The following is a 56,663-nucleotide window of genomic DNA, read 5'->3' as shown; positions in this document are numbered from 1 at the left end:
TATGGGTCTTGTCCCCGATGATATCGACGAAGAATATATTACCTCCGCCCGCGCCGTTGCGGTGACCGGTACCCATCTGTCGCATCCCGATACGCGTGCCGCCGTGCTGAAAGCGCTGGATATCGCCCGTCGTCATGGCCTGCGCACCGCGCTGGATATTGATTACCGTCCGGTTCTTTGGGGCCTGACGTCATTAGGCGACGGTGAGACGCGCTTTGTTGAATCGCAGCATGTCACCCAGCAGTTACAGGAAGTGTTGCACTATTTTGATCTGGTGGTGGGGACGGAAGAAGAATTCCATATTGCCGGTGGCAGCACCGATACGATTACCGCATTAAAAAATGTGCGGCAGGCCACTAAAGCCACGCTGGTTTGCAAGCGTGGGCCGATGGGCTGCGTGGTGCTGGAAGGCCCGATACCCGACAGCTGGGAGCAGACGGCGCTACAGAGTGGCGTTCGCGTAGAGGTACTGAATGTGCTGGGCGCAGGGGATGCCTTTATGTCCGGTCTCTTACGCGGCTGGCTAAATGATGAGAGCTGGGAGCAGGCCTGCCGCTACGCCAATGCCTGTGGTGCCCTGGTGGTATCACGTCACGGTTGCGCGCCCGCCATGCCGACCCGTGCAGAGCTTGATGACTTCCTCAGCCGCGAAAAAGAGGTGAAGCGTCCCGATCTGGATAGCCGTCTTAACCACCTCCACCGCGTCACTTCGCGTAAGCAAAAATGGGAAGAGCTGTGCGTCTTTGCCTTTGACCATCGTAAGCAGCTGCTTGATATGGCCGATGAGGCAGGTGTGGATGCCTCACGTTTGCCGGAGCTGAAAACGCTGCTGCTGAGGGCCGCAGAGGAAGCGGCCGGTGAAGCCGGCCTCGATAACCGCAGCGGTATTCTGGCCGACACAACTTACGGTCAGCCAGCCCTGAATGCCATTACGGGTAAAGGATGGTGGATCGGACGTCCGATTGAGATGCCGGGTTCCCGCCCCCTGCGGCTTGAGCACGGTAATATTGGTTCGCAGCTGATTGACTGGCCCCAGGAGCACGTTGTGAAATGCCTGGTGTTTTACCATCCTCACGATGAAGCCGGTCTGCGCCACGAGCAGGATGAGCTGATCCTTGACGTCTGGAAGGGATGTAACAAATCTGGCCATGAACTGCTGCTGGAGGTCATCCTTCCCGAGGATAACGCAGATAAAAAGGAATCGTATTATTTCGACATGCTGAGCCATTTTTATTCGCTGGGTATTCAGCCGGACTGGTGGAAGCTGCCGCCGCTCTCTCTGGAGAGCTGGGAAGCCATTAGTGGCCTGATTGAGCAGCAGGATCCCCACTGCCGCGGTATTTTGATTCTGGGGCTGGATGCGTCGGAAGAGAAACTTAAAGCCGGTTTTGCTGCGGCGGCCAAAGCACCGTGGGTGAAAGGATTCGCCGTGGGAAGAACGATTTTCGGCCAGCCTTCCCGGCAGTGGTTGCAGGGTGAATTAGATGATGATGCACTGATAGCGCAGGTTAAATCCAACTATCTGACGCTGATTGATTACTGGCGTCAGGTGCGCCCAACGCGCCAGAGCTAAATGGCAGTGCCACATCCAAAGGGGGCGAAACTCGCCCCCTTTTACTCCCATTCGCTGCTTAATACCTCACGTTTCTCCCCGCCACTTTGTCTACTTTTGCTGTTACTGTTATCTCTGTTTTGCGTGCCGGTTAATGTTTTATGCGTAACTGGTCCGATGTTTTGTGATTGATTTCATATCCCGATGAAATAAAGCACCGTATTTGCGTTAGCAAGTGAAATTTTTTGTTCATCTGATAGAATAGCGTACAGAAGAACATCACAATTTTTGACCAGCGAGCCGAAGTAATGACTAATAACTCGACGCAGCTTTCCCTGTTACAGGACGACATTCGTCGTCGATACGATACGCTGAGTAAACGCCTCAAACAGGTGGCCCGCTATATTTTAGATAATAGCAACAGCATCGCTTTCGACACCGTTGCCTCTATCGCTCAGCAGGCAGACGTTCCGCCCTCTACGCTGATCCGCTTTTCCAATGCATTTGGCTTTAGCGGCTTCAATGAAATGAAACAGGTTTTCCGTCAGCATCTGATGGAGGAAACGGTTAACTATACCGAACGCGCACGACTCTTCCGCCAGACAGCCATTGATGAAACGGCAACCCCACCGGAAACGCCCGCAGAAATCCTCAATGTATTCACCATGGTAAACTCACAGGCGCTACAGCAGCTGGCGATGCAAACCAACCCACAGCATCTTGATAAAGCCGTAGAGTTGCTGGATCAGGCAGAGAATATCTATGTTATTGGCCTGCGCCGCTCCTTCAGCGTGGCCTCATACCTGACTTATGCGCTGCGGCACCTTGAGCGCCGTGCTTTTCTGATTGATGGCCTGGGCGGAATGTTTACCGAGCAGCTGAGCATGGTTAACCCTAAGGATGTGGTAATCGCCATCAGCTATTCTCCCTATGCACGTGAGGCTGTCGAACTGGTTGAACTGGGTGCCAGGCGCGGCGCGCATCTTATCGCGATTACTGACAGCCAGGTCAGCCCGCTGGCGGCCTTCAGCGATGTATGCTTTGTGATACGTGAAGCGCAGGTAGACGGTTTTCGCTCTCAGGTGGCTTCACTTTGTCTTGCTCAAACGCTGGCCGTCTCGCTGGCGCTAAATAATGCTGAGGCCTGACGGCCCGTACGCAGGCCGGGCGGCGACGCGTTGCGCCGCCCTCACATCAATTCACTACCCCAGCGGCTAAACGCCCTGATATCAAAACAATATCATCTCCGCTGAATCTGCCCTGCTTACATCAAATCAATGCCAAAGCGGCGGAGCAGGCTGGCCCAGCAAAGGAAAATAATGATCGTTATACCGCAGCTGGCAGCCAGCGTAGGCCAGAATCCCCAGCGCTGATAAAAAAAGGGGAACATGATAAACATAGGGAGTGTGGGAACGACATACCAAAAGGTATACCACGCATGTGCCGCAATCTTCTCCTGATTTTGCCCCTCAAGTTTCATCCAGATCAGCACCAGCACGGTGACCAGCGGCAGAGCCGCTATCAGGCCCCCAAGACGATCGCTGCGTTTCGCCACCTCTGAAATAAGTACAACCATGCCAGCCGTAACGGCATATTTTAAAACCAGCCAGAGCATTTCGCCCTCCTTATACCCTACCAGTTTCGTGCTGCAGGACTCTTCCAACGGTACACCAGCATTGGTTTGTGATAACGCCCCAGTGCTGCCCTTCGCAGCGTATTCAGATAGTTATATACCATAAAACCCGCTCTGTTTCTGATGATCCTGGCAGCCGACTGGCCCTCCTGACAACCAAATTAACATGCCCTTTTTTTCAGTAACTATTCTCCTGTCTCATAAGTCATATCATCGCCCGCGTAAAAATCATTGCAGAAATAAAGCGGATATAGTTACACCTGCTAAACTTTCACCGTGAATAATTAACATAGCAGGCATTAGCATCCTATAACAAACATTTAACGTTATATTAAAAAATAGCATCATTATGGGATGATATTTCCATAAATGTTTATAAAAGGGTCTGATTACAGGAAACCTGAGGTCATCCCCCATAAACGGGAGCGTTTAAATGGAATTATTTAGAATTTTATCTATATACTTTTATCCGAAAAAATTTAAATATCGCTTATTAATTTTAGAATTAAGTAAAGGTCATAAACCAGGGGCAGCGCTGCCTTCACGCCGACAATGCTTTGCACCGGATCATTACTCCAGCCTTACTGGAAAACATTAGATATCGCGCCAGTTATAGCCCTAAAGTAGATATTTTCTCAACATCTGGGGATCAGACTCCGGTATACCCGTAAAGCCAGATATCGCCTTTATGGATAACCCCATCCCGGCGTTCTAAAAATTAAGGACCAATGATGAAAATCCGCAACCGCCACTTCCACTTCCACTTCCACTGGCCAGCACTACTACTCTTTTTTTCAGAAAGTTACCCGGTACAGGCACTGCCTTCCATCGTGGCGCCGGGTCAAAGTATTGTGGGTGAGCAGATTTATGGCACGCAAGAAGTGCTCGGCAATGTGATTGATAGCAACATTCGGGATGGGATTCAGATTATACAACAAGGGGGATCGGCGCAGAATACTGTCATAACGAAGGGAATGCAGATAATTGAGAAAGGGGGCTATTCGTCTGATGTATATCTGTACGATGATTATCGTATTAACGAGGGTATGATCTATAATATCGGCGTTGGAGGGCAGGTCAATAACGCCACGCTTTACAAAGGTAAAATGGAAGTCTTCATGGGAGGAGTGGTCTCTGGGAAGGTCTACCTGCAAAACGGATCGCTTATACAGATTGATATAACTTCTGACACTCGCGCCATGCATCTTTCACTTGATAAAAGCGAGGCTTTTTTCCATGGAGGATATCTTGACACTCTTGCAGAATACACTATAGCCTCGATAAATCTACGCGAAGGGATAATGACGCTTTACAACTTAGATTTAAAAGGTAAACCCTGGTTTACCCGGTTAAATACCACTACGCTTTCAGGTCAGGGCACGTTTGAAATCATAACGGATTTGGCATCACTGAAGGGAGATTTTTTAAACATTAGTGGAAGTGCAAATGGTGAATTTGGCATTAAAGTTTATGACTTCGGAAAAACCCCCCTGACGGATGCCAGCCTTCAGATTATTCAAACGGGTGGAGGAAGTGCGACGTTCACCTTACTAAACAAAAATCAGGTCGTGGACGTTGGAACCTATCAATATTATCTGGTAAGAATGGGTAAAAATGGCTGGGCACTCTCTCCCTATCAGCAGGATGATATACCGGATGTCGATGACCCTGAGGATAACAGGCTGCCCGAGGAAAATACGGATATCGTTAATCCCGATGAGAATACGCCGCCAGATGAAGATCCGGACAATAAACCTGTCCCTCCTGTCCCAGACGAGCCTGATCATGGCAACAAGACGGTGACTCCCAGTGCCGCCGCTATTCTTGCGATGAGTACCGTCGATAACATTATTTCCAGCGAGCAGATGAATACAGCCCGTGGACGCCTGGAAGAAATAAGGCAGGTTCCGCACGATACTGAAGTGTGGGGCAGGTTCAACAATAGCCGTTACAACGTCAAAGTTATTGAAAATGCCAATTACAGGCTAAAACAGAACGGTATAATGTTAGGCATAGATGCAACGTCTGAAACGGGCTCAGGATCGTTCACCCGTGGGCTATTCCTGGCTTTCGATCGTGCGACCACAGACTTTAGCCGGGGCGGCGGAACAGGGCATGTGGATGCTTATACTGCGGGGGGCTATCTCAGCTATGCTGATAGCAACGGATACTATGGTGAAGGTATCGTGAAATTCAGCCGTTTCATCAACGATATTAACGCCTTTATGAACGGTGGTACCGCAGCCAATGGCCTCTTCCGGGCGACAGATATGGGCTTAAATATCCAGACAGGGAAATACTTTACTCTCTCCCGGGTTTATCTCGCGCCCTATGGCGCAGTGACGGCATTCGCCAATCATTCCGATAATACCTATCAACTTTCAAACGGGCTGAAGGCCAATAATGGTATTCAACGCAATCTAACCAGTGAAATTGGAATAAATCTTGGCCTTCCTGTGATGGTCTATGGCAATAGCATAAAACCTTACGCTAAAGCTGCTGCGCTTCATGAAACCATCAATTCAAATCACGTCACCATCGCTAATAACCGCTTTACTCACCGTAAAGGCGGCGCACGAGGCTTGTATCAGGCTGGAATTGATATCCGAACGAAGGGAAATCTGTCACTGCATAGCGACATTAGCTACTCAAAGGGGAAAAATCTTGAGTCCCCCTGGGCTGCCACTCTGGGCGCCGCGTGGACCTTTTAAAGGGGCAAACGCGCAGATGCCCCTTAGGTTAAGCTGAATGGGTGCCAGACTCAGCGCGGATAGGCATCACTATTAACCCAGGCATGATCCTTTTCCCAGGTGAACTTCCACAGGCGTACAGGACCAGCCATAACGTTGAGGTAGTAATTATTGTAACCTGCTAGCGTTGCTACGGGGTGATAACCGCGTGGCACGGTTACCACATCCCGGTTATAGGCCGCCATACATTCATCCAGCGTGCGATCATCCGTATAAACGCGTTGCATGGCAAAACCCTGCTCGGGATCGAAGCGATGATAGTAGGTTTCTTCCAGGTAAGTTTCGTTTGAATTTTCCTGGTCATGCTTATGACTGGGGTAAGAGCTGCTGTCACCTTCGTCGGTATACACTTCTACCACCAGCAAGCTGTCGGCTGGCTCGTTATCCGGCAGAATATTATGTACCAGACGCTTATTTCTGCCCTTACCGCGCTGCTCAACGCCTACGTCCGCGGGGGAGATCAGGCGAGCAGGTAGTGAACCATGGCCAGGAGCGTTACATACGGCCAGCTCCAGGTCTGTATCAGCACGAACCTCAACCCTGTCATTATGCGGAACATACACTGAATAGGGCGGCGTACGTTCAAATGGAGACATACGTTTGCCGATGGCGGGGAATTCAGCTTTCTGCGTTTTAACTGATGCAATACCGGCGACCAGTACCAGACAAAGTTCCCTGTCGCCGCTCTCCAGATTCAGAGTCTGACCCTTTTTCAACTGGTAAGCATCAAAGCCGACGTAGCGCCAGCCCGCACTTTCCGGCGTGACGTGCTGGATACGGCCCTGCGCATCCGGCTGCTTTACTTTGGATAGCAATGACATTCTGCTGCTCCTTATATTGTGACCAAAAAGACGCGGCGGCCGCATCAACAAAACCGGGGCAATAAATCCTGCTTTGCCGGGTTGTTAACGCCTACCGCAACGCCTGTGACTTTCGCTAAACGGAGATTATCCCAGCGTTGGCATACTGAATTCAGACACGGTTTTCTGCCCGCTCGGCCAGCGTACCGTGGCCGTTTTCATCCGGGTGTAGAAACGTACGCCATCCGGCCCGTGGACGTTTAACGCACCGAACACGGAGCGCTTCCAGCCACCGAAGCTGTGGAATGCCATTGGTACCGGTACAGGGACGTTCACTCCAACCATGCCCGCCTGAACCTCACGCACAAAGTCGCGTCCGGTGTGGCCATTGCTGGTAAAGATGGCGCTGCCGTTGCCAAATTCGTGGCTGTTGACCAGCTTCAGCGCGCTGGCGTAGTCCGGAGCGCGCATGATGCTCAGCACCGGACCAAAAATCTCTTCACGCCAGATAACCATCTCAGCGGTGACATTATCAAACAGCGTGCCGCCTACATAGTAACCCTCGGTATAGCCCGATACCTGACAGTTACGGCCGTCCACGACCAGCTTCGCCCCCTCTTCAACGCCCTTGTCGATATAGCCCAGCACTTTCTTCTGGTGCGCAGCGGACACCACCGGCCCCATCTCGTTCTCTTCGCTGCCCTTCTGAATACCAGGCCCCACGCGCAGCGCCTTAATTTTCGGCGTCAGGGCGGCAATCAGCTTGTCCGCCGTATCGTCCCCGACCGCGACCACTACCGGCAGCGCCATACAGCGCTCACCCGCCGATCCAAATGCTCCGCCCATGATGGCATTGACGGTGGCATCCAAATCCGCATCGGGCATGACGATGGCGTGGTTTTTCGCGGCACCAAAGGCCTGCACACGCTTACCGTGAGCGCTGGCCGTTTTATAGATATGCTCGGCCACGCCAGATGAGCCGACAAAGCTTACCGCCTGCACGCGCGGATCTTTATACAGCTGCTCTGCATCTTCATTTGAGCAGTGAACAACGTTGAATACGCCATCCGGCAGGCCCGCTTCGGTCAGCAGCTCCGCCATGCGTACTGAGGCAGACGGGTCCAGCGCAGGGGGCTTGAGAACAAAGGTATTGCCACAGGCCAGCGCGATGGGGAACATCCAGAGCGGCACCATTGCAGGGAAGTTAAAGGGGGTTATTCCCGCGACCACACCCAGCGGCTGCATCAGGGAATAGCTGTCGACCCCGGTTGCCACGTCAGCTGAATTTTCACCCTTAATAAGGTGGGGAATACCGCAGGCAAATTCGACAACTTCAATTCCACGCGTCAGCTCACCCAGCGCATCAGACCACACCTTTCCATGTTCACTGACGATCAGAGCAGCCAGCTCTTCCCGATGCTGTTCCATCAGGTTCTTGAAGTTAAACAGCACGCGAGCGCGACGCAGGGGTGAGGTGCGGGACCATTCTTCAAAGGCACTGTGTGCCACTTCGATCGCTTTAGCCACCTCTTCTGCGGTGCTCTGAGTAAGTTCACGAACCGTTTTACCGGTAGCAGGATCGTAAACCGGAATGGTTTCATTGCTGGCGCTCAGAGACGTTTTCCCGCCAATAAAATTTCCTACGATAGTCATGTTCTGGCCTCTTAGATGTGAGTATTCCCTGCAGGCAGCCGCTGGTAAGCGTCCGTTGCCTGGCTGCATAACTGCCCAATGCGTGAAATGACAGTATTATATTGGAATGAATTTTTCAAATATTAAACTTTAGAAAATTCATTTTTAGTGCAGTGGATCGCATTTTCACTTTTTAGAATGCAATCAATTACTAAAGAAGAGACCGCCCCGCGCGAGTCGCGTTAACCTAAGGAATAGTCTTAAGTTTTGAGGGTCTTAACCGTCAGGGGGCAGCGGTATAACTCATCAAATCATTGGGCCATTCAGGGGGGTTTTCCCCCTCAGTCATGCGGCTAAAGACGAAATTTTGAGAGAGCGATCTAAAAATTTAAATTTCAATATTCACCATTAGTGAAATAAATGTTCTCTTATGCCCATCGAAGATAACTCACCGTCAGAAATCAGGCTTGCAGGGATCCACCCTACTCTCATTACATTCAGCAGGAGTTGCAAAATGGCCATCGAATCATCCCGTTTTTGTGTAAATCGTAAAATCGCCCCTAATCTGGGCATAGACGCATTTTTTAAGGTGGTCCACGATCTTGGCCTGACCAAAGTTGAACTGCGTAATGATATGCGCGGCGGTAAGGTGACGGATCATCTGAGCCATGCCGAAGTCAGCGCGCTGGCGCAGCATTATGGCCTGGAGATTGTCACCATTAACGCCGTTTATCCCTTTAACCAGCCTGACGATGCGCTGTTAGCGAAAACTGAAGGCCTGCTGAAAGACGCCAGGGGCGTGGGGGCAAAAGCGCTGGTGCTCTGTCCACTGAACGACGGTACGCCGGTTAGTCCGGAGGAAACCGTCAGCGCCTTGCAGAAGCTGGCGCCGCTTTTTGAGAAATATGGCATTGAAGGCCTGGTTGAGCCGCTGGGCTTTCCCGTCAGCTCTCTGCGTTCTGCCGTTCAGACGCAGGCGCTCATTCGCGACGCGCGCGTTCCTTTTAAACTGCTGCTGGATACCTTCCATCACCATCTGTATGAAAAGGCGGAAGAAGAGTTTGAAAGCGGCATTGATATCGCCGGTATCGGACTTGTTCATCTCTCCGGCGTGGAGGATGACCGCCCGACCAGTGAACTGACGGATGAAGAGCGCATTATGATCAGCGAGGGGGACCTGCTAAACAGTGTGTCTCAGGTACGTCGCCTGGAAGCAATGGGCTATAAAGGCATCTACGCGTTTGAGCCATTCTCAACGGTAATGGAAAGCTGGAGCGAGGCAGAAATCGTGCGTGAGATCCAACAGAGCATGGCGCTGCTACAGGGCTAACATCCTCATCCGGGAGCGACTGGCCTTCAGCGTGACTGGCAGCTGAGTACCGCTTCTGGCCAGAACAGGGGAAAGGCGCAAGCCTGTTCCCCTTCGATACACTCCTCACCTTTGCGCGGCGACTGACGTTTTAGCCTCCAGGTTAGCAGCATGCCCAGACAAACCAGCAGGCCACTGAGCAAGTAGATAACCGGAACGCCCAGATAGCTCATCACGAATCCGGCAAGCGGGCCGGATAGCGTTAGGGAACAGCAGTCGCGTCCCCACAAACGCGGCGCTAAACAGCGTCAGCGCCCAGGCGGCACCGTCCCACCCCTTATCCCGGTAGAAAAGGGTAATGAAAGTGGCTATTACCCCGAATCCCGCCGACCCCAGCGCAAGGATTAAGCCGTAGCCCCAAAGCCGCCCCAGCACTGCCCGAAAAGGCAGCTGCTTGCCCTTGCTGCTTTTCACGCTCTGACGCGGCAGCGCAAGGACGATCGCCACAAAGGCGATGACAGCGATCACCAAGGCCAGCAGCAGCAGGCCGCCCCAGCGATCGGCGAAAAGCGTTAGGGACCGCCTCCGCTCCGGGTTGTTCAGGCATGGAAAGCGATACCCTTTCAGGAAAAGCACAGGTTGCACTATACCTGGTTTTAACGGCGAAGATCACTCCTCTGTCTCGTGCCCCCCTAAACCAGGCTTTAAGGGGGGTCAGCAACCCACCTGCAAGGGGGCCAGCGTAAGTCAGAAAAAGAGCCTGACTGACGCGAAAAGGCCACTGCCGACGCACAATAACGGTCAATAAACGTGCTTATCACTGCGAACTTTCTTAAATTCAGCAAGTTAGCCGGTAAAGAGGCTAAGCTTTGTATCAATATTATTGCCCGGAGATGCCATGAGCGAGCTGCAGCAGGAGAAGATAGGGCAGAATATGCTGCTGAAAATGGCCATGCTGGTCGTCATTCTGGCCGGGATCAAAGCGGCCTCGGAAATTCTGGTACCCTTTCTGCTGGCACTGTTTCTGGCGATAGTGCTGAATCCGCTGGTGACGATACTGATGCGGCGTGGGGTCCGACGCGGCCTGGCGATTACGCTGGTGACCCTGGCCATGCTGATTATTATTGCTCTGCTGGTCGCGATGATTGCCGGTTCAATCAATGATTTTAGCGATATTTACCCGCAAATTCGCAGCCAGATGGCGCAAAAACTCGCTATCCTGCAACATCTTGCCGCGCCCTTTCATATTAATCTTTCTACCGACCGCATTATTGAACGTCTCGATCCCAGCTCCATGATGAATCTGGCTGGTACCCTGCTAAGTCAGTTTTCCGGCGCAATGACCGGGACCGTGCTGCTGTTTATGACGGTCGTTTTTATGCTGTTTGAAGTTCATCATCTGCCCTATAAGCTACGTTTCGCCCTGGTTAATCCGAAAATTCGTATCGCCGGGCTGCATAAAGCACTGAAAGGCGTGACGCACTATCTGGCGCTGAAAACATTACTCAGCCTGATAACAGGCATCGCGGTCTGGCTGGTGCTGCTGCTGCTGGGCATCAAGTTCGCGCTGCTGTGGGCCGTAGTGGCTTTTGTGCTCAACTTTATTCCCAATATCGGTCCGGTGATAGCCGGTATCCCCCCTCTGCTTCAGGCTTTATTGCTTAACACGCCCTTAGACGCCGCACTGGTCGCCGCGCTGTTTACCGTCATTCACATGGTACTGGGCAATATGCTGGAGCCGAGGATTATGGGAAAAGGCCTGGGCCTTTCCAGCCTGGTGGTGTTTCTGTCGCTGATATTCTGGGGCTGGCTGCTGGGGCCGATCGGTATGCTGCTGTCGGTTCCGCTGACCTGCGTCTGTAAAATCCTGATGGAAACGACGCCGGGCGGTAGCAAGCTGGCGATTTTACTGGGCAACGGCAGGCCACGCACCGTACGTCTGAAGTAACCGTTCCGGCGCTTCTTGCCTGCCCACTGCGATCGTCATCACGGCATCCTTAGCCGTTGCGCTTTATGCTGTGTTTAGCGGCTTTCTGCCATTACTCTTCTATTTTACAGGAGCTGAACATGGAACATACGTGGCGCTGGTATGGCCCCAACGACCCCGTTTCGCTGGATGATGCACGGCAGGCTGGCGCAACCGGCATTGTGACGGCGTTGCACCATATTCCTAACGGCGAGGTCTGGCCCGTAGAGGAGATCTCGGCCCGTCAGGCGCTGCTGGCAGCGAAAAATCTGGTGTGGTCAGTGGTGGAAAGCATCCCTGTTCATGAGTCGATCAAAACGCATCGCGGCGATTATCAGCGCTTTATCGCTAACTATCAGCAATCTCTCCGAAATCTGGGCAGCTGTGGGGTAGATATCGTCTGCTATAACTTTATGCCGGTGCTGGACTGGACGCGAACCGACCTCGCCTGGCCACTGCCGTGCGGGGCCAACGCGCTGCGCTTCGATGATACGGCCTTTGCCGCGTTTGAGCTGCATATACTCAAACGGCCCGGTGCCGTGCAGGATTACGATCCGCAGGAGCGGGAGCAGGCCGCGCGCTACTTCGCCGCAATGACCCCTGACGATGTGGAAACGCTAACCCGCAATATCATTGCCGGTCTGCCGGGCGCGGAAGAGGGCTATACTCTGGCGCAGTTTCAGGCGCAGCTGGCGCAGTATCAGGGGATCGATAAAGCCAAACTGCGTGAGCACCTGGCAGAATTTCTGCGGGCAATTGTGCCGGTCGCGGAAGCTTCGGGCATCATGCTGGCAGTGCATCCGGACGATCCACCGCGATCGCTGCTGGGCCTGCCGCGTATCCTTTCCACACAGGACGATCTGCAGTGGCTGAAAGAGGCGGTAAACAGCATTCATAACGGTTTTACCTTCTGCACCGGATCGCTTGGGGTTCGGGCTGATAACGATCTGGTCAATATGGCCACGACCTTTGCCGATCGGATCCATTTCGCGCATTTACGTTCAACGCAGCGGGAAGCAAACCCGAAAAGCTTTCATGAAGCCGCCCACCTCGGTGGCGACGTGGACATGGTGGGCGTCGTTAAGGTCATTCTCGCCGAGGAGCAGCGCCGTCGTCGGGAGGGAAACAGACGCCCTATTCCCATGCGGCCTGACCATGGCCATCAGATGCTGGACGACCTGCATAAAAAAACCAACCCAGGCTATTCTGCCATTGGTCGACTTAAAGGACTGGCAGAGGTTCGCGGCGTTGAGGCTACGCTGCAACAACTATTTTACAGTGATAGCTAACGCATACCCTTAACGGGCTTGTCCCGATCCACCATTGCGGCTGATCGGGGCGTGTCGTGCGGTAAACGCTGAACGAGCGTCTATTCATTCTGACCCGGCCTCAAAGACGCTGGTATCGGTAATGGCCTGCACGTCTACCTTCTGCGGCAGGATCGCCAGCGAAGAGAACAGATCGGAGACGCCCTGTACTTTCTTAATATCCTCTGCAGAGATCGGCCTGATGCCGTGGGAAATCCGCGCCGTGATCGGTGCCGACGCCTGCGGTGAAAGACGGGTGAGCGCAGCATAGACCTGATTATAGTCGTCAGGATGCGCAATTCCCCAGGCCCGCGCCTTCGCCAGTCGGCGGGCAAAGTCAGCAATAGCCAGCCGCTTAAAGGGATCTTTTAGCGCGCTGTTGGTGGCGGTCACAAATGACAGCGCGGTCGTCAGCCCTTTACTGTCACGAAGCAGCCGCGCGCCGTGCTGTTCGGCGATGCCCAGGTAGGGATCGAAGGTGGCCCAGGCCGCAATCTGACCGGAGTTAAACGCTGCGCTGGCGTCTACGGGCAGGACAAAGCGCACCGACACTGCCTCTCGTTTTATGCCCGCCTCCTGTAGCGCCTCATACAGCAGATGCTGCGAAATGCTGCCGCGCGCCGAGGAGACCACAACGGTTTTCCCTGCCAGATCACTCACGCTGTGGATAGGGGAATCTGCCGGGACAATCAGTCCGTTAGATCCCGCGTCTCCTACGTTGGTTGCGATGATTTTAAGATCCACCCCGCCAGCGGCAGCCATCAGTACCGGCAGGTCACCGGCGTAAGAGGTATCAACCGCTCCCGCCCGCTGCGCCTCGAAGAGCGGCGCAGCGCCCTGAAAATTGGCCCAACGATAGTGATAAGGCGCATCCTTCATCACGCCGGATGCCTCCACCAGCGAGCGCAAATTACGGGCCTGATCGCCCAGCACCAGCGTGACGCTGGAGAGATCCTCTGCCGCGCAGGCAGCAACGGAAACGCAGAGCAGTAAAGCCGTCAGTAGCGATTTATACATAGCGTGCGTTCCTCCTGTCAGAGTGCGTTTCGCTGTAGCTGACGGACGTAGGCATCCCAGTGAAGCAGATACTTTTTGTTTCTGATGCCATTATCAAACGCCAGTGCGGCCTTCTCCGCTACCGCATCCGGGATAATACTCAGCGCCGCGCCGCCGGACTGCGCGGCAATTTGCGCGACGCACGCCCGCTCCAGGTAGTAAAGATTGTAAAATGCCTCTTCCAGATCCCGGCCACAGGTCAGCAGACCGTGGTTTCGCAGGATTAGCGCATTGCGCTCGCCAAGATCGGCCACGATGCGCTGCTGTTCATCAAGATCTAACGCAATCCCTTCATAATCGTGATAGCCAAGACGACGGTGGAAACGCGCGCTGTGCTGGGAGATCATCAGCAGCCCCTGCTGCTGAGCCGCTACGCCAATACCCGCCGCAGTATGAGTATGCAGGACGGCGTGGGTTTCCGGGCGGGCGCGATGAATCGCACCATGAATCACATAGCCCGCAGGGTTAATCCCCAGCCCCGTAGGATCGTCGATAATTTCGCCATCAATATCAATTTTGACCAGCGTCTCCGGCGTAATTTCATCGAAGGTCTGACCATAGGCGTTGATGAGAAAATGTGGGCGGTCACCCGGTACGCGCAGGGAGAAGTGCGTATAAATATGATCCGTCCAGCGCAATTTTGCCGCCAGGTGATAACACTGCGCCAGTTTTACGCGCGCCTGCCATTCAGCCTCTGAAATTCTGGCTCGCAGACCCGGTGCCGCATTCAGTTCGCTAACCTCTGCCATTTGTTTTTCTCCTGATCTTTTTAAGCGCGGACGGGCCGCAGACAGGGCATCCTGGCACAGGAGAAAATACCGGGGAAATAATGAATATGACAATAATCTGCATAATATTGACTAAGGAATATGCGCAAAGCTTATTTTTCCACTGACCAGCAATATTTATCTTTCGGGGGAGCGGACATGCTATTTTACCGCCAACCGTAAGTATAAATATGGGTGGAAACAGGGATACACTATGGACTCTCTTTTAATAAAGGGACGTGAACGTAAGGGACTTTACCTGACAATGGCGGGCCTGTTGCCTTTACTGCTCTGTCTGGTTTTTACCGGTATCGAAGCCAGGCAGATTATCCAGCGACAGCAGGCCGTCACCGCCGAAATGCTGTTAAACCAGTCCGAAGCCATTAGCGATCATGCCTGGAAGATGATTGCCCAGCTGCAGCAGTTCTCCGGAAGACCCTGTGAAGAGATAAACGATCGGCTTCAGCGCTTTTCGGCTATCTATCCCTATTTCCGCTCCGTAGGTATTATCCGGCACGATACCATCACCTGCTCCTCCGCATTCGGCACCAAGCAGGGCGATATTACAATCCTGCTTCAGCGTCCGCCGCCTGAAAAGCGGTGGACTTCCTGGGTCCTCTCTCTGGCGGGCACCTTTGGCGTCAGGGATCGCCCGGCAGTGATCTTTGTCCGCGAGGGGGTGGCGGGCTCCAGTAGCTTTGCCCTGGTCGACGGCCAGTACCTTTATGATTTTATGAACGCGGTCGGTAAAAGCCACGGCTACCGTATCGCCATTCAGTTCGGCGGCGGATTTCGCATTACGCGCGGCAACGTACCGGACGCGGGCAGTGGGTTTATTCGCGCCAGCACCTATACCGCCCCCTCCAAACGTTACCCTATTGTTGTTAGCGTTACCTCGCCGCCTGCGGATATCGCCTATACCTGGCGGCAGGGGCTTTATACCTTCCTGCCGATGGCGCTCATCCTTTCGCTCCTGCTCATGGCGGTGACCAGCAACTGGCTCAAACGGCGGCTCTCCTATGGCGACCTGATCCGCCGCGCTATCGCGCGCGACGAGTTCTCCGTTAATTATCAGCCGCTGTTTAATCTTGAAACCAACCGCTACAGCGGTGCAGAAGTGCTGATGCGCTGGCAACTGCCAGATGGCCGCTGGGCAAAGCCGGACCGCTTTATCAGTGCCGCAGAGTCAGAGGGTATGATTGTGCCGCTAACGCGGCATCTGTTGATGCTGATTAGCAGAGATGTCAGGCACTGGCACGTACCGCCTGGATTTCACCTTGGGATCAACGTAGCAGCAGAGCATCTGCAGCATCCTGACTTTGTGCAGGATATCCGCGGCTTTTCCGCGCAGCTTGCTGCCAAAAAGCTGAATATCACCCTGGAATTGACCGAGCGGAGCCTGATCTCCGACGGCGATGACGTGGTGAAGAAGCTGCACCAGCTTCGTGCGGAAGGTATTCATATCGCGATTGATGACTTCGGTACCGGGCACTGTGCGCTGAGCTATCTCCAGACTTTTCCTCTGGATTACCTTAAGGTGGATCGCGGCTTTGTCAACGCCATCGAGTGTGCCGGAGATGAAGCGCCGATTCTGGATGCGATTATTAACCTTAGCCAGAAGCTGAGGCTTAAAATTGTCGCTGAAGGCGTCGAAACGCCGATCCAGCTCGACTACCTTAAAAAACGCGGCGTTATCCATATTCAGGGCTATCTCTTTGCCCACCCGATGACCAGCAGTGCGCTGATGGCGTGGTTGCGGAGCAAAAACCCAGGTCCATCTTTTCCACTATAAATCTGACCGCATTGGGACGATCTGACGGGACGATTATGCGGTTTAGCCACGTGGGCTCCCGTCAGAAATTATGTTACACGGCCAGAAAACGATATACTAATAACAGAAAAGGACGGGTTGACGGACGATTTCACCCGTCTCTTTTCACTTTCTGCCTGGCTACAGACCACAGATAATTTGTACCCTGAGCCGCTGTAATTCGTTCATTTCAGACGGTTTATGGGAGAATTCTAACTGGGAAACAGACTATTACAGGGGTATTATGAAGCTACGTAGGAAGCGTGTTAAGCCGATGGGCTTAAAAGACGTAACGATCATTGATGATGCCAGGTTACGCAAGGCTATTACCGCCGCCTCGCTGGGTAACGCGATGGAATGGTTCGACTTTGGGGTATACGGATTTGTCGCCTTTGCGCTGGGTCAGGTATTCTTCCCCGGGGCCGATCCGGGCGTGCAGATGATTGCCGCGCTGGCGACCTTCTCGGTACCTTTTCTGATCCGTCCGCTGGGTGGGCTGTTTTTTGGCAGGCTGGGTGACAAATATGGCCGCCAGAAAATCCTTTCCATTACCATCATTATTATGTCGGTCAGTACCTTCTGTATTGGCCTGATCCCCTCCCATGCCTCCATCGGCATCTGGGCGCCTATTCTGCTGCTGCTGTGTAAAATGGCTCAGGGCTTTTCCGTCGGAGGCGAATATACCGGCGCATCCATTTTCGTTGCCGAATACTCCCCGGACCGCAAGCGCGGCTTTATGGGCAGCTGGCTGGACTTCGGTTCAATCGTAGGATTTGTGCTGGGTGCCGGCCTGGTCGTGCTGATCTCAACGGTTATTGGCGAGGCGAGGTTTCTGGAGTGGGGCTGGCGCGTGCCGTTCTTCGTTGCCCTGCCGCTGGGTCTTGTCGGGCTCTATCTGCGCAGCGCGCTGGAAGAAACACCGGCCTTCCAGCAGCACGTTGAGAAACTTGAGCAGGGCGATCGTGAAGGGCTGGCTGACGGTCCTAAAGTTTCGTTTAAAGAGATTGCGACTAAACACTGGAAAAGCCTGCTGGCCTGTATCGGTCTGGTGCTCTCCACCAACGTTACCTATTACATGCTGCTGACGTACATGCCAAGCTATCTCACCCATAATCTTCACTACTCTGAAGATCACGGGGTACTGATCATCATTGCGATTATGATTGGTATGCTGTTTATTCAACCGATTATGGGCCTGATGAGCGATAAATTTGGTCGCCGTCCCTTCGTGATCGTCGGTAGTATCGCACTGCTGTGTCTGTCCATTCCCTGCTTTATGCTGATCAACAGTAACGTGATGCCGTTGATTTTTGCGGGTCTGCTCATTCTGGCGGTGGTACTTAACTGCTTTACCGGAGTGATGGCTTCATCGCTGCCCGCGATGTTCCCTACGCACATCCGCTACAGCGCGTTAGCCAGCGCCTTTAACATCTCTATCCTGGTGGCGGGCCTGACGCCAACGCTGGCTGCCTGGCTGGTTGAAGCGACCAACAATCTCTATATGCCTGCCTATTACCTGATGATTATTGCCATCGTAGGCCTGGTAACCGGTATCATGATGAAAGAGACGGCGAATATGCCACTGCGCGGTGCCACGCCAGCGGCATCAGATATGGCCGAGGCAAAAGAGCTGCTGCAGGAGCATCACGATAACATCGAGACTAAAATTGGTGATATCAGCGAACAGATTGCCGAGCTTGAAGAGAAGCGTAAACACCTGATCAACCAGCATCCGAATATCAACGAGTAATCCACGCCGAAGCGCAGTAAGCGCTTAACACAGACTGCACCCCAAAGGTTGGCCTGCCAACTGAGTAAGGTGCAGTTTTTTTTAGTCTGTTACTGCGCGGTCGTCCAGTAGGTTCCGGTCTGCGGCACCGTCAGGAAGTCACGGTTCATTTCATCCAGAGTTCGCTGCGGATCCAGATCGCTAAACAGCTGGGGGTGAAAGAATTTCGCGAAGATTTCTACGTCCAGCAGATGCCAGGGACTCATATAGAAATTGTGCCAAACCGCGAGCGTCCTGCCACTGCGCACCGCCGATAGCTGAGAGACGACGGGATCGCGGCTCAGCACCTGCCGAAAACTCGCCCTTGCCTGACCGGCGTTAACGTCAGGGCCAAGCTGCAGCTGATTCTTCTGTCCCGGCCCCGCCATACCGGTGGCCAGCCAGAGCGCTGGATTGAGCGAGACAATCGCCTCCGGGCTGAGCTGTCCGAAGACGCTGGCAAACCGCCCTGCCGCAATGTTTTCGCCCCCGGCATAGGTGATGAGATCGGCCAGATTGCCGTGGCTGACCGTGGTACAGCAGGTTTCCCGCCGTCCGATATGCAGCTGTAACATAACGCCGGGTCGTTCTGGCTGCGCCTGCTCCAGCCTCTGCTTAATCCGCTGCATATGCTGCTGGTAAAAAGCAATAAAGCGCCCGGCCTTTGCGCTGTCGTTAAGGGCCTGGCCGAGGATTTTCAGGCTGGGAACGGTATTGGCGAGCTGATTAACGCGCGTATCAATATAAATAACCGGGATACCCGCGCGGGTCAGCTGGGCCTGGACGTCGTCGTGGTTGCTCTCTTTTTTGGCGTATACCGGCAGAATAACCAGATCTGGCTTCAGGGCGATCGCCTTTTCCACGCTGATCTGGCCATAGTTGGCCTGACCAGTCACCGGGATGGCGTTGATCTCCGGAAAAGCAGCGGTGTACCGCGCCCAGTTCTGGCTGTCCAGCTTTTTCAGGTCTCCGGGCCAGCCCACCACCCGCTTCGCCGGATTTCCCTCCTCGACCAGCGCCAGGGTATAAATCATCCGACTTTCCCCCACAATAATCCGCTGGGGATTATCGGGGATGACCACGCTGCGCTGCAAAATATCGGTGACAGTTCTGGCCTGTGCCAGGCTGCTGACCAGCATCATCAGCACAAGTAAACGTTTTTTCATTGCGCTCTCCAGACGGCGATCAGAAATCTACCGATGCCTGCACATACACCACTCTCGGCTCGCCCTCAATAACCCGCAGGTTACCCGCGCTGGACTCGTAGTAGTGTTTGTTCAGCAGGTTGTTAATGTTCAGCTTGAGCTGGGTATGTTTGCCCACCAGCCTGCTGTCCCAGGCGATAAACGCATCGGCCACGGTATAGTCAGGCAGGGTAAAGCTGTTCTCGGGATCGCCCGCCCGGCTGCCGACGTAGCGGCCGCCGCCGCCCACGCGCAGTTCCCCCGGTAGCCAGGAGAAGCGCATGGCGTGGCTGAGATAAAGGCTGCCCATATTGCGCGGCGCGTTGACCAGGCGGTTACCGACGTTTTCAGGATTGACGCCGTCCTCAATAATTTCGGTTTTGTCGTAGCCGTAGGTGGCAATCAGGTTCCAGTCCTCCGTCAGCTCACCGTTAACCTCAAGCTCGGCCCCGGTTGATCGCGCTTCAGGAATGTCACGCGTCACGCCGTTGATAAACACCGACATATCCTTTTCATCAATACGATACAGCGCCAGCGTGGCAGAGAGCGCGGGCATGGCCTGCCACTTCGTGCCCACTTCCCAGGTCGCGCCTTTCTCGGTCGAGGCAACATTGCCGTTATCGTCCGTCTGGGTCGAGGGGGTAAAGGAGCGGCTGTAGCTGCCGTAAAGCGAGACGTCAGGCAGCACTTTATAGACCAGCCCCATCTGCGGTAAAAAGGCGTCGCCGCGATCGTTAAGGGTGCTTACCGGATTATCATTGCCGTGGCTGGCCGTCTGGGTGTAGCGCTGGAGGCGACCGCCCAGCACTGCAATCCATTGATCAGAGAGGTGAATGCTGTCCTTTGCAAAGAGTGAACGGCTGTAGAGATTGGTGCGGATATTGCTGACGGGATCCGCATAAGTACTGCTGTTCAGTACGGGTTCCTCGCCATAGATCGGATCGTACATATTGAAGGTTTTAGAGACTTTTCCGCGATAAGAGCGGGCTTTGTAGGTTTCGTTCTGCTCGTAGTCCACACCCAGCATCAGATCGTGCTGCCTGTTCCACAGCGTGGGGCTGCCGCCGATATCCCAGGAGAGGTAAGTGGTCTGGTGGTTAAAGCCGCGGTTAGCGTCGGCGCGGCGCGAAACAATGCCGGTGGTGGTATTAATCGCCGTCGCCCTGACCTCATTACTGTCGTAGCGGCGCTGCATCCAGGCGTAGTTGAGATGGGTATCCCAGGTGTCATCCAGCGCCCAGGCGTAGTTGACGTTCAGACGCTTATTCTTGCCCCATGCATGGTTGGCGCTGTCGTCCAGCCGCTGATTATAGGGGATGTTGACCGGTTTCTTATTGATAAACGCGGTGCCGCGATCGTAGGGCACGTCATATTTATATTCCACGTAGCTGATATTCAAAGAGGCTTTTTCGCCAAACCAGCTGAGTGAGGGCGCAATTAACGTATGTTGATTAACGCCGAAGTTGCGCCAGTAATCTTCACGCTGGCGCTCGGCGATAAGCCGAAAAGCCAGGCCATTTCCCAGCGGACCGGTAACGTCCACACTGCCGGCTCCCCCGCCAAAACTGCTGGTTTCACCGCTGACGTGCGTGTTCCACTCATACTGCGGTTTTTTACCGATCAGGTTGATTACTCCGCCCGGATTAAGAATTCCGTAAAGCAGCGAAGCCGATCCTTTTAGCACTTCAACGCGATCAATGGTGTCGTCCATCGACAGCCCCTGATTACTGCGTACGCCGTCAAGAAAAATAGAGCCGTCGGAGTTAGCGCCAAAGCCGCGCTTAACGAAGCCATCCTCGGTGCCACCAAGAGTATTCCCCTGGGTGACGCCGCTGACAAACTTAACCGCGTCGTTGACGCTTTTGACCTGATAGTCCCTGATGACCTGCGGGGTGACCACGCTTACGGACTGCGGCGTTTCACTGCGCGGTGCAGCCGTGCGGGTGGCCGTGGTAGCGCTATCTTCCGCATAGCTGCCGGTCCGGCTGGCGGCATCGGCGGTGACGGTCAGCGTGGGTTCTTTATTTTCTCCCGCGACCGCGACGCCGCTGCAGGGCAGCGCAGTCAGCACGATTAAACAGGGTATCCCGGTGAGGCGATGAAAAGCAGAGCGAACCAATAAAAGTGATTTCATAAGATGAGTGACACAGGCGAACGTTATTTTTTGTTCGCGAATGGTAATCACTATCATTGGCATTATCAATTTAATTAACTGCGTGTATTCCCCCCGCTGCCATATTTTCAATCGCTGCGGCCATCTCTTTTATCGCCATCTGCGCCGCCCGGGAAAGCTGGCGTGAAGGAGCAATACACAGGGCCAGCGTCAGCGGCCTGATATGCTTACCCTTTAGCGGGACAAAGCTGAGCTGACGATGTTTGACCTCCTCCAGCACGTCCAGCAGGCTGAGAACGCAGACGCTACCTCCTTGTTTAATCAGCGATTTTATCAACCTGATATCATTACAGACGATGGCATTCTCAGGGGCAAAGTTATGATAGCGATAGAGCGATCTGACCCGCTCATGCACCACCAGCGGTTCGCCAGGCAGAATATGCCTTTCGCCGCTCAGCTCGGCGGGGGACAGCACCTCGCGGTGTTGAAGTGGGTGGTCAGGCAACATCACCACCCCCATCTCCAGCTCGGTGAAGGCAACCACCTCCAGGCCGCCTTGTCCCTGAGGATCGAGTATTAGCCCGAAATCAATTTCCGACTGGCGGATACGCTGGCTGATGGTCAGGCTGTCGCCCACCGTCAGATCCAGACTCAGCCCGCTGTGGGCTGATGCGATGTTCGCCAGGGCATCGGCCATACAGCCTTCGTTAAGCGCCTGAATCATACCGATGCTCACATGCCCCCGCTTCAACCCTAAAATATCGTCAAAACGCTGGCGGGTGATGCGGAATTCCCGCTGCCAGCGCAGGATATTGTCATACAGCAACTCCCCGGCTGTGGTCATCCTCAACCCCTCGGGGAGGCGCTCAAAGAGCGGCGTACCGAAGGCGGCTTCCGCCTGGAGGATCTGTCGGTTAATAGCCGAAGCGGAAACGTGAAGTTTTTCCGCGGCCTTTCTGAGGCTGCCGCTTTTAGCCACTTCGGCAAAGTAGATAGCAAAGCGAGAAAATGGGCTCATGGCCGCTCCTGTAAACTTTTTTGCAACACTATAGTGAATATTTGCTGATGGATTGCAACACCCTTCTCCGCACAGAATGAACTGACAATAACACCGTCAGCCAACGTCGCCGACCTGCTGAGAGCCACCGACAGGAAAATGCACTATGAACCCAACGCCTCCCGCACACTGTACGTTTGAGCCAGATGACTGGCTACGCCTTGCCCGCCACTGGCATCCCGTTACACGCACCTGCGACGTTAGCGCCGCGCCGACCAAAGCAGTGCTGCTTGATGAGCAGCTGGTGCTTTACCGCGTCAAAGGCCAGGTTGTGGCGGCCAGGGATGTTTGCCCACACCGTGGCGTTCCCCTGACGCTGGGTTTCAGTGACGAGGAGGGAATTATCTGCCCTTATCACGGGCTGCGCTTTGGTGAGAATGGCCGCTGTAATCGCATCCCGTCCAGCCCCGATCAGCCGATCCCGGCTAAACTCAACCTCACCCCTTACGCGGTGGAAGAGCGTTACGGGCTGGTCTGGGTCTGCCTGGCGCCCGAAGAGGGCACCCTGGCCCCGCTACCCCAGATGCCCCACTGGCTTGACGACGGTTTTCAGCAGATCACCTGCCCACCGTTCGACGTAGAGGGTTTTGCCGGGCGACAGGTGGAGGGGTTTCTCGACGTGGCGCACTTTGCCTGGATCCATACCGACACCTTTGCCGACCCGGATAATCAGGTGGTGCCAGCCTATAACCCGGTTGAAACGGCGCACGGTTTTACGGTCGATTACTGGAGCACGGTGGGTAACTATCCGGCCAGCTCCGACTTTCGCGCCCCGGAGGGGTTTAGCTGGCTGCGGCACTTTGAGATGCACCTGCCCTTCACCGCCACGCTGACCATCCATTTTCCTGGCGAGGCCCGACTGGTGATTATGAACGCCGCCTCGCCGGTATCGGCACGTAAAACACGCATGTTTGCGCCGATCGCCCGCAACTTCGATCTGCATATTCCCGTTGAGGAGGTCCACGCCTTTAATCATCGCGTGTTTGAAGAGGACCGCCTGATGGTGGAAACGCAGCGCCCCGAACGCCTGCCGCTCGACCTGACGCTTGAGGCCCATATTCCTGCCGATCGCAGCTCCATTGCCTACCGTCGTGGGCTGAAAAAGATGGGGTTTGGTGAATTCTTTCTGGTCTGAGGGGAAGCAATAATGAATACGCTACGGGTTGTCGTCGATGCACTTATCCGTCAGGGACACAATAACCTGGCGGTCCACCTCGTCGCAGAAGACGGTCAGCCGCTGCCGGCGTGGCAGCCGGGCGCGCATATCGACCTGCACCTGGATAACGGCATTACCCGTCAGTATTCGCTGACCGGCCCAGGGCCTGGCGAGCAGGGCTATGTGATTTGCGTAGCCCGCGAAAGCCACTCGCGCGGGGGATCCCGCTATATTCACGACAGTCTGAGGCCCGGACAGGTGGTCTCCGTCTCCCCGCCGAGGAACGTCTTCCCCCTGGCGGCAGAGGGTGAGGCTGTTCTTGTCGCGGCGGGGATAGGTATCACGCCGCTTTTCGCCATGGTCGAAGCGCTGGAGGCTTCCGCCAGGCCATTCGTGCTGCATTACTACGTGCGGGAGAGGCACAACGCGGCCTTCGTGCGCGAGCTGAGCCGCACGTTCCGCCATGGCCGCTGCCATATCTGGTATAGCAGCGAGGGGCACAGCCCGCGCGGGCATCTGCCGCCGGAGCTGTTGTCGGCTGACGGGGATCGGCACCTCTACCTCTGCGGACCGAAGGGTTTTATGGAAAATATGCGCAGCACTGCGGCTGAAAAGGGCTGGCCAGAGTCGCGTATGCATTCGGAAGCCTTTCTTCCCCCCTCTCTGCCTGCCGCTGAACGCCCCGACGATGCCTTTACCGTCACGCTCGCCAGCACCGGCCAGTGCTGGCCGGTTTCCGCCGACAAGAGCATCGCCTGCGTGCTTCAGGAAAATGGCGTTAGCGTGCCGCTCTCCTGCGAAATGGGCATGTGCGGCGCCTGCCTGACCGGGGTCATTGCGGGCGCTGTCGACCACCGTGATACGGTGCAGTCGGCAGCGGAAAAGGCCGCGCCGGTTCAGCACATTGCCCTGTGCTGCTCACGCAGCCATTCGCCGAACCTTATTCTGGACCTGTAGAATGACGGGTATTACAGACCGTTAAGGAAATCCTTTATTGACTCGCGGAGTTCAAGAATGCGCGGCTCGCAGCGGCGAAAGTAGGTCCATTTGCCAACTTTCACCGCCTCCAGCAGCCCGGCCTCCTGCAATACCTTAAGGCAAAGCGAGGTGGCGGGCTGAGAAAGCCCCGCCTTGTCCTGGATAAGGCTGGCACACACACCGTACCGATCGTAGTCGTAAAGCTGGCTGTAACCGGCAAAGGCTTCCGCCGGGTTTTGCAGCCATTTCAGTACTGCCATACGCGTTGGGTTAGCCAACAGTTTCATGGCATTTTCAGGTGACATGCAGCCTCACATCGTCAGGAAGGATAAACCGGGTAGTCAGTATATCCTTTACGCGTGCCGCCATACAGGGATGCGCCATCAACCGGGTTTAACGGGTGAGCCTGTTTAAACCGCGCCGGCAGATCCGGATTGGCGATAAAGGTTCGACCAAAGCCAAACAGATCGCCCCAGCCGTTTTCCAGCACGCGTTCCGCCTTCTGCTGGGTGTAGCGTCCTGAATACATGATCGGTCCCTGAAAAGCGTCGCGTAGCGCAACGCGGAAGCTCTCCGGCAGCTCAGGGCTGTTGTCCCAGTCGGCTTCGGCAATCGAAAGATAGCCCGTTTCAAGCTGGCTGAGCATCCGGGCGGCGCTGATGTAGGTGTCGTGCGGATCGCTCTCCACCAGGCCCAGATACACCCGCTCTTCATCGGTACTGGTAAACAGCGGCGCAAAGCGTACGCCGACGCGCTGGCTGCCAAACACCTCGCTGACCGCAACGATTACCTCTTTTAGAAAGCGCAGGCGGTTTTCCAGTGAGCCGCCGTATTCATCCGTACGGAAATTACTGTGCTCAGAGATGAACTGATTAATCAGATAACCATTTGCCGAGTGCAGCTCCACGCCGTCAAAGCCCGCTTCCTTCGCGTTTTCAGCGGCCTTACGGTAGAGCTGGACGATCTCTTTTACCTCGGCGGTGGTCAGCTCGCGTGGCGTGGAGGGGGCGGTCAGCATCCCCTCGCCCGGCCCGGTTTCGATAAACACGCGCACGCCGGTCGCAGCAACGGCAGAGGGTGCGACCGGAGGCTGCTGGTCGGGCTGTAGCTGATTATGGGAGACCCGGCCGACGTGCCAGAGCTGGCAAAAAATCACGCCGCCTTCCTGATGCACCGCCTCTGTGACCTTTTTCCAGCCGTTAATTTGCGCTGCGCTGTGAATGCCCGGGGTCCAGGCATAGCCCTGCCCGCGAGGCTCGATCTGCGTCCCTTCGGTGATCATAAACCCGGCGCTGGCCCGCTGGCGGTAGTAGTCCACCATCATCGCTCCGGGGATATTGCCCGGCTGCTCGCTGCGACAGCGGGTTAACGGTGGCAGTGCTATGCGGTTGCGTAAGGTGAATCCACCAAGCTGTAGGGGGCTGAAGAGTGTGGTCTGGGTCATAACGTTAAAGGATCCATTGGGAAAGAGTGCGCTCATTATATTTATAAATTTAAATATGTAAATGCATTAAAGCCCCTGGATGTACTGAATGCCCTCGACAGCTAAAAGGTCTGGATCCGTTAAAAAGCGTTAAGTATCCCATCCTTTGGCCGATAACCCTTCCGTCATGCAGCCGGAGGGGGAAATTATCTCCTCCCTGCCTGATAACTCACTGACTCTGTGGTACTTCGGGGCGTGCATGCCCCGTTTTTTTACAAGGATTTTTTAGATGAAAAACCAAAAGAAACTGGTGGTGGCTCTGGTCGCTTCCTGTCTCGTGCTTTCCGGCTGTAGCGCCATGGGTACCGCCATCAAAAAGCGTAACCTGGAGGTAAAAACGCAGATGAGCCAGACCGTCTGGCTTGAGCCATCTTCGGATAAAACCGTTTACGTTCAGGTACGTAACACCTCTGACAAGGATATGAGCGACCTGCAAACGCTGCTGGCGCAGGATCTGCGTAACAAAGGCTACACCGTGACCTCCTCACCCGATGCGGCTTACTACTGGATTCAGGCAAACGTCCTGAAGGCCGATAAAATGGACCTGCGTGAAGCACAGGGCCTGCTGGGTAAAGGCTATGAGGGTGCGGCGACCGGCGCGGCGCTCGGCGCGGGAATTACCGCTTATAACGGTAACTCCAGCGGTGCGGCGCTGGGTGTGGGCCTGGCGGTGGGTCTGGTCGGCCTTGCCGCTGACGCGCTGGTTGAAGACGTCAACTACACCATGGTCACCGATTTACAGATCAGCGAACGCAGCAAGGCTGCGGTCACAACGGATAACCTCGGCGTGCTGCGTCAGGGCAATGCGGGCGTGAAGATCCAGACCAGCAGCGAAGAGGGCAACCGGATGAAGTATCAGACCCGCGTGGTCTCTAATGCCAACAAGGTTAACCTGAAGTTTGAAGAAGCAAAGCCGGTGCTGGAAGCGCAGCTGGCTAAGTCTGTTGCCGGAATTATGTAACGGACCCGGGCGGGGGAAGCCTCGCCCAGTGCGGCTTCATCACAACGCCTGCGCGCACGCCCAGGCCGACGCCCACGCCCACTGGAAGTTATAGCCCCCCAGCCAGCCCGTCACGTCCACCACTTCACCAATAAAGTACAGGCCCGACACCGTCTTTGCCTCCATCGTCTTTGACGAAAGCTGGCGGGTATCAACGCCGCCCAGCGTGACCTCGGCGGTGCGGTAGCCTTCAGTGCCGTTAGGCTGGATACGCCATTGATGCAGAGAAGCAACCAGATCGGCCTGCTGACGGCTGTTAAGCTGTTTCAGCGTGCATTCCGGTACGCTACCCAGCAGTTGCAGACATTCGACCAGGCGCCGCGGCAGCACTTTTGCCAGGCTGTTTTTCAGGCTCAGATTAGGGTGTGCCTCGCGTTCCTGGCTAATAAAGTCATCAAGTGAACGTTCGGGCGCGAGGTCAATCGTTACAAACTCCCCCGGCTGCCAGTAGCTGGAAAGCTGGAGCACGGCGGGGCCGGACAGGCCGCGATGGGTGAACAGCAGCGCTTCTTTAAACCGGGTGCCGTCTTCGGCGGTTATTGCGGACGGCACCGCCACGCCCGAGAGCGTTTGCAGCTGCTCAAGCAGGGGTTTGTGCAGCGTGAAGGGCACCAGTCCGGCCCGGGTAGGGAAGACGCTCAGACCAAACTGCTCCGCGACTTTATAGCCGAACGGTGATGCACCCAGGCCTGGCATCGACAGGCCGCCGGAGGCAATCACCAGTTTTTCCGCCTGCACCGGGCTGCCGTTTACCTGCAGGGTATATCCCTCTTCATCACGCGTAACGCTCTCCACGTTGCTGCGCAGCCGCAGGGTGACGCTACCCGCCTCGCACTCTTTCAGCAGCAGATCGACAATCTGCTGTGCAGAATCGTCGCAAAATAGCTGGCCCAGGGTTTTCTCATGCCAGGCAATGCCGTAGCGGTTGACCAGGTCAATGAAGTCCCACTGGGTGTAACGCGCGAGCGCCGATTTAGAGAAGTGAGGATTATGAGAGAGATAGGCCGACGCATCGGTATAGAGATTGGTAAAATTGCAGCGACCGCCGCCGGACATCAGGATTTTGCGGCCCGCCTTTTTGCCGTTATCCAGCAGCAGCACCCGCCTCCCGCGCTGTCCGGCCTGCGCGGCACAGAACAATCCGGCTGCACCCGCGCCGATGATGATAACGTCAAATTTTTCCACAATTTCGCCCTGCCTGTACAAAAACGCTGATTGTAGAGAGTTGCCTGAAACGATGCCAGCCTGACAGGACAGTGTACAGAAACATTTTGTAACTGGGTGAAATTTCAGCGCTTTTGCAACCTTATTCCACCTTTGTGACCCGATCACCTCAAAAAAAGTCTATATTTCTCTTTCCCCTGGCGCGGTTTCTCGCTGATAATGCGCCGCGTTCATGTCCTCCAAAAATGGCGTAACGCTTATGCTACATCTGTTTGCTGGTCTTGATTACCAAACCGGCCTGTTACTGGTGCTTGCCCTGCTCTTTGTTCTGTTTTACGAGGCTATTAACGGCTTCCACGACACGGCAAACGCGGTGGCAACTGTGATTTACACCCGCGCTATGCGATCGCAACTGGCGGTGGCGATGGCCGGGATATTTAACTTCTTTGGCGTACTGCTGGGCGGGCTAAGCGTTGCTTATGCTATCGTTCATTTACTCCCAACCGACCTGCTGTTGAACGTCGGATCGGCGCACGGACTGGCGATGGTGTTTTCCATGCTGCTGGCGGCGATCATCTGGAATCTGGGCACCTGGTATTTTGGGCTGCCAGCCTCGAGCTCTCACACCCTGATTGGGGCCATTATAGGTATTGGTCTGACCAACGCCATGATGACCGGTACGTCGGTTGTCGACGCGCTGAACATCCCGAAAATGATCAACATCTTCCTGTCTCTGGTGATCTCCCCCATCGTTGGCCTCGTGCTGGCGGGTGGCCTGGTATTTATCCTGCGTCGCTACTGGAGCGGAAGCAAAAAGCGTCGTCGTATACATATGACGCCCGCGGAACGTGAAAAGCTCGACGGCAAGAAAAAGCCGCCGTTCTGGACCCGTATCGCGCTGATTGTGTCAGCCATCGGCGTGAGCTACTCGCACGGCGCTAATGATGGTCAGAAAGGCATTGGCCTGATTATGCTGGTGTTGATCGGCGTGGCGCCTGCAGGCTTTGTGGTCAATATGAATGCCTCCGGCTACGACATCACCCGCACTCGCGACGCGGTAAACCATCTGGAACAGTATTATCAGCAGCATGCTGATTCACTGAGCCATATTGTGCAGCTGACGCCGCCTGCCGTACCGACGCCGGAAGAAAACGCGGGAGGGCCGAAGGAGTTCCACTGTGATGCCGCCCGTGCAATGCCGGCGATTAAACGCGCGCAGGGCCTGCTCAATAATCTGCAAAGCTACGATACGCTGAACGTCGACCAGCGCGCGCAGCTGCGTCGCCTGCTGATGTGTATCTCTGATACCGCAGATAAAGCCGCAGGCCTGTCAGAAACGCAGCCGGACGATCGGCGCTTCCTGAACAAGCTGAAGGGAGACCTGCTCAATACCGTTGAGTATGCGCCGGTGTGGATTATCTTCGCCGTCGCGCTGGCTCTGTCGCTGGGTACCATGGTGGGCTGGCGACGCGTTGCGACCACTATCGGTGAGAAGATCGGTAAGAAAGGCATGACCTACGCGCAGGGGATGTCCGCGCAGATGACGGCCGCTGTCTCTATCGGCGTGGCGAGCTATACCGGGATGCCGGTCTCAACCACCCACGTGCTCTCCTCCTCCGTTGCCGGTACCATGCTGGTTGACGGCGGCGGCGTACAGGGACGCACGATCAAAAATATCCTGCTGGCGTGGGTCTTTACCCTGCCCGTCTCGATATTGTTGTCAGGTGGACTGTACTGGATTGCGCTTAAGCTCCTGCCATAACGAACGTACAGCGAGACAAAAAGGGTGGAAGCCAGGCTTCCACCCTTTTTTTATTAATGCCAAATCACCAGCCCGACAAGGCTAATCACCACCATTCCACAGAGTGAAGAGGTCAGAATAAAGTGGCTGCGTACCCGCTCGCAGCGCCGGATAAACTCATCGTCATGATGGTCACGATAGCGCTGCGACCAGATGTAGCGTACCAGACGAACCTGCTTACTGGGTTGCCCGTGCGAGGTAAAAAACCCCGCGCCATCCACATACTGATAGAGTAAGGGATCGCATCCGCGAAGGACCACCAGCAGCGCGCGTAACGACGAGAAGTAGCGTGCCATATTCACCACACAAACTACACACAGAGCCCAAAAAAGCGCGATGGTGCTGATCATGATCCCCTCCCGACAATTCATCAACGTGAATGTGACGCGGGATAAAGCCGGCCCGGCTCCCACGATGAATCGTCAAATACAGAATTGAAAACCACGGAATTTTCGTTGTCACCGCAACCTGCCCGCCATTAGCGCATGGCGTACTGTCATTAACAGTGTAGGAGATCTGATTAAAATAGTTCCAGCGTTGTTTACGGCTTCGCTTGAAAAAGAGGAATTTTCACCTTGATCCCGGTCGCAAAGGACGCGCCCTGACGCAGATTCTGTTAACAATTCAGTCTATACTCCATAGCGAAAATAAATCAGGAGGCCGGATCAAAGCCAGAAGGCCTCGACGAAATCCCGCATCGTATTATACCTGAGCAATGGATTTCACCGTATGATGCATCAAAGACGAATTTGCTGGCGATTACGCAGCCGCAACGAAAGGAAGGAGTATCGTTATGTCTTATAAACACATTCTGATCGCAGTAGACCTTTCACCGGAAAGTAAACTGCTGGTAGCGAAAGCGGTTTCAATGGCCCGCCCTTACAACGCCAAAGTTTCCCTGATCCATGTCGACGTTAATTATTCCGATCTCTATACCGGGCTGATCGACGTTAACCTCGGCGATATGCAAAAACGCATCTCGGAAGAGACGCATTCCGCACTTACCGAACTCTCCACCAGCGCCGGTTATCCGGTTTCTGAAACGCTGAGCGGCAGTGGTGACCTGGGCCAGGTCCTGGTCGATGCTATCCGGCAGTATGATGTTGACCTGGTCGTTTGTGGTCACCATCAGGACTTCTGGAGCAAGCTGATGTCATCAGCACGTCAGCTGATTAACACCATTCATATCGATATGCTGATTGTTCCACTGCACGATGACAACGAAGAGTAAGCCGCAGCCCGGCCAGAATGACCGGGCGTGAAGGTTTGTGCTTAGCCGCGACGCTGCCGCACGGAAAAGAAGCCGTGCGACGGCGTTGTTATGCCTCGCTGGCTAACGGGGGATAGATATCAAAGCGGTGGCTTTTCGTCACCACTGCTGACTGCGTGACTACGCCAGCAAGCGGAGGTGCATAGTCAGGCCGCTTAACCACCACCCGCTTTTTCGCCAGCCTGCGCGCCGGTTCCAACAGTCCATCCGCATCGTCATCCGCCCCGACCAGCGACTGAAACACCCGCATCTCTTTTTTCACCAGCGCGCTTTTCTGTCTGTGGGGGTACATCGGATCCAGATAAACCACATCCGGCCTGATGCTGATATCCGCCAGCGCCTGCAAACCTGATGCATGCAGCAGCGTCAGCCGCTCACGCAGCCAGGGGCCAATTTCAGGATTGAGATAGCCTCGCTGCAGGCCATCATCCAGAAGGGCTGCCACCACCGGATGGCGCTCAAGCATCTGTACCCGGCAGCCCAGCGAGGCCAGTACAAACGCATCCCTTCCCAGCCCGGCCGTGGCGTCGATAACTACCGGCAGATAGCTCCCTTTTACGCCCACCGCCTTGGCGACGGCTTCGCCACGACCGCCACCGAAACGGCGCCGGTGAGCCATCGCGCCCTCAACGAAATCCACAAAGATCCCGCCCAGCTTTGGCTCATCACGCTTGCGTAGCTCGAGGTGGCTGGCGGTCATCACCAGCGCCATCGGCGCCCGCTCATCGTGCTGCAGCTGCCAGCGTTCCGCTAAAACAGATAAGGCGCCGTCTCCGGCGCCCGCTTCATCAACTAAACAGATGTTCACTTACGCTTCCTGAATACCGTAATGGTCCAGCATGGCGTCCAGCTGCGGCTCACGGCCACGGAAACGTTTGAACAGCTCCATTGGCTCTTCCGACCCGCCGCGCGTCAGAATATTGTCCAGGAATGACTGACCGGTTTCACGGTTGAAGATACCCTCCTCTTTGAAGCGAGACCAGGCATCTGCCGCCAGCACGTCGGCCCACAGATAGCTGTAATAACCCGCCGCATAGCCACCGGCAAAAATATGGCTGAACGCGTGTGGGAAACGCCCCCAGGATGGGCTCGGCACCACGGCCACCAGCGCTTTAATCTCTTTCAGCATCTCCAGGATGCGCGCCCCCTGAGCCGGGTCGAACTCCGCATGCAGGCGGAAATCAAACAGGCCAAATTCCAGCTGACGCAGGATAAACAGCGCCGCCTGATAATTTTTCGCGGCCAGCATTTTTTCCAGCAGCGCCTGCGGCAGCGGTTCGCTGGTTTCATAGTGGCCGGAGATAAACGCCAGCGCTTCCGGCTCCCAGCACCAGTTTTCCATAAACTGGCTTGGCAGCTCGACCGCATCCCACGGCACACCGCTGATGCCGGATACGCCAGGCACTTCGATGCGGGTCAGCATATGATGCAGACCGTGGCCAAACTCATGGAACAGGGTGGTCACTTCGTCATGGGTAAACAGCGCAGGCTTACCGCTAACCGGACGGTTAAAGTTACAGGTCAGGTAGGCAACAGGTTTCTGTAGCGTACCGTTGGCCAGGCGCATCTGGCCCACACAGTCGTCCATCCAGGCACCGCCGCGCTTGTTCTCACGCGCATAGAGGTCAAGATAGAAGCTGCCGCGCAGTTCGCCGCTGTCGTCGAACAGGTCAAAGAAACGCACGTCGGGATGGTAAACGTCCACGTCCTTACGCTCTTTCGCCGTGATGCCGTAAATGCGCTTCACTACTTCAAACAGGCCGTTTACCGCCCGCTCCTCGGGGAAGTAAGGGCGCAGCTGCTCATCGCTGATGGCGTACAGATGCTGCTTCTGCTTTTCGCCGTACCAGGTCAGATCCCAGGGGTTCAGCTCATCTACGCCGTACTCCTTCCTGGCAAAGGCGCGCAGCTGCTCAAGCTCTTTTTCAGCCTGGGGACGGGCGCGCTTCGCCAGATCGGTCAGGAAGTCCGTCACCTGAGCCGGATTTTCGGCCATTTTGGTCGCCAGGGATTTATCCGCATAGGAGGAGAAGCCCAGCAGCTCGGCCAGCTCATGGCGCAGCGCCAGCTCCTCGGCCATCACCTCGCTGTTATCCCATTTTCCCGCATTCGGCCCCTGATCGGAGGCGCGAGTGGAGTAGGCGCGGTACATCTCTTCACGCAGGGCCGCGTTATCGCAGTAGGTCATTACCGGCAGGTAGCTTGGGATATCAAGCGTCAGCAGCCAGCCCTCCTGTTCTTTGGCCTCAGCCTGGGCTTTCGCGGCGGCCAGGGCGCTTTCCGGCATGCCCGCCAGCTCTGACGCATCGGTAATAAGCTTGCTCCAGCCCATGGTGGCATCCAGCACGTTATTGCTGTAGGTGGAACCCAGCTCAGAGAGGCGGGCGGCAATTTCGCCGTAGCGCTTCTGTTTGTCTTTCGACAGGCCAATACCGGACAGCTCAAAATCACGCAGCGCATTATCAACCGCTTTCTTCTGCGCCAGGTCCAGCCCGTCATAGCTCTGCTCTTTCAGATTACGATAAGCCTGATACAGTCCTTCATGCTGCCCTACCCAGGTGCTGTATTCAGACAGCAGCGGCAGCGTCTGCTCATAGGCCTCACGCAGCTCGGGACTGTTTTTTACCGAATTCAGATGGCTCACCGGGGAGAAGAGACGACCCAAACGATCGTCGGCCTCTGCCAGCGGCTGAACCAGGTTATCCCATGTCCAGGGGGCGCCCTGAGCCACGGCTTTCTCGACTTCCGCGCGACAGTCTTCCAGCGCCTTAGTGACGGCGGGAACAACATGTTCGGGTTTGATGGCGGAAAACGGAGGGAGCGTGAAAGATGTGAGTAGCGGATTGGTCATAGCGCAGTCCTTGTAATCATCGTCGTGTATGTGGCGCGGTTTAAGCGCGCGATTACGTTAACATGAGGCTAAGTGTAGCGAAATTCAATGGCGTGACGTGGCGCAGAGGGAGGAAACAGAAGGATTTGCCTGCTACCCGGCCTGGGAGCATACTTTCTGCGGCTTTGTTTGTGGCATCATTTTTGGTCTGTATTCAACGTAAACAGGGAGCGTATGTATGTGGTATTTGCTTGCCACCTCGTTATTATTTTTGCCTTTTTATCCTGGCGCCTCGCTGGCGCTGCTGGGGGTGACGCTCATTGTCGCCGTGTGGGACAGCACGCTTCAGCCAACGGGCATTATCGCACTATTGCTAATGACCGTGGTCGCGATTTATCGCGCCCGACAACGGAAGCAAACGGCCCTGTCGCTGGGGGGTGAGGTAATCCTGGTGGCCAGCGCATTCGCGCTGATGCTGCATCTGATCCCCGGCTTTGATAATCAGCTTATTGCTTCACGGGTTCAGGCCGGTCCGGAAAGCGCCCCCTTTTCCTTCTATTACAACCTGGATAAAGCGCTGATCCCGTTTGTGCTACTGGCCTGCCTGCCGACGCTGTTAAAACGCCCCGCCGCCCCGCCGAAAAACAGACTGTGGTGGCTGGTGCTGCTGATGTCGATGCCTGTACTGCTGCTGGTTGCCACGCTGGCCGGTGGCCTGAAGGTTGAGCTGCACCACCCCGTCTGGCTGGGGCAGTTTATGCTGGCTAACCTGTTTTTTGTTTCACTGGCGGAAGAAGCGCTGTTTCGCGGATACCTACAGCAGCGGCTAAGCCAGCTGCTGGGTAACGGCTGGGGACTGGTGATTGCCGCGCTGCTTTTCGGTCTGGCGCATCTCTCCGGCGGCCTGCTGCTGGTATTTTTTGCCACCCTTGCTGGCGCCATCTACGGCCTGGCCTGGCTCTGGAGCGGGCGTATCTGGGTGTCGACGCTGGTGCATTTCGCATTCAATATGCTGCATCTGCTCTTTTTTACCTATCCGGTCCTGCACCGCCTGCCGGGTTAACGTAAAACCGGAACGGGGTCACTCCCGTTCCGGCTGCTGATTCAGAATTCGCGTCTGAGGATGGGATAGCCGTTAAATCTGAGGCTACTCTCGTTGTCATTGATTAACAGTAAGGCAATAAATACATTATGCTTATCGCGCTTATTAACATATTCATAGCTAACTAGCAGATTTTGGGTTATCGCCCTTACAGATACCAATATCCTTATTAATTTTTTCATCAGGTAAGCCTGATTCTTTCAGGTCCTGTTGAGCAAAAAAGCGAGCCATTTCCCCCGTAGCATTGTATTCCCCCAACAGAGTGAGCCTTGTCTTGTACTGCATCAGATCGGTCAGCCGGAGAGCATAGCGCCGCGATCATCCTTAAGCCACAGATAAGCGGGAATGGCCATGTGCAAACGCCTTTATGGCTTTGAGATCGAAAAACCACTTCAGAGCATCAGGGCTTACACCGGCGTGGCCGTCGGAAAAAGTCATGAGCACGCGTACTGATGCGCCGACTTTGTTTTGCGGCTTTTCGCGCATTCGCTTTTAACCCTGATATAATCGCCCGCCTTACCAGGTTCTCATGCTTTTCCTGCATCCGTTGCCGTGCGTCGTTCTGTGGGTAATTCGTGAGGTAATAATTGTTATAGATTGATTTACCATCAATTAAAACCTTATAAATTCAACAGGATAGATTAAGATGCTCAGTTACCGCCACAGTTTCCACGCTGGCAACCACGCCGACGTGCTTAAACATACCGTTTTGAGCCTGATTATTGAGGCGCTGAACGAGAAGGATAAACCCTACCTCTATCTGGACACCCATGCGGGCGCAGGTCGCTATCTGCTGAGCGGCGAACATGCCGAGCGCACGGGCGAATATATGGAAGGCATCGCACGCATCTGGCAGCGGGATGATTTACCGGAAGAGATGGCGAGCTATATGTCCTGCATCAAGGCGCTCAACCCTAACGATAAGCTGCGCTTCTACCCAGGCTCGCCGCTTATTGCGCGTCACCTGCTTCGCCCTTATGACAAGCTCAGCCTGACCGAACTGCACTCCAGTGACTACCCGATGCTGCGCAGCGAATTTGCGAAAGATGACCGTGCGCGCACCGAACGCAGCGATGGCTATCAGCAGCTCAAATCTAAGCTGCCGCCCCTGTCGCGCCGGGGTCTGGTGTTGATTGACCCGCCTTACGAAATCAAGTCTGACTATCAGGCGGTGGTGAAAGGCATTCAGGAAGGCTACAAGCGTTTTGGTACGGGCGTGTATGCGCTGTGGTATCCGGTCGTGCTGCGCCAGCAGATCAAACGCATGTTTGCCGAACTGGAAGCCTCTGGTATCCGCCGTATCCTGCAGATCGAGCTGGCCGTGCGCCCCGACAGCGATCGTTTTGGCATGACCGGCTCCGGCATGGTGGTGATTAACCCGCCGTGGAAGCTGGAACAGCAGATGAACAACGTGCTGCCCTGGCTGCACCAGCATCTGGTGCCTGCCGGTACCGGCCATACCAAAATCAGCTGGATTGTGCCGGAATAACGCCTGACGGGGCATCAGTGCCCCGCTCCACGTCTCTATGCTTAACAGTGAAGCGCCCCGTTTTACGCATCGATCCTGGAAAGTAGGTGCCCCGCTCTACTTCTCTATCCTGAACAGGGAAAAGTCATGCGCCATCTCGGTATTGGGGAAGATGGCGCGGCACTCCTCCAGCAGGCGGCTGACATCCTCGCGCAGATAGCGAGAGCTTAAGTGCGTGACGATCAGCCTTTTCGCCCCGGCATCTCTGGCTACCGTTGCAGCCTGCACGGTGGATGAGTGCCCCCGGCCATTGGCCTTCTCTTCCAGCGCCGCCTCAAGCGTGGCCTCATGTACCATCACGTCCACCCCGGCGGCCAGTGCCTGTGCGGCGACGGTGGGGCTGGTATCGCCAAAAATCGCCAGCGTCAGCCCCGGCAGCGAGGGTCCCAGGTAATCCTGGCCGTTAACCACCCGCCCCTCCTCCAGCGTCACCGTTTTGCCCTGCTTAAGCTGCTGGAAAAGGCTGCCGGGTTTAATGCCGTCGGCCAGCAGACGCGCCGCGTCCAGCGCGCCGGGCTTATCATGCTCCTCAATTCGGTAGCCGTAGCACTCAACCGGATGGGTCAGCGGATACGCCACCACGCGAAAATGCCCATCGTTCAGCACCTCGCCTGCCTCAATTTCGACGATCTCCAGCGGAAAGGTCAGCCATGAACCGCTCAGACTCAGGCTGGTTTCTACAAACTGCCGAAGCCCTTTCGGGCCATACAGGGTCATCGCCCCGCTGATTCCGCTCATCGAGCGGCTGGTGAGCAGCCCTGGCAGGCCGAAAACGTGGTCGCCGTGCAGATGCGTAATAAAAATTTTCTCGATTTTCCCGGGCTTAACGGGCGAACGCAGGATCTGATGCTGCGTGCCCTCGCCGCAGTCAAATAGCCAGCAGCCGCTGCGCGCGCCCTTAAGCAGCAGGGCGATACTGGTCACGTTTCTCTGGCGGCTGGGCGTGCCCCCGCCGGTGCCTAAAAATAGCAGTTCCATCAAATTTCTCTGTGCTGAGTAAAGGTAAAAACAGTGAGCGCCATCGCATTTAAACGGCGATTATGCCGATTTTCGCGCCAATGCCCTATCACAATCATAGACGTAAACTTTGCGGCAATTACGTTTGTAGCGTTACAATCTGGCGCTATTACTTTCACTGACTTATGGGACACTCTCGATGACCAAACATTATGACTATCTAGCCATCGGTGGCGGCAGCGGCGGTATCGCCTCAATTAACCGCGCGGCCATGTACGGGCAGAAGTGCGCGTTAATCGAAGCCAAAGCGCTTGGCGGCACCTGCGTCAACGTTGGCTGTGTCCCGAAGAAAGTGATGTGGCACGCCGCGCAGATTGCTGAAGCTATTCACCTTTACGGTCCCGACTACGGTTTCGATACCACCGTTAACCACTTTGACTGGTCCGTGCTGGTAAAAAACCGCAGCGCCTATATTGATCGTATCCACACCTCGTATGACAACGTGCTGGGCAAAAACAACGTCGATGTGATTAAGGGCTTTGCCCGTTTCATCGACGTTCATACCGTTGAAGTGAATGGTGAAAGAATTACCGCAGACCATATTCTGATTGCCACCGGCGGCCGTCCGAGCCTGCCTTCCATTCCTGGCGCAGAGTATGGCATTGATTCCGACGGTTTCTTTGAGCTGGATGCGCTGCCGAAGCGCACGGCCGTTGTCGGGGCAGGCTATATCGCCGTGGAAATTGCAGGCGTGGTAAATGCGCTGGGTTCAGAAACGCACCTGTTTGTCCGTAAGCATGCGCCGCTGCGCACCTTCGATCCGCTGATTGTCGACACTCTGGTTGAGGTGATGAACGCCGAAGGCCCGGCGCTGCACACGGATTCCACGCCGAAAGCGATCGTGAAAAACGCTGACGGTAGCCTGACGCTCCAGCTTGAAAACGGCAAAGAGCAAACCGTTGACTGCCTGGTATGGGCGATTGGTCGCGAACCGGCTACCGATAACCTGAACCTGAATGTTACCGGCGTTGAGCTGAACGAAAAAGGCTATATCAACGTTGATAAATATCAGAATACCAGCGTCTCTGGCATTTACGCAGTGGGTGATAACACTGGCGCAGTCGAGCTGACGCCGGTCGCCGTTGCGGCAGGCCGTCGCCTTTCCGAGCGCCTGTTCAACAACAAGCCGGAAGAGCATCTGGATTACAGCAACGTGCCGACCGTGGTATTCAGCCATCCGCCAATTGGTACCGTTGGCCTGAGCGAGCCACAGGCGCGTGAGAAATACGGCGACGACGACGTGAAGGTCTACAAATCGTCCTTTACCGCCATGTACACCGCCGTGACCCAGCACCGTCAGCCGTGCCGCATGAAGTTGGTCTGCGTTGGCAAGGAAGAGAAAATCGTCGGTATTCACGGAATCGGCTACGGTATGGACGAGATGCTACAGGGCTTTGCGGTCGCACTGAAAATGGGCGCCACTAAGCAGGACTTCGATAACACCGTAGCGATCCACCCGACCGGCGCTGAAGAGTTTGTCACCATGCGCTAACGGCGCTCCTCTAAAGCCAGCGTTTGCTGGCTTTTTTGTCTGTTATTTCCTATCCCGGAATCCCCTCTCAATCCCAAAAACACCCCGTCGGCGGCGACTTCACCTAACGAGTCAGGATTCACGGGTCAGGTTGTCTCTGCCACGCGTTAGCTTCCTGTGAGCGTATTATGCCTATGCCTGCCGGCTGGCTGGCGCCGTTCCCTCCATCAGGCAACTACCCGGTGGCCTGACTCAAAATCCATAATTCCTCCATGATTGGATAAAAAACAGACTCTTTCCAACTGACTTTCCTGCTTTCCCTTTTCCATCAAACCACTGCGACAGGACAGAACTTTACATTCTGCTTTCTCTGACCGGAAATTTTACCCACTCCAGCAAAATCTGCCCGAACGTCATTTTTAACGCTGTTTATTTTCTGCCTCAGCCGCGTATGATGCCCCTGCTGGAAATGCGAATGAGTTACATTTACTTCGCTGCTATTGGTGTTCACTTTCAGGAGAGAAAGGGTCATGAAATTACCGCGGTCGTTTGTTTCGTCACTGGTTTTTGTTGGACTGTTAATCGGTGGTGGTTTCGGTTCAGTTGCTACCGCCCAGCAACCTGCCACGCTGAGCATTGACCATGCTCAGGGAACCACGGTGGTGCCGCTTAATCCCAAAAAGGTCATTATTCTCAACCCGTCGACGCTCGATATCGCCGATGCGCTGGACATCCACGTCGCAGGGGTACCCAAAACCAATTCCCATCTGCCGGAATTTCTCAAAAAATATCAGGGCGCAGCCTGGCTGAACGCCGGTACGCTGTTTGAGCCGGATTATGAAGCCTTAAGTCATGCCAGCCCCGATATTATCTTTGCCGGAGGTCGTGCGCGCGATGCCAGGGACAAACTCAGCGAGATAGCCCCGGTTGTGTCGCTGGAGATCGATCCCGCCCACTTTATCGCCAGCCTTTCACAACGCACCCACCAGCTGGCCTCGATCTTTGGTAAGCAGGCGCAGGCGGAAACGCTGCTGGCGGCCTTTACTGCCAAAGCGGAGGCGATTAAAGCCAAATCAGCCAGCGCGGGCAGCGCCATGGTGATTATGGTTAACGGCGGAAAAATGTCCGCCTATACGCCCGGCTCGCGCTTTGGCTTTATTTACGATGTGCTCGGCTTTTCCCCTGCGATTAACTTCCAGAAAACAGGCACACATGGCAGCATCGTGTCCTCTGAGTTTATTTTGCAGGCCAATCCTGACTGGCTGTTTGTGCTGGACCGCGACAGCGCAACGGGCAGCAGGACTGGCGCGGCGGCGCAACGGGCAGCAGGACTGGCGCGGCGGCGCAACAGGTGCTTGATAATCCGCTGATCCGCAAAACCTCAGCGTGGCAGAAGGGGCATGTCGTTTATCTCGACTCGGCATCGCTGTATATCGCAGGAGGCCTGCAAAGCTATAGCCGGCTTATGGACAGTATCAATAATGCACTGAGCCTGTAGCCTGGCTCCCACCCTCTATATGAAGATGAATCTTTTTGCCGGGCTGGCCGTCATGCTCGCTCTGATGGCAGGTAGCCTGTGCGTTGGCCCGGGAAACGTCACCCTTAGTGGCCTGTGGACCAATGCGGAGATGCGGGACATTGCCCTTATCAGTCGGGTTCCGCGCACGCTGGCGCTGATGCTGGCGGGCTGTGCGATGAGCGTGTCAGGGCTGATTTTGCAGATGCTAACGCAGAATCGCTTCGTCGAGCCTACCCTCGCTGGCACCACGCAGTCGGCCAGCCTTGGCCTGCTGCTGGTAACCCTGATCAGCCCGTCTGCCCCGGTCATCACCAAAATGGCGGTCTCCACTCTGTTTGCCCTGGCAGGCACCCTGCTTTTTATGCTGCTTATCCAGCGGATGCGCATCCGATCCGCCCTGCTGGTACCGCTGTCCGGCATGATGCTGGGTGCCGTGTTTAGCGCGATTACCACCTTCCTGGCGATGCAGTTCGATCTGCTCCAGTCGCTGGGTGGCTGGGCCTCCGGTGATTTTTCCGGCGTAATGCAGGGCCGGTATGAGCTGCTGTGGAGCGTGGGAGGGCTGACGCTGCTGGCGATGCTGATTGCAGACCGCTTCACCCTCGCCGGCATGGGGCGGGATATCTCCGTCAACAGTGGCCTGAATTACCCCCGGGTGATGCTAACCGGCATGACAATTATTGCGCTGGTCTGCGGCGTGGTAGTGGTGGTCATTGGCGTACTGCCCTTCGTGGGGCTGATCGTCCCGAATATCGTCAGCATGGCAATGGGCGATAATCTGCGCCGCAGTCTGCCATGGGTGACGATGTGCGGCGGAGGGCTGGTGGTCCTGTGCGATATCGCAGGACGGCTGATCGGCTACCCCTTTGAGGTCCCCGCCAGCGCGATGCTTGGCGTTGTGGGTGCGGTCATTTTTCTCACCCTGCTGCTGAGGAAAAAACGCCATGCCCGTTAATACGCGCCCCATCCATCCCGCTCTGCCACGAGCCAGCGGGCGTTTCGCCTCCCCGAACAGACGCCTGCTGCTGCTGACTATGCTGGCGCTGGCGGTGATGGCTATCTATATGACCCTCAACCTGAGTGGCAACCTGCGCTATATCCTGCTGCATCGTGGGCAGGTTCTGGCGACCCTGCTGCTGGTCGCCTTTGCCTCCGGCGTCGCCGCGCTGCTGTTTCAGACGGTGACCCATAACCGCATCCTGACGCCATCCATTATGGGGATGGAGTCGCTGTTTATCCTGATACAGACGCTGGCCCTCTTTTTTATTGACGCTGACGCCCTGAACTCGCTGGGCACGGTTGGGAAATTTGTCTGCGAGTCGCTGCTGCTGGTAATTTTCTCAGTACTGCTTTATCGCTGGCTGTTTGCCAGCGTCGGCGTGGATCTGCACCGGGTACTGCTGGCCGGGCTGGTGTCCGGCACGCTGTTTAACAGCCTTTCCAGCCTGATGCAGCGACTGCTCTCACCCGGTGAGTTCGCCATTCTCCAGGGGAGGATGTTTGCCACCTTTACCCGTGCGGCTCCCGAGGTACTGGCTCTGGCCGCCGCGATTGTTCTGGTCATTACGCTGATTATCTGGCGAATGCGACACCAGCTTGACGTACTGGCGCTGGGGCGCGACGCCGCCGTCAGCCTTGGCGTCTGCTGGCGGCAAAAAACCCTGGTACTGCTAATACTGATCGCCGTACTGGTGGCGATATCCACCGCGCTGGTTGGGCCGCTGACCTTTTTCGGGCTGCTGGTGGCCAATCTGACCTGGCAGCTTGCTGGCTCACACCGGCACCAGTATCTGCTGCCGGTGGTGGTACTGACCGGGATCGTGACGCTGGTCGGGGGGCAGCTGATTCTGGAGCGCCTGCTGCATATGTCCGGCTCTCTGTCGGTGGTGATTGAGTTCACCGGCGGCGGGCTGTTTCTTTACCTGCTGATTAACAAGGTGAGGGTATGATTGAAATCCGCGATGTGACAAAAACATATCAGCAGACGCAGGTGCTGAAGCAGATCAGCGAAACGCTGCCGGAAGGCGGGATCACCGCGATCATTGGCGCTAACGGTGCGGGGAAATCCACGCTGCTGTCGGTCATCAGCCGCCTGCTCACGCCTGATAGCGGCAGCGTTAGCATTGACGGTCAGGTGGTGGGTAAAAGATCCAGTAGCGAACTGGCGAAGGTGCTGGCGATCCTTCGCCAGGAAAACCATCCGATGGGCCGCCTGACGGTCGGCGATCTGGTCGGTTTTGGCCGCTATCCGCATTCCCGCGGGCGCCTGACGACAGAGGATCGTCAGCATATTGAGCGCGCACTGGCCTTTCTGAATCTGCATCCCCTGCGCGATCGCTATCTTGATGAGCTCTCTGGGGGCCAGCGACAGCGCGCCTTTGTGGCAATGGTCCTCTGTCAGGATACGAAATATGTGCTGCTTGATGAGCCGTTAAACAACCTGGATATTCGGCACAGCGTGGCGATGATGAACGAGCTGCGTCGCGCGGCGGATGAATTACGAAAAACAGTCCTGCTGGTTATTCATGATATCAATTTTGCCTCCGCCTATGCCGACCACATGATAGCCATGAAGGAGGGCGAAATTATCCGGCGCGGCAGCCCGCAGCAGATGATGACGGCGGAAAATCTTGAGACCATATTCGACACGCCGGTCACCGTTGAACGGCTCAACGGGCACTATGTCGCCCTTTATTACCGCGGCATGAATCTGGCACGGCCAGACGTTGCCTGATCCCGACGATCCTGGCTATGGTTAACAGATTACTGATAACCCATCTGGATATGAGGAGCGATGCATGGCGACCTTCAACGCGCAAGACGGCACGAAAATCTACTTTAAAGACTGGGGCAAAGGTAAACCGGTTTTGTTCAGCCACGGCTGGCCATTAGATGCCGATATGTGGGACAGCCAGATGAACTTCCTGGCCCAACGCGGCTACCGGGCTATTGCTTTTGACCGTCGTGGGTTTGGCCGTTCCGATCAGCCGTGGGAAGGGTACGATTATGATACCTTTGCGTCGGATATTAATGACCTGATTGAGCATCTTGACCTGCGTGAAATTACGCTGGTGGGCTTCTCAATGGGCGGCGGCGACGTCGCCCGCTACATTGGCCGCTACGGCAGCGAACGCGTCAGCGCTCTGGCCCTGCTGGGGGCGGTGACGCCGATCTTTATTAAAACGGACGATCACCCGGAAGGCGTGGATAAATCCGTTTTCGACGATATCAAAGTCGGGCTGCTGAAGGATCGGGCGCAGTTTATCAGTGACTTCTCCACTCCTTTTTATGGCCTGAATAAAGGACAGAGCGTGTCTGACGGCGTAAAGGCCCAGACGCTTAATATTGCCCTGCTGGCCTCACTGAAGGGGACGGTAGAGTGTGTAACTGCCTTTTCTGAGACTGATTTCCGGGCGGATATCGCAAAAATCGACGTGCCAACGCTGGTTATTCACGGCAGCGGCGACCAGGTGGTGCCCTTTGAGGCGACCGGCAGGCTGGCCGCATCGACCATCAAAAATGCCCGGCTGAAGGTGTATGAAAATGCCCCGCACGGCTTTGCGGTGACCCATCAGCAGCAGCTGAATGATGACCTTCTGGCTTTCCTGACATCACATTAACGCCGCGAGGCCAGCCAGACCGCGTAAGCTTCATCCCAGATAGCGGCAGGCGAACCCGCCCTACCCAAACCAAACCCGTGGCCGCCACGAGTAATATTAATCTGCTCGACGGAGACACCCATCCGTCGGCAGGTATCGTGCATGATCACCGTGTTGTGCGGGTTGGATATTGGATCGTCCTCAGCCTGGGCCAAAAACGTTGGGGGATAGCGATGGGTAACATAGTTTTCCACCGACCAGCTGGCCTCTTCATTTCTTGAGGCATTTTTCCCCACCAGCTGAAGATGCGTATTGGTGTGAGTGTAGGGTGGCTCAAGGGTAATCACCGGATAAATTAACCCCACGCTGTCCACCACGGGCATGACGCTATCAAGGGGATCCTGAGCCGGGTAGGAAGCAAAATCGGGGCGCGCGGCGGCCAGGCCAAGCAGATGGCCACCGGCCGAGAAGCCCAGCAGATGCACCTTCTTTTCCATTGACCGCACCAGCCGAATTGCCCGCTGCGCGTCCTGCAAAGGCGCATAGCTTCCGGCCCGCCATTTTTCACCCGGCAGGCGATAGCTCAGTACATAGGCGGTATAGCCGCGCGCATTCAACCAGCGCGCCACCGGCCAGGCCTCCCCACCCATGCCTATCCAGCGATAGCCGCCACCGGCGGCAATCAGCACCGCCGACCCATTCGGCTCTGCGGGCTGGAAGCGCTGAATGGCGGGGCTGACGATATTTGACCAGGACCCGTTAGCCGAAACGTGCAGGTTGCCGCCTGGCCCACCGCCGCCGGGAGGATCGTCGGGCCAGAGCGGAATAATATCCTCACGTGCAAAGATTTTACCGGTGGTCATCGCAAGCAACACGGCGCCGGTGCCCTGGATCAACCGACGACGACTAATCATCTGACATTCCCGTCATTCTCAGTAACAAAGAGGATTCAAGCGCAATTACCGCTATTTATGCGATTTCCAGCCGGGGATCAAGCAATATCCATCATCAGGGTGAAAAACAGCACGGCCCGCAGGCTACCGGGCAGAGAGGATCAGTGAGTGGAGCTCTTTTCCCGGCGCGACATGCCGTCGAGGTAGCCCATCACAAAGGCGGAGAGAACGAAGGTCAGGTGAATCAGCACGTACCACATCAGCTTGTTATCAGGGATATTTCTCGCATCCATAAACACCCTCAGCAAGTGGATGGATGAGATCGCCACTATGGATGCTGCCACTTTATTTTTCAGCGAACCGGAGTCCATCTTACCCAGCCAGCTCAGCTTCTCTTTGTGTTCGGCGATATCTAATCTGGAAACAAAGTTTTCGTAACCAGACAGCATCACCATCACCAGCAGACCGCCCACCAGCGTCAGATCAATCATCGACAGCAGTACCAGCACCAGATCGTTTTCGGCCATCGCCAGTACGTTGGGGAGCAGGTGAAACACCTCCTGGAAGAACTTGATGGCCAGGGCCAGCAGTCCCAGTGAGAGGCCTAAATAAATGGGCGCCAGCAGCCAGCGCGAAGCATAAATAAGGTTTTCAGTGAAACGTTCCATAGCATTCCGTAAGCGAAAGAGATCGGCCAACAGTATACGTTATCTTCTTCCGTTATGGTTCACTGCGCGCGAAGGTCGGACTCAGTGAAATTCGCGGTACTGATTGCGATAGTCTCTGGGGGTCACGTTAAAGTGCTTTTTGAACACGCGCTGAAAGCACTGCTGAGAGGAAAAGCCCAGATCCATTGAAATGGTCATAATCGTTTTATGCGAACTGACCAGGCTTTTCGCCGCCTGATCCAAGCGGCGGCAGCGGATAAACGAGCCCAGGGTCATGCCTTTTTTCTCTTTGAACGCACGCTGTAAATGCCATTTTGAGTAGCCTGAACGCGCCGCGACAGCTTCGATATTTAGCCCGTCATCCAGGTGTTCTTCGATCCAGTCAATAATTACGTCTACAATTTCGCCTTTCACTTGCTCTCTCCTTCGGCGGTCATCCTGCATATGACGCCGCCGTTCCCGCAGGGGGAATAACGATGATAATTATAGTTTATTGATTTATAAGAGGTATCATTTGATATGCCCGAAAAATCGGCGGCAAATCGAAATGTAATGGCGTGGATGGTATAAAGAAGCTTAAAATAGTTCAAATAGATAATATAAATGTTCATTTATAGATAATCTCTATACAGGTTAATCATGTTCGATCTCAATTTAGTGCGCGTCTTCACGGCTATCTATGAAACCCGCAGCGTGAGCGGAGCGGCAAACCGCCTGTTTATTACGCAGCCTTCAGCCAGTTACGCGCTGGCAAAGCTGCGCAATGAGACTAATGATGAGCTGTTTAAGCGTAGCCGCAGCGGCATGGAGCCGACGTCCACTGCAGTCCAGCTGTATAAGGTGTTCAAGAGATCGCTGACCGGCATTGATAAAGCCGTGGCGGAAACGCGTACCTTTTCCCCGGAAACCTCGCGGCATAAATTCCGGCTGGCACTGTCGGACTTAGGGGAGCTACTGCTGCTGCCGAAGCTGGTAGCCTGGCTGCGGCAGGTGGCACCAAATATCCAGCTGGAAGTGCTGCCGGTGGATATGGAGCGGCTGGATGAGTGGCTGCTGACCGGCCGTATTGATGCCGCGCTGTGCAGCCGTAACGAATCTGTCTCTTCTGCCCAGCGCGAACTGATGCTCTACGAGCGCTATGTCTGCCTGCTGAATATCCAACATCCCCGCATTGGCGAGACGCTGTCGCTGGAGGAGTACCTGGATGCGCAGCACGTCATTGTGTCAGCAACCAGCGGCCATCATATTGTCGAGGATCGACTAAAAGAGTCTGGTTTTGAGCGTGAGATTGCGGTAGAAGTGCCCCATTTTGCAGCCCTTGGCGAGCTTATCGCCTCCAGCGAGCTGCTGGTTACCCTGCCCTCCAGCGCCGCTAAAATTTACGCCCGCCGGGGTAATGGACGCATTCTTGAACTGCCCTTTCAGGTGCCTAATCAGGAGGTTTTCCTTTACGGTCATACTGAAATCGGCGATATCACCGCTAAAACCTGGTTTTATGATGTGTTAAGGATTGCCGGGCCAACCATGATTGAACCCTGACGGCGGCACGCCTCTGCCTGATCGGCCCGGTGATTTGTACAAAAAGCCGTCTTCACGTAGACTCATTGCGTCTGGCATAGCGATTCTACCCCGGCCAGAAACCTTATCTGAGCATGCCTGAAGATAATTCGCGCCAGGTCGTCGCCCCAACCCGCCGTAAACAGGAAGCGCACCGATGTCACTGACTCTTTTGACGCAGCTGGCCGATTTCCCTGCCAGCCAGTGGGATGCCCTCACTCCCGACACGAGTCCCTTTACTCGTCACGCTTTTCTCAGCACGCTGGAAGAGAGTGGTTGCCTGGGTAAAGGCACCGGCTGGCAGCCGGAACACCTGCTGTGGTGTGAGAAGGGCCAGGCGCTGGCCGCCGTGCCCGGCTACCGAAAAGCGCACTCCCGCGGCGAATACGTGTTTGATCACGCCTGGGCAGACGCCTGCCAGCGCGCCGGAATACCCTATTATCCTAAATGGCTGGCCGCCGTCCCCTTTAGCCCGGTCACGGGCGGCCGCCTGCTTGGTGAGGCAGCGGCCGGAAAGAAACTGTTGCAGGCTATCCCGGACTTCCTGCATCAGCAGCAGCGACATAGCGCTCATATCAACTTTAGCGATGCCCACACCCACGCGATTATGCAGGATGAACCGGGCTGGCTGCTGCGCCTCGGCTGCCAGTATCACTGGCGCAACCCGGGATACCGCGATTTTCAGGACTTTCTCGACCAGCTCATGTCACGCAAGCGCAAGCAGATCCGTCGCGAACGCGAACGTGTTGCCAGCCAGGGCTTCGAGTTTAGCTGGCGGGCGGGTCACCAGCTCAGTGAGGCGCACTGGGATTTTGTTTATGCCTGCTATGCCAATACCTACGCGGTACGGGGACAGCGCCCTTACCTGACCCGCCACTTCTTTAGCCTGCTGGCGGAAAGGATGCCAGAGGCCATTCGCGTGGTGCTGGCAACCCGGCAGGGTCAGGCGGTGGCGATGGCATTCAGCCTCGCAGGCGGTTCATCGCTCTATGGCCGCTACTGGGGATGCCTGGAAGAATTTAACCACCTCCATTTTGAAACCTGTTTCTATCAGGGGATGGAGTATGCCATTGCGCAGGGCCTGTCACGCTTTGACGCCGGTGCTCAGGGTGAGCACAAGCTGGTACGAGGCTTTGAGCCGGTTATCACCGAATCCTGGCACCTGCTGCGCCATGAAGGTCTGCATGACGCGGTGGCAGACTTTTTGCGACAGGAGCGGGAAGGCGTCCACGCGTGGGCGGAAGAAGCCAGGCTGGCTTTACCCTTCCATCGCCCTGCTTAAAATATATTCTTTTCACATCAAAAATAATAACCTGATTATTTTAGCCACCTCGTGCGAAGGCATTATTTAACGTACATACTCAAATCAGGTTAGCTTTTTTCCGCTGCTCTAAAATAAACATCCCGGAAAAATAAAACCGACAACAGCCTTTATATATTTCAATAAAAAATAATTGAACATCAGAAATTAAAACCAGCAGCCACGGGAAGCTTCGCGAGCCTGCGCTTTACAACGAGGGTAATACTATGACGCCTGAGCGAAAAAACAGTCGCGTAAAAAAACTGCCGGTGCGCGCAGCCCAGCCCGACAATAATCTACAGGTGCTCGACCAGAATGGTAAGGTTATCGAGTTCGGCAAAATCGTTCTGGAACTGGCGTCGCTAAAAGGCGTGGAGGACGGTGTATTAACCACCGTTGCAGACATCGCTGCCCTGCGCGCCCTTGAACCCCGCTCCCCGGTAGAAATTGTGGTGGTGCTGGAGTATGCGAAAGGTAGCAACAACGGTGGCGGGGTATTTGTTTACGACGCCAGCGACACCACTAGCAAAGAGGATTATGGTTTAACCATTGTCAGCCCGAAAGGGGCGCGCTGGAAGCGATCAATCAACGACCAGAATGACGTTAACGTCATCGCCTTTGGCGCCATACCGGGTGGAAAAGTTGACTGTCTGGAAGCAGTAAAACGCATGTGGCACTGGTCGCAGGCTAATAATCCTAATATTGGCATTAAGTTTCCTGCTGGCACCTTTTTAATTTCCCGCTTCGATATTTCTGACAAGGAGGTCAGCCGTTTCAGGCTGGTCGGCGAACATGTCAATTCCGGTTATTACCCTGCTACTAAGCTTATTTCAGATAAAAAAAATGGCGAGGTGATGTTCCGGGTTAATGCACGCTATATGGTAATTTCCGGCCTGGAGGTTGATGGCCAAAGCAGCAGCGGTTCACCGAATACGAAAGGTTTTTATAAAAATATTATCACGGCGGGGCAGTTTGTTCGCGTCACCAGCATTAACTTCATTAATCTGGGGGGACGGGGGCTGGACCTGATCGATACGCTTGACTGTAAAATCGATCAGTGGTTCGCAAAAAAATGCAGCGGCACGGTGATTTATGCCACCTGGTCTAATAACCCCAGCGGCAAGTGGGATCATATTACCGCCATTGAGCTGTCAAACTTCAATATTCAGTACTGCACTACCAACCCGGCAATCGATCTTCAGCGTGCGGCCCAGTCGCTACTCTGGAACGGCTGGATTGAGCATACCGATTATCCCGGTAATATTTCCAACGGCCACTGGTCCCTCCACGCGCTGAATATTGAAACCTGTAAAAACCCGCTGGCGTGTCACTACAGCCGAATTATCAATATTCAGTTCAATCAGCAAAATGGTGAGGGCCTGGATTTCTCAGAAAAAGGCGATCGCTGGGATTTAATCTCCGAATACGAAATGGGCAACGTACGAATTGAGAATCACGGCATTAGCGTTAATGGTTCTGTTAACTACCAGTATCTTACCTCACCCGACAGGATGGATAACCGCTCTGATAAAGAGAAGTGGTTCTACCTGGGAGAATTCTTCCTGTCGCAAAATACCGCCCAGCTACATATCCGCATTGTGGGCTCTGCCTTCTACAGCAGCGCGGGCACTACTCAAAAAGGCTATACGGAACGTACCGCCGAGGGCGGCGCGGATATTTATCTGCAAAAAATCGGCGATAAGAACTATATCGGCAGCTGGGTCGGTGAAGGGTCCGTGCCGGTGACGCGCGTGCTGTTACAGCCGGGAAGCAGCGGTGAGAAGATCAAAATGTATGTCAAAATCGCCAAATATACCGGCTACTGCATCGCGCTGATGGACACCAACGCCTTCGATCGCTATGCCGCAGGTATCCATTTCCGCTTTTATAAGGCGTATACCCCTGCTACGGCAGCCGAGATTAAGCAGCTGGATGCCGCGGCTGATAACTGCTTTCATCAACACTGGTTGGGGAGGGATAAAGTCGGGATCGGTTTTAACAACGATGATGAACTGCTTATTCAGGGCAAGCTGGCCGCCATGAGTGCCTTTGATAGCGCCACGCAGTGTCTGCAAGTGCTGGTAAACGGAAAAACCTACGGGCTGGAGCTGAAGCCGCTGAAAAGCTGACAGAGGCACGACAAACCACTACTGGGGCAGGATCCTGCCCCAGTAGCCTGCTGGTAGCACAGGGTTACTGTAAAGCTGTCCGAAATCATCCTATTTGTGACATTCCATATAACTGTTCACCGCCTCAGTCCAGTTCATGATCTCTGAAAAAGCATGGCTATCAGTTTCGGAGGGATTGATCAGCATATAAGCTGGCTGATAATCCGGCGCACCAATACCTTTCACTTTCTGGCATAGCGCGCTCTTTTTATGCGGATCCTTCATCCCTTTCTGAATCTGATCCCAAAGCATATTCTTCTGAACATCATCGAGTTGATTAACACTTTCTTTCAGGAGCCGCCCATGGATTGAGCGTGCATACTGAGTATTCACTCGCATAGCATCATACCAGGTATAACTCCCCGCTAGCGCGTAAAAAAATACCGCATTATCCAACATGCCTGCATTGACGCATTCGTTCATCGCCTGATAGAAGCTAGTCGGATATGCAGGCGAGATAGTCGGCACGTTAGTACTACAGAATTCACTCTCAATGCCTTTGGGCCCTGGCGCCGTGATTGCTTTAGTCGTTGTCATTGACTGACAACCGGTCATTAACAGACAAAGTGATAAAGTCATCATTAACCAGGGGGAGTGTCTACCAGTCGATATTTTGCTCATCACTCACTCCATCGGATAAAAGAATTTTCTGCTTCCATTCTTCATACATCAGCTTAAAACCAAAGCTTACTTCTGAGGTTTCTTTAGACATGATATCATCTAGTGAGTGAATTTCGTCTATATGTGCGCTACTGGGGCCAGACTGCATCCCACCAAGGAAATTAATTGCCGTCATCCGTTACGCCCTCCCATTTATTTTCTGTAATATTAGTTACTTCTTCAACCGGCTGGTAGTAAAGTGCAATACGTTGATGCAAATTCTGAATAGCCTCAGTAGAAATTTTTTGACAATCATGATAAAAATCGCAGTTATCCATTAATGATTTAACGGTAGAAGCGATGTGCTCTTCAGGGTAGAATTCAGCCAGGTGTTCTTTATACTTAAATACAAAGCGAGGCTCCTGATGGTACTGAAAAATAGCGCCACTGGGATGCTTACTTTTGATAGCCTCCGTGAGATTAACTTTGAATCTCCGATTGGTATAGGGCATAAGAATATTCAAAGGCGCATCAGTATCTGTCTTGTCTAATGTATCAATCCATTCATCGACTATTTTCAGCAATACGCTTTCTTCATCAAAAAGCTCCGTTACTAAATTTTTTAAATCACTCTCTATTTTTAGATAGAGTGTCTCAGCATATTGAACACTGTTATCAATGTATTGACAGACAGAATCTACGGATATCAGCAATCCGCGTTCATAGCCTGTACGATACGATTCTTTACGAATGTTTTCGCCTTCACGAACGGCATTTTTGACTATTTTTCTGGCCCTGGACTCCGCATTAGCGATAATATCATCACTCTTCCTCATTTTCCTTAAGGTAGATCCCGGCACCAGGACATTTTCCAGTACTTTCTGGAGAAGATAATTATTGGTTTCGGCTTGCATGTTGAATGGCCATTCTTATTAATAATTCATTATCATCCGATGGGAAAAAGGAGGGCAGATTGTCCTGACACGCCCTGGGAAACAAAAGGGGAATCCGTTCTTTCATTACCTTTGATACAGGATCGCAGAATGTCAGTAACTCCCGGAAAGCCGCCCCCCAGAGCTGGTCAAATGTGAACCGTCCACTAAATTCATCATTGGATCCCGTTATATCAGACAGTGCAAATTGCCGCGTTATATTATCCAGCTTACTCAAATTCCCATACCAGGCGAGACTTGACCGATAACGCTGACACATAGCCATAAACGCTGCTCTCGATAACAGCCACCAATGATTGGCAAGATAGCATTCTTTACTATTACCGAGGTCCAGCTCTCCGGTTGAAAGTTTATATTCGCTTAAAATAATGTCATTCAAAATACTGCGGCATCTGACAGAGGCTAATTGTTCAGGCACTGAGAATCGTTGTGGATGAATCCACGAAACAGGATCATACACAATCCTCTGCACATTAACGTACATTATCCCCACCCTTCACAGCAAATTCATCCCCTTCAGGACTCGCATTTTCGTGAACGCTGGCCGTTGAATTCTTATTACCTGGCGCCTGTCCGTTAAACGTTTCTGTTTTATTGAGAAAACCTTCCTTCTTAAACCCATGGCGGCCTTTCAGTTTTGTTGCCAGAGAATGATTGCCTTTCTTTACAAATAACATGAAAAACATCATCAAACTCAGTATCAGCAGTCCGCCAATAAGTAGCCATGAAGTATGGGAAGGAGAGCTTGCTGATGAGGCAACGGGTGGAATGCGTTGAACATTATCCACTTTTGAAAGTACCACGGAGATGTTGTCATAATCTATATCATCGAAACTATTTTTCAAGAAGCGCTTAACATCGCCAATTAAAAGCGTGGTATCGACGATACGATTATCATAGTTAAGTAGTGACGATAAATGAACCGGTTTCTTTTTCCTTTCGCCCTCGCCTGCGTCAAAATCATAGCTAACATGGACGCGTGCCGAAACAATACCTTGAATAGACAACAGGGACTGCGCGAGTCGCTGTTCTATGCCAGAGTAAAGACGCGCTTTTTCCGCACGCGGAGAGGAGACCAGTGAATCGGCTGGAAACATTTGTGCTATTTCCATATCAGGCTGCCGCGGTAGCCCATAGGTCGCCATAAGATCCACGGCGGCGGCAAAATCACGCGGTTCAACCGAAACGCTAAAACCTTCTTTCATTGCCCCCTTTTTCATCGCCAGAATGTTATTGCGCTGTAATAGCGCAATAACGTCGTTCGCCTGGTTTTGATCGAGACCTTTCAATAACTCTTCCTGCTTACACCCGGTAAGGAGAAGGACGGTTAATGGCAAAACTAAATAAATTTTTTTCATTATCAGGAGCGCAGTAAAGTCTCTACAGCACTGACACCTTTGCGAGTTAATGTACTGATCATGGAAACCTGCAGATTGTAATCTGAGGTTCGTTGTTGCAGTTTGAATAGTTCAGCAGGATCTGAGATGACGTTCCGCATTTGCAATCTGCTGATAACATCAGCCTGTTCCGCCTGAGCGTCAGATGCCGTTCTGGTATAGGCCTGAAGCATGCGATCTTCCAGCGACACCGGTGACGCTTCGGACATGCTGATATCGGAATTCTGGCCAGAGAATGCCTGAATTGAGTTAATTATAATACTCATCGTCTATTACCGTAAAAATATGTGGTTATCGGAAATTAGTGATGATAGCGGATGCAACATCTTTATACACTTTTACAACGTTCGACTGAGCATTACGATAAAGAGTATATTCCGACAAACGGGACTGATATTTAGCTAGATTTTCAGGGTTCGAAGGATCACTCTTAAGTTTATCCAGAGCCTCAGCCAGTTCTTCATTAAGCTTAGTCACGCCGGTATCGAAACTATCGGAAGTAGAGGATAAGAAACCGTTCCAGCCGGCGTTATTTCCATCAACTCTTGAAATACTCATATTATAAATCCTTTTGTATGTTTCTTGGGAAATACCAGTGTCCGGGTGCGAGTTTTACATAGCCTTGCGCCCCGTATTTATATGATTTGCCTTTCAGCCAGTCATTTTTTAGTTCCAGTGCAAACTGTATATATTCGCCACCCCATGTCTGATAATATTTCGTTATGAAATTTTTCAACCGTTCCAGTTCCCCATCCTCGATGGCTCCCCGAATCACGAAGGTAGTGCTGCTGCCATTGTCGATTTCAGTAAATAGCAATGCCATTTTCTTCAACCCTTCAATCGCCAGATTTTTAACTTTCACATCAGCTAGATTTTCAATAACCACGCTGGTTGAGTATGGAATACTTTCCGACAGCGCATTTATCAAACGTTTTTTTTCTGGTTCACTTAGCCTGGTGCGTTCGGCACTAATTTGCAGAACAGGTTTTTTAGGATCGTCCAGTATAACGCGATGGAATTTAACCTGTGGCCAGTTACTCCCAATCCATTTGCTAATGCGCTGTTCTTCTGCCTTTAGTGTCAGTACCTGCATCTGATAAGATTGGGGGGTACGAACTATGGTCTGAAGTGCCCATTGGGCCGCTATATCGGTGAGCGCCAGGGCATAGATTTTTTTATCACTTCCGTAAACAATATGATAGTTACCGATGCCACTTTCCAAAAAAGCAGATACAGAGTTGATTTGCCGCTGAGTTTCGGTGAGGTAAGTATAACCTGCAAAGGAGAGGCACCCGACGATGCCTAATACCATTGCCCCTTTCCACCACGTGGATCCAAATCGCCTGGGTTCATCATCTTGTGGGCCGAAGGACGGTATGACCTCGTCAGTGGTATATGCCAGCACCTCATCGGAAAACGGTACAGCTTCAGGACGCCAGCATATTCTTTGCCCGCCAATACTGATGATTTCATTAGAGACAATAATCCTTTCCGGCGTTTCTTTTTCCTTCAGCTCCCTCAGTATTACCTGCTGATCAGCCTGATCAGGCACCAGAATCTCAAAATTAACATCATTACCTTTCGCCGGTATATAGATAGTACTGTCGGGTAAAAGGGTTCCCTGATGTTGCTGCCGAATAGTATTGTCATCACTAACAATAAATAAGGTCCTGCCTGATGCTAGCGTGAACTCACATCCACGTAGCATACCGTTTATCAACCTCACTACTATTTTATTAGTAAGTTCAAGGTTTTCTTTTACCTGTAACATAACGAAACACATACCCTTGTTATCAAGGATGAATACAATGATCCATCAGACCTGACGTTAGAATATAGAATGCAGCGCTGCAGATCCTGATTCAATTATGATGAGAGTATACTCCTGTATTTGCTTCATGCCTTATCAATAAGGTATGAATACATCAAGGCAGGTTTGAGACAAACATAACGTTGCGTCCTGCTGCCCGGTAAACGCCTAAGTTGTATAAAATAATAATGCATTTTGCAACTCGCGATCTTATCTAATCATCTATTGGCACAATAATTTAGTAACAACACGATACAAATCCCTAACATGATCGGTTTCAGCCAGATATTCTTCCTTATATTCAATTTTAAATTTATCCTCTAAAGCCAGCACAAGATCAAGCAAAGCCAGTGAATCAGCGAGCAAGTCATAACAAAGGTGCTTATCAGGTAGAATGTCGGACAGTGGGCGATTAAGCGTCGTAGCGACAACGTCATTAATTGTTTGAATTAATTGTTTATTAGCTTCCATAACATCCTTTTTATCGCCCCCCACCTTACTGGTGGAGGGCGCCTCCGTTATTTCTGATATCTATTACTGAATCGAGATGGACTTGTAAAAAGGGACTGTGCCGAGGAAGATCCGGGACTTCCTATATACCTCTTATTTTCCTGTTGGAGATAAGTGCGCTTACCCCATTTATCCAGACCAATGACAGATGAATCAGGATTAATCTTACCTTTCGCTCCCGGATT

Annotated in this window: 51 protein-coding genes and 2 pseudogenes (1 of these 53 cut by a window edge); 24 read left to right on the top strand and 29 right to left on the bottom strand. The window is 54.0% G+C overall.

The features are described 5' to 3' along the window. On the top strand, positions 1 to 1,573 hold the 3' portion of the coding sequence (locus ACLRGG_RS06925; protein WP_416249029.1) for a bifunctional 5-dehydro-2-deoxygluconokinase/5-dehydro-2-deoxyphosphogluconate aldolase. It extends 353 nt beyond the left edge of the window; only the last 1,573 of its 1,926 coding nucleotides appear in the window; its start codon lies off the left edge, out of view; the stop codon is at positions 1,571 to 1,573. A gap of 287 nt (positions 1,574 to 1,860) precedes the next feature. Further along, complete coding sequence (locus tag ACLRGG_RS06920) at positions 1,861 to 2,700, top strand: MurR/RpiR family transcriptional regulator (protein WP_416249028.1); 840 nt, start codon at positions 1,861 to 1,863, stop codon at positions 2,698 to 2,700. A 116-nt stretch (positions 2,701 to 2,816) separates the two neighbouring features. Here ACLRGG_RS06920 and ACLRGG_RS06915 read toward each other — a convergent pair whose 3' ends face one another. After that, entirely contained in the window at positions 2,817 to 3,167 is a 351-nt protein-coding gene (locus ACLRGG_RS06915) for a DUF3147 family protein (protein ID WP_416249027.1), read from the bottom strand. A 749-nt stretch (positions 3,168 to 3,916) separates the two neighbouring features. Here ACLRGG_RS06915 and ACLRGG_RS06910 point away from each other — a divergent pair. Continuing rightward, positions 3,917 to 5,896: an autotransporter outer membrane beta-barrel domain-containing protein gene (locus ACLRGG_RS06910; RefSeq protein ID WP_416249026.1), complete on the top strand. Its 1,980-nt coding sequence runs from the start codon at positions 3,917 to 3,919 to the stop codon at positions 5,894 to 5,896. Between the two features lie 50 nt (positions 5,897 to 5,946). Here the strand turns inward: ACLRGG_RS06910 and iolB are convergent, their stop codons facing one another. Then, complete coding sequence (gene iolB, locus ACLRGG_RS06905; RefSeq protein WP_416249025.1) at positions 5,947 to 6,756, bottom strand: 5-deoxy-glucuronate isomerase; 810 nt, start codon at positions 6,754 to 6,756, stop codon at positions 5,947 to 5,949. 126 nt (positions 6,757 to 6,882) lie between these two features. Beyond that, positions 6,883 to 8,388: a CoA-acylating methylmalonate-semialdehyde dehydrogenase gene (locus ACLRGG_RS06900; protein WP_416249024.1), complete on the bottom strand. Its 1,506-nt coding sequence runs from the start codon at positions 8,386 to 8,388 to the stop codon at positions 6,883 to 6,885. 493 nt (positions 8,389 to 8,881) lie between these two features. On the opposite strand from ACLRGG_RS06900, the gene ACLRGG_RS06895 reads away from it, so the two are divergent. Further along, positions 8,882 to 9,697 (top strand): TIM barrel protein, encoded by an 816-nt coding sequence (locus ACLRGG_RS06895; protein WP_416249023.1) that lies wholly within the window; start codon positions 8,882 to 8,884, stop codon positions 9,695 to 9,697. 26 nt (positions 9,698 to 9,723) lie between these two features. On the opposite strand, the pseudogene ACLRGG_RS06890 reads toward ACLRGG_RS06895, so the two are convergent. After that, a pseudogene (locus ACLRGG_RS06890) lies at positions 9,724 to 10,231 on the bottom strand (MFS transporter); the annotation flags it as partial. Between the two features lie 343 nt (positions 10,232 to 10,574). On the opposite strand from ACLRGG_RS06890, the gene ACLRGG_RS06885 reads away from it, so the two are divergent. Continuing rightward, on the top strand, positions 10,575 to 11,624 hold the full coding sequence (locus ACLRGG_RS06885) for an AI-2E family transporter (RefSeq protein ID WP_416249022.1): 1,050 nt from the start codon (positions 10,575 to 10,577) through the stop codon (positions 11,622 to 11,624). A 119-nt stretch (positions 11,625 to 11,743) separates the two neighbouring features. Beyond that, a complete protein-coding gene (gene uxuA, locus ACLRGG_RS06880) occupies positions 11,744 to 12,931 on the top strand; it encodes a mannonate dehydratase (RefSeq protein WP_416249021.1) in 1,188 nt (395 codons plus the stop codon). A gap of 84 nt (positions 12,932 to 13,015) precedes the next feature. Here the strand turns inward: uxuA and ACLRGG_RS06875 are convergent, their stop codons facing one another. Further along, positions 13,016 to 13,966: an ABC transporter substrate-binding protein gene (locus tag ACLRGG_RS06875; protein WP_416249020.1), complete on the bottom strand. Its 951-nt coding sequence runs from the start codon at positions 13,964 to 13,966 to the stop codon at positions 13,016 to 13,018. A gap of 17 nt (positions 13,967 to 13,983) precedes the next feature. After that, positions 13,984 to 14,754 carry a class II aldolase/adducin family protein gene (locus ACLRGG_RS06870; RefSeq protein WP_416249019.1) on the bottom strand — a complete coding sequence of 257 codons (771 nt, stop codon included), beginning with the start codon at positions 14,752 to 14,754 and terminating at the stop codon, positions 13,984 to 13,986. Positions 14,755 to 14,986: 232 nt separating this feature from the next. On the opposite strand from ACLRGG_RS06870, the gene ACLRGG_RS06865 reads away from it, so the two are divergent. Next, positions 14,987 to 16,564 carry an EAL domain-containing protein gene (locus ACLRGG_RS06865; RefSeq protein ID WP_416249018.1) on the top strand — a complete coding sequence of 526 codons (1,578 nt, stop codon included), beginning with the start codon at positions 14,987 to 14,989 and terminating at the stop codon, positions 16,562 to 16,564. Between the two features lie 262 nt (positions 16,565 to 16,826). Continuing rightward, positions 16,827 to 18,332, top strand: coding sequence for a glycine betaine/L-proline transporter ProP (gene proP / locus ACLRGG_RS06860; RefSeq protein ID WP_416249017.1), 1,506 nt, complete (start codon positions 16,827 to 16,829; stop codon positions 18,330 to 18,332). An 89-nt stretch (positions 18,333 to 18,421) separates the two neighbouring features. On the opposite strand, the gene ACLRGG_RS06855 is transcribed toward proP, so the two are convergent. The 3 genes from ACLRGG_RS06855 to ACLRGG_RS06845 all read right to left on the bottom strand — a co-directional run bounded on the left by ACLRGG_RS06855 (position 18,422) and on the right by ACLRGG_RS06845 (position 22,665). Next, entirely contained in the window at positions 18,422 to 19,516 is a 1,095-nt protein-coding gene (locus ACLRGG_RS06855; protein WP_416249016.1) for an ABC transporter substrate-binding protein, read from the bottom strand. A 19-nt stretch (positions 19,517 to 19,535) separates the two neighbouring features. Continuing rightward, on the bottom strand, positions 19,536 to 21,668 hold the full coding sequence (locus ACLRGG_RS06850; protein WP_416249015.1) for a TonB-dependent siderophore receptor: 2,133 nt from the start codon (positions 21,666 to 21,668) through the stop codon (positions 19,536 to 19,538). Positions 21,669 to 21,738: 70 nt separating this feature from the next. After that, entirely contained in the window at positions 21,739 to 22,665 is a 927-nt protein-coding gene (locus ACLRGG_RS06845) for a LysR family transcriptional regulator (protein WP_416249014.1), read from the bottom strand. 145 nt (positions 22,666 to 22,810) lie between these two features. Between ACLRGG_RS06845 and hpxD the strand changes: the two genes are divergently transcribed. Together hpxD and ACLRGG_RS06835 are read left to right on the top strand one after the other, a co-directional pair. Further along, complete coding sequence (gene hpxD / locus ACLRGG_RS06840; protein ID WP_416249013.1) at positions 22,811 to 23,839, top strand: molybdenum cofactor-independent xanthine hydroxylase subunit HpxD; 1,029 nt, start codon at positions 22,811 to 22,813, stop codon at positions 23,837 to 23,839. Positions 23,840 to 23,848: 9 nt separating this feature from the next. Continuing rightward, positions 23,849 to 24,817, top strand: coding sequence for a PDR/VanB family oxidoreductase (locus tag ACLRGG_RS06835; protein ID WP_416249133.1), 969 nt, complete (start codon positions 23,849 to 23,851; stop codon positions 24,815 to 24,817). Positions 24,818 to 24,828: 11 nt separating this feature from the next. On the opposite strand, the gene ACLRGG_RS06830 is transcribed toward ACLRGG_RS06835, so the two are convergent. Beyond that, complete coding sequence (locus ACLRGG_RS06830; RefSeq protein ID WP_416249012.1) at positions 24,829 to 25,143, bottom strand: ArsR/SmtB family transcription factor; 315 nt, start codon at positions 25,141 to 25,143, stop codon at positions 24,829 to 24,831. Positions 25,144 to 25,157: 14 nt separating this feature from the next. Continuing rightward, positions 25,158 to 26,282, bottom strand: coding sequence for an alkene reductase (locus ACLRGG_RS06825; RefSeq protein ID WP_416249011.1), 1,125 nt, complete (start codon positions 26,280 to 26,282; stop codon positions 25,158 to 25,160). Positions 26,283 to 26,550: 268 nt separating this feature from the next. Here ACLRGG_RS06825 and traT point away from each other — a divergent pair, with 268 nt between their 5' ends. Then, positions 26,551 to 27,282 carry a complement resistance protein TraT gene (traT, locus tag ACLRGG_RS06820; protein WP_416249010.1) on the top strand — a complete coding sequence of 244 codons (732 nt, stop codon included), beginning with the start codon at positions 26,551 to 26,553 and terminating at the stop codon, positions 27,280 to 27,282. Positions 27,283 to 27,321: 39 nt separating this feature from the next. Here traT and ACLRGG_RS06815 read toward each other — a convergent pair whose 3' ends face one another. Next, positions 27,322 to 28,506 (bottom strand): BaiN/RdsA family NAD(P)/FAD-dependent oxidoreductase, encoded by a 1,185-nt coding sequence (locus tag ACLRGG_RS06815; RefSeq protein ID WP_416249009.1) that lies wholly within the window; start codon positions 28,504 to 28,506, stop codon positions 27,322 to 27,324. Between the two features lie 238 nt (positions 28,507 to 28,744). Here ACLRGG_RS06815 and pitA point away from each other — a divergent pair, with 238 nt between their 5' ends. Further along, entirely contained in the window at positions 28,745 to 30,247 is a 1,503-nt protein-coding gene (gene pitA, locus ACLRGG_RS06810) for an inorganic phosphate transporter PitA (RefSeq protein WP_416249008.1), read from the top strand. Positions 30,248 to 30,300: 53 nt separating this feature from the next. Here pitA and uspB read toward each other — a convergent pair whose 3' ends face one another. After that, on the bottom strand, positions 30,301 to 30,636 hold the full coding sequence (gene uspB, locus ACLRGG_RS06805; protein ID WP_416249007.1) for a universal stress protein UspB: 336 nt from the start codon (positions 30,634 to 30,636) through the stop codon (positions 30,301 to 30,303). Positions 30,637 to 31,079: 443 nt separating this feature from the next. Between uspB and uspA the strand changes: the two genes are divergently transcribed. Then, positions 31,080 to 31,517, top strand: a complete 438-nt coding sequence (gene uspA, locus ACLRGG_RS06800; protein WP_067700106.1) for a universal stress protein UspA — start codon at positions 31,080 to 31,082, stop codon at positions 31,515 to 31,517. Between the two features lie 88 nt (positions 31,518 to 31,605). Here the strand turns inward: uspA and rsmJ are convergent, their stop codons facing one another. Next, on the bottom strand, positions 31,606 to 32,364 hold the full coding sequence (rsmJ, locus tag ACLRGG_RS06795) for a 16S rRNA (guanine(1516)-N(2))-methyltransferase RsmJ (protein WP_416249006.1): 759 nt from the start codon (positions 32,362 to 32,364) through the stop codon (positions 31,606 to 31,608). After that, positions 32,365 to 34,407: an oligopeptidase A gene (prlC, locus tag ACLRGG_RS06790; RefSeq protein WP_416249005.1), complete on the bottom strand. Its 2,043-nt coding sequence runs from the start codon at positions 34,405 to 34,407 to the stop codon at positions 32,365 to 32,367. A gap of 217 nt (positions 34,408 to 34,624) precedes the next feature. On the opposite strand from prlC, the gene ACLRGG_RS06785 reads away from it, so the two are divergent. Further along, positions 34,625 to 35,449: a CPBP family intramembrane glutamic endopeptidase gene (locus tag ACLRGG_RS06785; RefSeq protein ID WP_416249004.1), complete on the top strand. Its 825-nt coding sequence runs from the start codon at positions 34,625 to 34,627 to the stop codon at positions 35,447 to 35,449. A 363-nt stretch (positions 35,450 to 35,812) separates the two neighbouring features. Here the strand turns inward: ACLRGG_RS06785 and ACLRGG_RS06780 are convergent, their stop codons facing one another. After that, complete coding sequence (locus ACLRGG_RS06780; RefSeq protein ID WP_416249003.1) at positions 35,813 to 35,974, bottom strand: hypothetical protein; 162 nt, start codon at positions 35,972 to 35,974, stop codon at positions 35,813 to 35,815. Between the two features lie 160 nt (positions 35,975 to 36,134). Between ACLRGG_RS06780 and ACLRGG_RS06775 the strand changes: the two genes are divergently transcribed. Beyond that, the gene (locus tag ACLRGG_RS06775; protein ID WP_067700132.1) at positions 36,135 to 36,977 is read left to right on the top strand and encodes a 23S rRNA (adenine(2030)-N(6))-methyltransferase RlmJ; all 843 of its coding nucleotides are present in this window, start codon (positions 36,135 to 36,137) and stop codon (positions 36,975 to 36,977) included. Positions 36,978 to 37,073: 96 nt separating this feature from the next. On the opposite strand, the gene rnz is transcribed toward ACLRGG_RS06775, so the two are convergent. Further along, on the bottom strand, positions 37,074 to 37,994 hold the full coding sequence (gene rnz, locus ACLRGG_RS06770) for a ribonuclease Z (protein WP_416249002.1): 921 nt from the start codon (positions 37,992 to 37,994) through the stop codon (positions 37,074 to 37,076). A 178-nt stretch (positions 37,995 to 38,172) separates the two neighbouring features. Between rnz and gorA the strand changes: the two genes are divergently transcribed. From gorA to ACLRGG_RS06740, 6 genes and pseudogenes are all read left to right on the top strand, one after another. Next, entirely contained in the window at positions 38,173 to 39,525 is a 1,353-nt protein-coding gene (gene gorA / locus ACLRGG_RS06765) for a glutathione-disulfide reductase (RefSeq protein ID WP_416249001.1), read from the top strand. 509 nt (positions 39,526 to 40,034) lie between these two features. Next, positions 40,035 to 41,002: pseudogene (locus tag ACLRGG_RS06760) on the top strand (siderophore ABC transporter substrate-binding protein). A 19-nt stretch (positions 41,003 to 41,021) separates the two neighbouring features. Then, positions 41,022 to 41,978, top strand: coding sequence for an ABC transporter permease (locus ACLRGG_RS06755; RefSeq protein ID WP_416249000.1), 957 nt, complete (start codon positions 41,022 to 41,024; stop codon positions 41,976 to 41,978). 79 nt (positions 41,979 to 42,057) lie between these two features. Next, entirely contained in the window at positions 42,058 to 42,972 is a 915-nt protein-coding gene (locus ACLRGG_RS06750; RefSeq protein ID WP_416249132.1) for an iron chelate uptake ABC transporter family permease subunit, read from the top strand. Beyond that, positions 42,969 to 43,757: an iron ABC transporter ATP-binding protein gene (locus ACLRGG_RS06745; RefSeq protein ID WP_416248999.1), complete on the top strand. Its 789-nt coding sequence runs from the start codon at positions 42,969 to 42,971 to the stop codon at positions 43,755 to 43,757. The genes ACLRGG_RS06750 and ACLRGG_RS06745 overlap by 4 nt, the downstream gene beginning before the upstream one ends. Positions 43,758 to 43,821: 64 nt before the next feature. Beyond that, the gene (locus ACLRGG_RS06740; RefSeq protein WP_416248998.1) at positions 43,822 to 44,643 is read left to right on the top strand and encodes an alpha/beta fold hydrolase; all 822 of its coding nucleotides are present in this window, start codon (positions 43,822 to 43,824) and stop codon (positions 44,641 to 44,643) included. Here ACLRGG_RS06740 and ACLRGG_RS06735 read toward each other — a convergent pair. The 3 genes from ACLRGG_RS06735 to ACLRGG_RS06725 all read right to left on the bottom strand — a co-directional run bounded on the left by ACLRGG_RS06735 (position 44,640) and on the right by ACLRGG_RS06725 (position 46,627). Further along, entirely contained in the window at positions 44,640 to 45,536 is an 897-nt protein-coding gene (locus ACLRGG_RS06735) for an alpha/beta hydrolase (RefSeq protein ID WP_416248997.1), read from the bottom strand. The genes ACLRGG_RS06740 and ACLRGG_RS06735 overlap by 4 nt on opposite strands. A gap of 140 nt (positions 45,537 to 45,676) precedes the next feature. After that, positions 45,677 to 46,183, bottom strand: a complete 507-nt coding sequence (locus ACLRGG_RS06730) for a TIGR00645 family protein (RefSeq protein ID WP_416248996.1) — start codon at positions 46,181 to 46,183, stop codon at positions 45,677 to 45,679. A gap of 81 nt (positions 46,184 to 46,264) precedes the next feature. Next, positions 46,265 to 46,627 (bottom strand): helix-turn-helix domain-containing protein, encoded by a 363-nt coding sequence (locus tag ACLRGG_RS06725; protein WP_416248995.1) that lies wholly within the window; start codon positions 46,625 to 46,627, stop codon positions 46,265 to 46,267. 195 nt (positions 46,628 to 46,822) lie between these two features. Between ACLRGG_RS06725 and ACLRGG_RS06720 the strand changes: the two genes are divergently transcribed. The 3 genes from ACLRGG_RS06720 to ACLRGG_RS06710 all read left to right on the top strand — a co-directional run bounded on the left by ACLRGG_RS06720 (position 46,823) and on the right by ACLRGG_RS06710 (position 51,169). Next, positions 46,823 to 47,722, top strand: a complete 900-nt coding sequence (locus tag ACLRGG_RS06720) for a LysR family transcriptional regulator (RefSeq protein WP_416248994.1) — start codon at positions 46,823 to 46,825, stop codon at positions 47,720 to 47,722. 175 nt (positions 47,723 to 47,897) lie between these two features. Further along, positions 47,898 to 49,022 carry a GNAT family N-acetyltransferase gene (locus tag ACLRGG_RS06715; protein WP_416248993.1) on the top strand — a complete coding sequence of 375 codons (1,125 nt, stop codon included), beginning with the start codon at positions 47,898 to 47,900 and terminating at the stop codon, positions 49,020 to 49,022. A gap of 245 nt (positions 49,023 to 49,267) precedes the next feature. Continuing rightward, the gene (locus tag ACLRGG_RS06710; RefSeq protein WP_416248992.1) at positions 49,268 to 51,169 is read left to right on the top strand and encodes a putative phage tail protein; all 1,902 of its coding nucleotides are present in this window, start codon (positions 49,268 to 49,270) and stop codon (positions 51,167 to 51,169) included. A gap of 90 nt (positions 51,170 to 51,259) precedes the next feature. On the opposite strand, the gene ACLRGG_RS06705 is transcribed toward ACLRGG_RS06710, so the two are convergent. From ACLRGG_RS06705 to ACLRGG_RS06665, 9 genes are all read right to left on the bottom strand, one after another. Further along, complete coding sequence (locus ACLRGG_RS06705) at positions 51,260 to 51,829, bottom strand: hypothetical protein (RefSeq protein WP_416248991.1); 570 nt, start codon at positions 51,827 to 51,829, stop codon at positions 51,260 to 51,262. Beyond that, positions 51,807 to 52,004, bottom strand: coding sequence for a hypothetical protein (locus ACLRGG_RS06700; protein ID WP_416248990.1), 198 nt, complete (start codon positions 52,002 to 52,004; stop codon positions 51,807 to 51,809). Before ACLRGG_RS06700 ends, ACLRGG_RS06705 begins: the two co-directional genes overlap by 23 nt. Continuing rightward, entirely contained in the window at positions 51,991 to 52,722 is a 732-nt protein-coding gene (locus tag ACLRGG_RS06695) for a hypothetical protein (RefSeq protein ID WP_416248989.1), read from the bottom strand. The genes ACLRGG_RS06700 and ACLRGG_RS06695 overlap by 14 nt, the downstream gene beginning before the upstream one ends. After that, positions 52,703 to 53,245, bottom strand: a complete 543-nt coding sequence (locus ACLRGG_RS06690) for an OrgA/MxiK family T3SS sorting platform protein (RefSeq protein WP_416248988.1) — start codon at positions 53,243 to 53,245, stop codon at positions 52,703 to 52,705. Before ACLRGG_RS06690 ends, ACLRGG_RS06695 begins: the two co-directional genes overlap by 20 nt. After that, entirely contained in the window at positions 53,235 to 54,119 is an 885-nt protein-coding gene (locus tag ACLRGG_RS06685) for an EscJ/YscJ/HrcJ family type III secretion inner membrane ring protein (protein ID WP_416248987.1), read from the bottom strand. The genes ACLRGG_RS06690 and ACLRGG_RS06685 overlap by 11 nt, the downstream gene beginning before the upstream one ends. 2 nt (positions 54,120 to 54,121) lie before the next feature. Next, the gene (sctI, locus tag ACLRGG_RS06680; RefSeq protein ID WP_416248986.1) at positions 54,122 to 54,424 is read right to left on the bottom strand and encodes a type III secretion system inner rod subunit SctI; all 303 of its coding nucleotides are present in this window, start codon (positions 54,422 to 54,424) and stop codon (positions 54,122 to 54,124) included. A gap of 25 nt (positions 54,425 to 54,449) precedes the next feature. Beyond that, the gene (locus tag ACLRGG_RS06675; RefSeq protein WP_416248985.1) at positions 54,450 to 54,716 is read right to left on the bottom strand and encodes a type III secretion system needle complex protein; all 267 of its coding nucleotides are present in this window, start codon (positions 54,714 to 54,716) and stop codon (positions 54,450 to 54,452) included. Between the two features lies 1 nt (position 54,717). Continuing rightward, entirely contained in the window at positions 54,718 to 55,929 is a 1,212-nt protein-coding gene (locus ACLRGG_RS06670; RefSeq protein ID WP_416248984.1) for a PrgH/EprH family type III secretion apparatus protein, read from the bottom strand. Positions 55,930 to 56,190: 261 nt separating this feature from the next. Then, positions 56,191 to 56,439 carry a phosphopantetheine-binding protein gene (locus tag ACLRGG_RS06665; RefSeq protein WP_416248983.1) on the bottom strand — a complete coding sequence of 83 codons (249 nt, stop codon included), beginning with the start codon at positions 56,437 to 56,439 and terminating at the stop codon, positions 56,191 to 56,193. Positions 56,440 to 56,663 lie beyond the last annotated feature (224 nt).

It is taken from the genome of Erwinia sp. PPS120, from assembly GCF_047918655.1.
Lineage (GTDB): Bacteria > Pseudomonadota > Gammaproteobacteria > Enterobacterales > Enterobacteriaceae > Erwinia > Erwinia tasmaniensis_A.
This window is presented reverse-complemented; position numbering and strand designations above follow the sequence as displayed.

Excerpts from the sequence above, each read along its gene's own strand:
- ACLRGG_RS06920 (WP_416249028.1), top strand. The coding sequence starts at position 1,861 with ATGACTAATAACTCGACGCAGCTTTCCCTGTTACAGGACGACATTCGT.
- ACLRGG_RS06915 (WP_416249027.1), bottom strand. The coding sequence starts at position 3,167 with ATGCTCTGGCTGGTTTTAAAATATGCCGTTACGGCTGGCATGGTTGTA.
- ACLRGG_RS06910 (WP_416249026.1), top strand. The coding sequence starts at position 3,917 with ATGAAAATCCGCAACCGCCACTTCCACTTCCACTTCCACTGGCCAGCA.
- iolB (WP_416249025.1), bottom strand. The coding sequence starts at position 6,756 with ATGTCATTGCTATCCAAAGTAAAGCAGCCGGATGCGCAGGGCCGTATC.
- ACLRGG_RS06900 (WP_416249024.1), bottom strand. The coding sequence starts at position 8,388 with ATGACTATCGTAGGAAATTTTATTGGCGGGAAAACGTCTCTGAGCGCC.
- ACLRGG_RS06895 (WP_416249023.1), top strand. The coding sequence starts at position 8,882 with ATGGCCATCGAATCATCCCGTTTTTGTGTAAATCGTAAAATCGCCCCT.
- ACLRGG_RS06885 (WP_416249022.1), top strand. The coding sequence starts at position 10,575 with ATGAGCGAGCTGCAGCAGGAGAAGATAGGGCAGAATATGCTGCTGAAA.
- uxuA (WP_416249021.1), top strand. The coding sequence starts at position 11,744 with ATGGAACATACGTGGCGCTGGTATGGCCCCAACGACCCCGTTTCGCTG.
- ACLRGG_RS06875 (WP_416249020.1), bottom strand. The coding sequence starts at position 13,966 with ATGTATAAATCGCTACTGACGGCTTTACTGCTCTGCGTTTCCGTTGCT.
- ACLRGG_RS06870 (WP_416249019.1), bottom strand. The coding sequence starts at position 14,754 with ATGGCAGAGGTTAGCGAACTGAATGCGGCACCGGGTCTGCGAGCCAGA.
- ACLRGG_RS06865 (WP_416249018.1), top strand. The coding sequence starts at position 14,987 with ATGGACTCTCTTTTAATAAAGGGACGTGAACGTAAGGGACTTTACCTG.
- proP (WP_416249017.1), top strand. The coding sequence starts at position 16,827 with ATGAAGCTACGTAGGAAGCGTGTTAAGCCGATGGGCTTAAAAGACGTA.
- ACLRGG_RS06855 (WP_416249016.1), bottom strand. The coding sequence starts at position 19,516 with ATGAAAAAACGTTTACTTGTGCTGATGATGCTGGTCAGCAGCCTGGCA.
- ACLRGG_RS06850 (WP_416249015.1), bottom strand. The coding sequence starts at position 21,668 with ATGAAATCACTTTTATTGGTTCGCTCTGCTTTTCATCGCCTCACCGGG.
- ACLRGG_RS06845 (WP_416249014.1), bottom strand. The coding sequence starts at position 22,665 with ATGAGCCCATTTTCTCGCTTTGCTATCTACTTTGCCGAAGTGGCTAAA.
- hpxD (WP_416249013.1), top strand. The coding sequence starts at position 22,811 with ATGAACCCAACGCCTCCCGCACACTGTACGTTTGAGCCAGATGACTGG.
- ACLRGG_RS06830 (WP_416249012.1), bottom strand. The coding sequence starts at position 25,143 with ATGTCACCTGAAAATGCCATGAAACTGTTGGCTAACCCAACGCGTATG.
- ACLRGG_RS06825 (WP_416249011.1), bottom strand. The coding sequence starts at position 26,282 with ATGACCCAGACCACACTCTTCAGCCCCCTACAGCTTGGTGGATTCACC.
- traT (WP_416249010.1), top strand. The coding sequence starts at position 26,551 with ATGAAAAACCAAAAGAAACTGGTGGTGGCTCTGGTCGCTTCCTGTCTC.
- pitA (WP_416249008.1), top strand. The coding sequence starts at position 28,745 with ATGCTACATCTGTTTGCTGGTCTTGATTACCAAACCGGCCTGTTACTG.
- uspB (WP_416249007.1), bottom strand. The coding sequence starts at position 30,636 with ATGATCAGCACCATCGCGCTTTTTTGGGCTCTGTGTGTAGTTTGTGTG.
- uspA (WP_067700106.1), top strand. The coding sequence starts at position 31,080 with ATGTCTTATAAACACATTCTGATCGCAGTAGACCTTTCACCGGAAAGT.
- prlC (WP_416249005.1), bottom strand. The coding sequence starts at position 34,407 with ATGACCAATCCGCTACTCACATCTTTCACGCTCCCTCCGTTTTCCGCC.
- ACLRGG_RS06785 (WP_416249004.1), top strand. The coding sequence starts at position 34,625 with ATGTGGTATTTGCTTGCCACCTCGTTATTATTTTTGCCTTTTTATCCT.
- ACLRGG_RS06780 (WP_416249003.1), bottom strand. The coding sequence starts at position 35,974 with ATGCGCGAAAAGCCGCAAAACAAAGTCGGCGCATCAGTACGCGTGCTC.
- ACLRGG_RS06775 (WP_067700132.1), top strand. The coding sequence starts at position 36,135 with ATGCTCAGTTACCGCCACAGTTTCCACGCTGGCAACCACGCCGACGTG.
- rnz (WP_416249002.1), bottom strand. The coding sequence starts at position 37,994 with ATGGAACTGCTATTTTTAGGCACCGGCGGGGGCACGCCCAGCCGCCAG.
- gorA (WP_416249001.1), top strand. The coding sequence starts at position 38,173 with ATGACCAAACATTATGACTATCTAGCCATCGGTGGCGGCAGCGGCGGT.
- ACLRGG_RS06755 (WP_416249000.1), top strand. The coding sequence starts at position 41,022 with ATGAAGATGAATCTTTTTGCCGGGCTGGCCGTCATGCTCGCTCTGATG.
- ACLRGG_RS06750 (WP_416249132.1), top strand. The coding sequence starts at position 42,058 with ATGCTGGCGCTGGCGGTGATGGCTATCTATATGACCCTCAACCTGAGT.
- ACLRGG_RS06745 (WP_416248999.1), top strand. The coding sequence starts at position 42,969 with ATGATTGAAATCCGCGATGTGACAAAAACATATCAGCAGACGCAGGTG.
- ACLRGG_RS06740 (WP_416248998.1), top strand. The coding sequence starts at position 43,822 with ATGGCGACCTTCAACGCGCAAGACGGCACGAAAATCTACTTTAAAGAC.
- ACLRGG_RS06735 (WP_416248997.1), bottom strand. The coding sequence starts at position 45,536 with ATGATTAGTCGTCGTCGGTTGATCCAGGGCACCGGCGCCGTGTTGCTT.
- ACLRGG_RS06730 (WP_416248996.1), bottom strand. The coding sequence starts at position 46,183 with ATGGAACGTTTCACTGAAAACCTTATTTATGCTTCGCGCTGGCTGCTG.
- ACLRGG_RS06725 (WP_416248995.1), bottom strand. The coding sequence starts at position 46,627 with ATGCAGGATGACCGCCGAAGGAGAGAGCAAGTGAAAGGCGAAATTGTA.
- ACLRGG_RS06720 (WP_416248994.1), top strand. The coding sequence starts at position 46,823 with ATGTTCGATCTCAATTTAGTGCGCGTCTTCACGGCTATCTATGAAACC.
- ACLRGG_RS06715 (WP_416248993.1), top strand. The coding sequence starts at position 47,898 with ATGTCACTGACTCTTTTGACGCAGCTGGCCGATTTCCCTGCCAGCCAG.
- ACLRGG_RS06710 (WP_416248992.1), top strand. The coding sequence starts at position 49,268 with ATGACGCCTGAGCGAAAAAACAGTCGCGTAAAAAAACTGCCGGTGCGC.
- ACLRGG_RS06705 (WP_416248991.1), bottom strand. The coding sequence starts at position 51,829 with ATGAGCAAAATATCGACTGGTAGACACTCCCCCTGGTTAATGATGACT.
- ACLRGG_RS06700 (WP_416248990.1), bottom strand. The coding sequence starts at position 52,004 with ATGACGGCAATTAATTTCCTTGGTGGGATGCAGTCTGGCCCCAGTAGC.
- ACLRGG_RS06695 (WP_416248989.1), bottom strand. The coding sequence starts at position 52,722 with ATGCAAGCCGAAACCAATAATTATCTTCTCCAGAAAGTACTGGAAAAT.
- ACLRGG_RS06690 (WP_416248988.1), bottom strand. The coding sequence starts at position 53,245 with ATGTACGTTAATGTGCAGAGGATTGTGTATGATCCTGTTTCGTGGATT.
- ACLRGG_RS06685 (WP_416248987.1), bottom strand. The coding sequence starts at position 54,119 with ATGAAAAAAATTTATTTAGTTTTGCCATTAACCGTCCTTCTCCTTACC.
- sctI (WP_416248986.1), bottom strand. The coding sequence starts at position 54,424 with ATGAGTATTATAATTAACTCAATTCAGGCATTCTCTGGCCAGAATTCC.
- ACLRGG_RS06675 (WP_416248985.1), bottom strand. The coding sequence starts at position 54,716 with ATGAGTATTTCAAGAGTTGATGGAAATAACGCCGGCTGGAACGGTTTC.
- ACLRGG_RS06670 (WP_416248984.1), bottom strand. The coding sequence starts at position 55,929 with ATGTTACAGGTAAAAGAAAACCTTGAACTTACTAATAAAATAGTAGTG.
- ACLRGG_RS06665 (WP_416248983.1), bottom strand. The coding sequence starts at position 56,439 with ATGGAAGCTAATAAACAATTAATTCAAACAATTAATGACGTTGTCGCT.